The following is a 54,539-nucleotide window of genomic DNA, read 5'->3' as shown; positions in this document are numbered from 1 at the left end:
GCGGTAGCGGTGGTGGCGGCAGCGAGGGCGGCGGGAGCGCCGCAGGCGAATGAGCGCGCCCGACCGGCCGAAGGACGGCAAGAAGAGCGCCCCGGCTGCCAAGGCAGCCAAGGGGGGCAAGCCCGCGCCGCGCGCCGCAGGCAAGCCGCCATCGGCCGGCAGCAAGAGCGGCCCGCCCGCACGCCGCGCGCCTTCGCGTCCACGCGGTCCGCGCGAGGACTACCCGACCGTGCAGGCCTTCGTCGCCATTGGCGCCAACCTGGGCGATGCCGAGGCGACTGTGAAGGAGGCCATGGCCGCCATCGGCGCGCTGCAGCGCACCCAGGTCACGGCCCGCTCGTCGCTGTACCGCAGTGCACCGGTCGATGCCGAAGGCCCCGACTTCATCAATGCCGTGGTGGCCGTGCGCACCGGGCTCGACGCGGAGCAGCTGCTCATCGCGCTGCAGCGCCTGGAGACGCTGGCCGGCCGCGAGCGGCCCTTTCCCAATGCGCCGCGCACGCTCGATCTCGACCTGCTGATGCACGGCAATTCGGTGATCGAAAGCCCCACGCTGACCTTGCCGCACCCGCGCATGCGCGAGCGCGCCTTCGTGCTCAAGCCGCTGGCCGAGATCGCACCCGACAAGGTGCCGCGCGCCGCGCTGGCACGCGTGACCGGCCAGGTCATCCAGAAAATCCGCTGACTCTCGGGGCTGCCGGCATGCGGCTGTCCCTGCCCGATCTCGCCGGCGTTGCCGCGTGCGTGCGGCTGGTCGTGGCACTGCGGCTGTCGGCCTGAGCGAGCCTGTCGCGCCGGAGCCCGAAGGTCGGCCCGACCGGTCGTTCCGGTCGCGCCCGTTAAACTCGGGAAGTTTTCACGAAGGCGTCATGAAATTGTGATTGGCGCGTCCCAGGAGTTTTTTCCATGTTCGGCAAGCTGCTGCCCCGAGAGGGCAATTTTTTTGAAATGTTCAACCAGCATGCCGAGCGCATCGTGGAGGCGGCGCGTGCGTTCGAGCAGCTCGTCACCCACTATGCGGACGTGCACCTGCGCGAACAGTACAACCGCGACGTCGACAACGCCGAGCGCGCCGCGGACCGCGTGACGCACGACGTCAACCGCCTGATCCACAAGACCTTCATCACGCCCATCGACCGCGAGCAGATCCACAAGCTCATCAACACGATGGACGACGTGGCCGACCTGATCCAGGATTCGGCTGAGACCATGGCGCTGTACGACGTGCGCCACATGACCGACGAGATCGTGCGCCTCACGGCCCTGAGCGTGAAGTGCTGCGACCGCCTCAAGGACGCCGTGAAGTACCTCGGCAAGATCGCCGACCCGGCCGTGGCCGAGGCCACGCTCAAGACCTGCGAGGAAATCGACCGCCTCGAATCCGACGCCGACCGCGTGATGCGCAGCGCCATGAGCAAGCTGTTCCGCGAGGAGCCGGACGTGCGCGAGGTCATCAAGCTCAAGGCGATCTACGAGCTGCTCGAGACGATCACCGACAAGTGCGAGGACGTGGCCAACGTGATCGAGGGCATCGTCCTCGAGAATTCCTGAAAACGGGTAGCAACCGATGACAACGGTGCAGGTCGCCCTCTGGGTGGTGGTGGTGCTGGTCGCGCTCGCGATCCTGTTCGACTTCATGAACGGCTTCCACGATGCCGCCAATTCGATCGCGACGGTGGTGTCCACCGGCGTGCTCAAGCCGGGGCAGGCCGTGGTGTTCGCGGCTTTCTTCAACCTGATCGCGATCTTCGTCTTCCACCTGAGCGTGGCGGCGACCGTGGGCAAGGGCATCGCCCAGCCCGGCGTGGTCGACGTGCACGTGGTGTTCGGGGCGCTCATCGGCGCCATCAGCTGGAACCTCGTCACCTGGTACTACGGCATCCCGAGCAGCTCGTCGCACGCGCTGATCGGCGGCATCGTGGGCGCCGTGATCGCCAAGACCGGCACCAGCGGCCTCGTGGCCTCCGGCATCTGGAAGACCGTGGCCTTCATCTTCGTGTCGCCGCTGCTGGGCTTCCTGCTGGGCTCGCTGATGATGATCGTGGTGGCCTGGGGCTTCCGACGTGCCACGCCCTCTCGGGTGGACCGGTGGTTCCGGCGATTGCAGCTGGTCTCGGCCGGTGCCTACAGCCTGGGCCACGGCGGCAACGACGCGCAGAAGACCATCGGCATCATCTGGATGCTGCTGATCGCCACCGGCTACGCCTCGGCCAGCGACGCGGTGCCGCCGACCTGGGTCATCGTGAGCTGCTACGCCGCCATTGCGCTGGGCACCATGTTCGGCGGCTGGCGCATCGTGAAGACCATGGGCCAGAAGATCACCAAGCTCAAGCCCGTGGGCGGCTTCTGCGCCGAGACCGGCGGGGCGCTGACCCTGTTCCTGGCCACCGCGCTGGGCATTCCGGTGTCGACCACTCACACCATCACGGGCGCCATCGTCGGCGTCGGTGCCACGCAGCGCGCCAGCGCGGTGCGCTGGGGCGTGGCGGGGAACATCGTCTGGGCCTGGGTCCTGACCATTCCCGCCTCGGCTTTCGTTGCGGCGATGGCTTACTGGTTCAGCTGGCAGATCTTCTGAAGCGCTGAAGCGTCGACGCCTCGTTCGCAGAGGTCGCCGCGCCTGATCCGGCTACTGTGAGATTTTTCGGCCTTCTTCGATCTGGTGCTCGAAGTAGTGCTGGAAGCTGTACACGATGCTCGCCATCAGGATCGAGCTGCCGAAGAACAAAGACGCGACCACGGCGCCGATCGTGAGCCAGTTGGTCTGGCCCGGCGCGGCGTCGGGCGCTGCGCCGGCGTTGAAGCGGGCATTCCATTTCTCGGGCGTCATCAGGCCGTAGATGATCGCCATCAATGCGCAGCCCGCGATCGTGAAGCCGAGCAGCGGGATCAGCGCCCAGCTCACGCCGTCGTCCACGCCGTACATGCGCAGGCGCTCGATGCCGTAGATGCCCAGCGCCGTGGGAATGGGCAGCAGCCAGCCGAGCCAGTCGCCCATGCCGCGCAGGTAGAAGCGGTGCAGGCCCAGCGGGCCCCCGAGGAAGGAGAGCCAGGCGGCCACGGTCTTGCTTTTCATCTTTTTCATCATTCGGGTTTGGTGCGGCTGCCTTCGCCGAGTATTTTTTCCATCAGGACCACGTCGCGCCAGGCGTCGAACTTCCAGCCGCAGTCTTTCAGCACGCCCACGTGCGTGAAGCCCTGGCTGCGGTGCACGCCGACCGAGCCGGCGTTGGCCGAGTCGCCGATCACCGCGATCAGCTTGCGCACGCCGACCGCTTCGGCCGCCTGCGAAAGCGCCGCCAGCAGCTGTGCGCCCACGCCCTTGCCGCGCGCGGCCTCGGACATGTAGATCGAGTCTTCGGCCGAAAACCGGTAGGCCGGGCGAGGCTTGAACCAGTTGCAGTAGGCAAAACCCAACACTTCGCCGTTTTCTTCGGCGACGAGGTAGGGCAGGTTCTTGTCCAGCACGTCGGCGCGCCGGGCGGCCATGTCGGCCTCGGACGGGGGCTCGGTTTCGAAGGTACCGGTGCCGTGCAGCACGTGGTGGGCATAGATGGCCGTGATGGCTGCGATGTCTTCGTCGCGGCTGGGGCGGAGGGTGAGGGTCATGCGGGTGGGGCAGGCGGCGCGGGGCCGGAATTCGGAGAAAAACCCGGGTCGGGCTATAATCGTGGGCTTTTCAGCGTGCGCTGGCCGGGTGGCCATGTCGCGTGTCTCGACGCTGGAAGAACATCGTGAGCGGGCCTCTTTCTATTTGAACTGGCTCGCTGACCACCCAAGGATAAATCATGGTCGTCATTCGACTCTCCCGCGGCGGCTCCAAAGGCCGTCCGTTCTTCAACATCGTCGTGTCGGACAAGCGCGTTCGCCGCGATGGCCGCTTCATCGAGCGCCTGGGTTTCTACAACCCGACCGCCAAGGAAAACGAAGAAAGCATCCGCATCGCCCAGGACCGCCTCGCGTACTGGAAGAGCGTCGGTGCCCAGGCTTCGCCCACGGTGCTGCGCCTGATCAAGCAAGCCGCTGCCGCGGCCCCCAAGGCGGCCGCCTAAGCCGCCCGCACGGCGATGCTGCCCACACTCGAAGCCGCCGAACTGCCGGCGGATGCGATCGAGGTCGGACGCATCGCCGATGCCTGGGGTATCAAGGGCTGGTTCAAGGTCCTGCCCCACAGCGCCCAGCCCGAGGCGCTTTTTTCTTCCAAGCGCTGGTTCCTGCAGGCTCCCGGAGCCTCCACGCCCGCCGCTTTCCGGCTCGCGGTCCGCGAAGCCAAAGAACATTCCGACTGCATCGTCGCCTCGTCCGAGGACGTGCCTGACCGCAATGCGGCCGAGGCGCTGCGCGGCGCGCGCGTGTTCGTGCCGCGCTCGAGCTTCCCGACCGCCGGCGACGACGAGTACTACTGGGTCGACCTGATCGGCCTGTCGGTCGTCAACCGCGAAGGCGTCGTGCTCGGCACGGTGCGCGAACTGCTCGCCACCGGCCCGCAGACCACGCTGGTGCTGACGGCCGAAGAAGACGGCAAGACCATCGAGCGCATGGTGCCGTTCGTCTCGGTCTTCGTCGACAAGGTCGACCTGCCCGGCCGCCTCATCACGGTCGACTGGCAACCCGATTTCTGACCCGGGCCGCGCGCGCATGCGCTTCGACGTCCTCACGCTTTTTCCCGAACTGTTCGCGCCCTTCATGGCCAGCGGCGTGACGCGTCGCGCCTACGAATCGAAGCAGGTCGAGGTCGTGCTGTGGAATCCGCGCGATTTCGCCCAGGGCAACTACAAGCGCGTGGACGACCGGCCGTTCGGCGGCGGACCCGGCATGGTGATGATGGCCGAGCCCCTGGCGGCCTGCCTCGATGCCGCGCTGGCGGCCCGCGGCGCACCGGCACCGGTGGTGCTGTTCTCGCCCATCGGCGAGGCGCTGCGCCACGAGGCCGTCGAGCGCTGGTCGGCGAGCGAAGGTGCGGTGCTGGTCTGCGGACGCTACGAAGGCATCGACCAGCGCTTCATCGATGCGCGTGTCACCCACCAGGTCAGCCTCGGCGACTTCGTGCTGTCGGGCGGCGAGATCGCGGCCATGGCGCTGCTCGACGCCGTGGCCCGCCTGCAGCCCGGCGTGCTGGGCGACGAGGCCAGCCATGTGCAGGACAGCTTCAACCCGGCGCTCGACGGCCTGCTCGACTGCCCGCACTACACACGGCCCGAGCAGTGGAACGGGCAGGGCGTTCCGGCGCCGCTGCTCTCGGGCCACCATGCGCAGATCGAGCGCTGGCGGCGCGACCAGCGCCTGGCCATCACGGCCGCGCGGCGCCCCGAGCTGATCGATGCCGCACGGGCGGCAGGCAAGCTCAACAAGGCCGATGAGGCCGCGCTGAAAAAAAAGCTATAATCCGCGGTTCCCCGATCCTCTGTCCGGCCGCGCCCGGTTTGTTGGTGGTTCTTCCGCCAAAGCCCACGGCGCCTTTAGTGCAGCCCGAAACGATCGATATCCAGGAAATCATGAACCTCATCCAGACCCTCGAGCAGGAAGAAATTTCCCGTCTCGGCAAGACCATCCCCGATTTCATGCCCGGTGACACGGTCATCGTCAGCGTGAACGTCGTCGAAGGCAGCCGCAAGCGCGTGCAGGCCTACGAAGGCGTCGTGATCGCCAAGCGCAACCGTGGCCTCAACAGCGGCTTCACCGTGCGCAAGATCTCCAGCGGCGAAGGCGTGGAACGTACGTTCCAGACCTACAGCCCGCTAATCGCCGGCATCGAAGTCAAGCGCCGCGGCGACGTGCGCCGTGCCAAGCTGTACTACCTGCGCGAGCGCAGCGGTCGTTCGGCACGCATCAAGGAAAAGCTGCCGGGCAAGTCGCAGAAGGCTGCGTCGGCCGCTTAATCAGCCGCCGTCCTTTCTGCTCAAAAAGCCGCCGCTCTGGCGGCTTTTTGCGTTGGCGCCGCGCTTCAAGACAGTTTTCCATTTTTACGCTCTACTCCTTTCATTCCGCCACAGGCCGCATCCTCTCTTGACCTCCTCCACTTCCGCCCCCACGTCCTCCGCCGTCGTCGAACCCGTCAATGCCGTGGTGCCGCCCGCGTTGCTGCAGATCGACCCGCGCCAGGCGCCCTTCGTGGACGGAAGCGATGGTCTGCCGGCGGTGGCGCCGACGCAGCTGACGGCAATGGCCCTGCGTGCGCGCTTTGCCTCGCCGCCGGTCTGGACGCCCGAGCTTCGCCGCGAGCCCCGCATGACCGACCGCGTGCCGGCCCAGGCCGCCGTGCTGGTACCGATCGTGCAGCGACCGCAAGGCGCGACGGTGCTGCTCACCGAGCGCACCACGCACCTGTCGACCCATTCGGGGCAGGTGGCCTTTCCCGGCGGGCGCGTCGACCCCGAGGACGCCAACATCCAGGCCGCCGCCCTGCGCGAAGCCTGGGAAGAGGTGGGCCTGTCGGCGCAGTTCATCGAGGTGCTCGGCACCTTGCCGACCTACACGACGGTCACCTCGTTCGTCGTGACCCCGGTGGTCGCGCTGGTGCAGCCCGACTTCGTGCTCGACATCAATCCGTTCGAGGTGGCCGAGGCCTTCGAGGTGCCGCTGGCCTGGCTGATGGACCCGGCCAACCACCGCCGCCACGCGGTCAGCGCCACCGATGGGGTCCGGCGCGAGTGGTACTCGATGCCGTACGTCGACGGGCTGCACGAGCGCTTCGTCTGGGGCGCCACCGCAGGCATGCTGCGCAACCTCTACCGCTTCCTCGCCGCCTGAGCCTGATCGGGCGCCACCTGGGACGAAAACCTTCAGGTGCTCTCGCTATCATCGAAGGATGAGCTTCTTTGCCATCCTGTGCGCGTTGCTGATCGAGCAGGTGCGGCCGCTGGGCCCGCACAACCCCGTGTACGGCGGCGTCCTGGCGTGGACGCGCTGGACCAGCCGCAACTTCGATGCGGGCAAGCCGCACCACGGATGGATCGCCTGGGGGCTCGCGGTGTTCGTGCCCACGCTGCTGTCGCTGGGCGTGCACTGGCTGCTGGTGCTCACGCTGGGCCTGCCGTTCGCCGTGCTGTGGAGCGTCGCGGTGCTCTACATGACGCTGGGCTTTCGCCAGTTCAGCCACCATTTCACCGACATCCGCGATGCGCTCGACGAGGGCGACGAGCCGCTCGCGCGCTCGCTGCTGGCGCACTGGCAGGGCGTCGATGCCGCCGAGCTGCCGCGCAGCGAAATCGTGCGCCATGTGATCGAGCATTCGGTCATTGCGGCGCACCGGCACGTGTTCGGCGTGCTGGCCTGGTTCTCGGTGCTTGCCGCCCTCGGCCTGGGGCCGGCGGGCGCGGTGTTCTATCGCATGAGCGAGTTCGTCGCGCGCTACTGGGCCCACAAGAACGGCGCGCCCGTGCAGCCTTCGAGCGTGGCGGTGCAGGACGCCGCCGAGCGCGCCTGGCATGCCGTCGACTGGCTGCCCGCGCGCATCACGGCGCTCGGCTTCGCCGTGGTCGGCAGCTTCGAGGAGGCCATCGACTGCTGGCGCAACGACGCGCGGCGCTTCCCCAACGAGAACGACGGCGTGATCCTCGCGGCCACGTCCGGCGCGGTGAACGTGCGCCTGGGCGGCGGCTCGCTGAGCCCGATCCCGGTGGCCGATCCGCTGCCGCGCGCGCAGGCCGGCGAGTCGCCAAGCGTCGGCCGGCGCCTGGACAGCGGCAGCACGCCGGGTCGCGAGCCCGAGCCCGGCCACCTTCGCAGCGTGGTCGGCCTGGTCTGGCGATCGGTCGTGATGTGGATGGTGCTGCTGGCCTTGCTCACGCTCGCGCGCTTGCTCGGCTGACCCCATGACCACCCCGTCCGCACCGGCCTTCTGGAGCCCGCGCATCGGCGCGCTCGAGCCCTACGTGCCCGGCGAGCAGCCGCGCATCGCCAACCTCGTCAAGCTCAACACCAACGAGAACCCGTACCCGCCGTCGCCGGACGCCATCGCGGCGATCCAGCGCGCGGCGGCCGACGGGCTGGAACGCTACCCCGACCCCACGTCGCTCGTGCTGCGTGAAGCCGTGGCACGCCGCCACGGCCTGCAGGTCGGCGAAGTGTTCGCGGGCAACGGCTCGGACGAGGTGCTCGCGCACGCGTTCTTCGCCTTCTTCCAGCAGGCGCAGCCGCTGCTGATGCCCGATGTGAGCTACAGCTTCTACAAGGTCTATGCCCAGCTCTATGGCATCGCCTGCGAGCAGCTGCCGGTCGATGAGGGCCTGCGCATCGACATCGATGCGTTCGCGGCGCGTGCCCGTCAGGGCTGCGGCGGCATCGTCATCGCCAACCCGAACGCGCCGACCGGCATCGGCCAGCCGCTGGCGCGCATCGAGCAGCTGCTTGCGGCATGCCCCGATCGCGTCGTGCTGGTCGACGAGGCGTATGTCGATTTCGGCGGCGAGAGTGCGCTGCCGCTGATCAGTCGGTATCCGAACCTGCTCGTGGTGCAGACGCTGTCCAAGTCGCGCTCGCTGGCCGGCCTGCGTGTCGGTTTCGCCTGCGGGCAGGCGCACCTCATCGACGCGCTGGTGCGGGTCAAGGACAGCTTCAATTCGTACCCGATCGACCGGCTGGCCTCGGCCGGTGCCGTGGCCTCGCTCGACGACGAGGCGTGGTTCCGCAAGACACGCGACCAGGTCGTCGACACGCGCGAAGGCCTGACTCTGCAGCTCGAGGACCTGGGCTTCGAGGTGCTGCCGTCGCAGGCCAACTTCGTGTTCGCGCGCCACCCGCAGCGCGATGCGGCCGAGCTGGCCGCCTTGCTGCGCGAGCGTGCGGTGCTGGTGCGGCATTTCAGGCAGCCACGCATCGCGCAGTACCTGCGCATCAGCATCGGCACGCGGGACCAGTGCAGCGTGCTCGTGCAGTGCCTGCAGGACATCCTGGCCTGACATCCCGAGGCAAGTCCATGTCGACCCTTCACGCCGATCCGCGCGCCGTTGCCTGCGCATCGTTCTGGCAAGCCTTGAGCGACAAGCTCGAGGGCCTGCATGCCTTGTCGGGCCCCGCGCTGGTGGAGGCGCTGAACGCGCTGCTGCAGCCCTTCTTTCCGAACCTGGCCGCCGAAGTGCTGGGCGACCCGCCGGCTTTCACGCTCGTGCTGACAGCGCACGGCGCCGAAGACGATTTTGAGGACCTCATGGCGCTGGTGCGCAGCGCGCCCGCGTTGCCCCAGGTCGAGGTGCAGGCCTTCCGGCAGCGCATGCGCGAAGGTTTCAGCATGCGCATGAACGACTTCGAACTGGCCTGCGCGGACGTTCTCGTGAAGCACGAGCCCTACAGGGGGCGGGTGGCGCTGGAGATCGGCTTTGCCAAGCCCATTCCGATGGACATGCAGGATCACGCGCGTCACATGAGCCTGATCATGCTCGACCACATCCTGGGCGAGTACGACTTCGCGGTGAAGGTCGGGCCGGTCGATCATGTCGAGGCCGATGCGCAAGCGGATTTCGATGGCGTGCCGCTCGATGACTTCGTGCCTCTGTTCGACGCATGCTGGCGCGAGGACCTGGGCCACACCGGCGTGTTTCCCGCGGGCGAGCACGGCTGGTCCGGCCTGACGGCCACGCGCACCGCCGAGGACGGCAGCGAGGTCGAGGCGGTCGTGATGCGAAACGACGCCGCGAACGCACTGCTCGGGCGTGCCGACCTGGGCCATCGGCTCTCGGCTGCCATCCCCGTCGAATCGGGCGAGGAACTGGACGAGGCCCGTGCTTACGAAGACCGGCTGACCGCGCTGCTGCAGACGCACGGTGAAGGCTGCTGCACGCACATCGTGCTGGAAGAGGGTGTTCGCACCGTGCACTTCCATGTGGCCGATCCGCAGGCGGCCATCGCGCATGCGCAATCGGTTCAGGAAGCGCTGGAGTTGCCGGTGGCGCTGGACCTTGCCTTCGATCCGACCTGGAAGTCGTACCGCACCTGGCTGGCCTGAGCGCGACCAGCCCCTCGGTGCTGCATCAGTAGCGCGTCTGGCTCAGTTCGGCGAACAGCTCGCCGTAGATCTTGTAGCGCGAGGCGCTGATCGGTCCGGGTTGCGTCGCCGTTTCGACGTTCGAGATCACGCCGCAGCCGGGCTCGTGCAGGTGGGTGCAGTTGTAGAACTTGCAATCGCCCGTGTGCTCGGCGATGTCGGGCATGAGGCCGGCGAGCTGCATCGGCTCGATGTGGTTCAGGCCGAATTCCTGGAAGCCCGGCGAGTCGATGAGGCCGGTGGTGCGGGCCTCGTCGATCCAGTACCAGGTGGTGCTGGTGGTCGTGTGCTTGCCCGAATTGAGGGCCTGCGAAATCTCTTGCGTCAGCACGCTCGCGCCGGGCACCAGCAGGTTGGTGAGCGTGCTCTTGCCCGAGCCGGACGGGCCGAGCACCAGCGTCGACTTGCCCGCCAGCAGTTTCATCAACGACGCGTAGTCGGTCTCGCCCGAGGCCTTGAGCGACAGCGGCAGCACGCCGTGGTGCATGCGGCGGTAGGGCGCCAGCTTGGCCCAGGCGCGCGCAAAGGGCTCGACGAGGTCGCTCTTGTTGAGCGCGATGATGGGCGTGATGCGCTCGGCCTCGGCCGCGATCAGTGCGCGCGCCAGCTGGTGTTCGGAAAACTCCGGCTCGGCCGCGATCAGGATCAGCACATGGTCGAGGTTGGCCGCGAACGACTTGGTGCGGATCTCGTCCTGTCGGTAGAAGAGGTTGCGCCGCGGCAGCACCTCTTCGATGGTGCCTTCGTCTTCGGTGGCCTGCCAGCGCACGCGGTCGCCGACCACGGCCTGGCTCTTCTTGCCGCGCGGGTGGCAGATCAGCCGCTCGCCGGTGGGCGTTTCGACGAGGCAGTGACGCCCGTGGCTGGCGACGACGAGGCCGTCGTGGTGCGCCTTCCCCGTGTTGTGCGCAGCGGGGGTGAAGGCGGCGCGGCCCGGCTTAGCCACAGGCGCGTGTCCTCATGCGGCGGGGCTCGCAACCAGCGCGTCGGCCTGCCGAGCGCAATCGAAATCGGTGATCGAGAGGCCGTTCACGTCGTGCGTATTGAAGCGCACCACGCACCGGTTGTAGTGCACCGACAGGTCGGGGTGGTGGTCCTGCGTGTGGGCCACCATCGCCAGCGCATTCACGAAGGCGATGGTCTCGAAGTAGTTCGCGAAGGTGAAGGTCTTCTCGATGGCGACATCGGCGCCGTCGCCGGTGAGCTTCCAGCCGTCGAGCTGGGCCAGGCCCGAGACGATCTCGGTGGCGCTCAGGGCCTTGCGGGGCGGGAGGTTTTTCCAGTCCTTGGGTTTGAACATGCTGCTCATGAGGGGCTTCGCTGAAAAGGTGGGTCGAGGGTCACGCCGCGGCCATGCGCGCAAGGCGCTCGGAGGCGGGCGGGTGGGAGTAGTAGAACTTGACGAACACCGGGTCGGGCGTGAGCGTCGAAGCGTTGTCCTGGTAGAGCTTGAGCAGGGCGGCCGACAGGTCGGCGCCGCTGGTCTGCGCCACGGCGTAGGCATCGGCCTCGAACTCGTGCTTGCGCGACAGGCGCGCCGGCAGCGGGGCGACGAAGAAGCTGAACACCGGCACGGCCAGCATGAACAGCAGCAGCGCCAGCGCGTTGTTGGGCGCGGCCGGCGACAGGTTGGGCTGCACGCCCAGGCCGGCGTAGAACCAGACCTGCGTCGAGACCCAGCCCAGGAGCGCGAAACCGGCCAGGCTCAGCGCGAACATCGCGACCAGCCGCTTCACGATGTGGCGGTGCTTGAAGTGGCCGAGCTCGTGCGCGAGCACGGCCTCGACTTCGCCGGCGTTGAGCTGGCGCAGCAGCGTGTCGTAGAACACCACGCGCTTGCTGGCGCCGAAGCCGGTGAAGTAGGCATTGGCGTGCGCGCTGCGCGTGCTGCCGTCCATCACGAACAGGCCCTTGGCCGCGAAGCCGCAGCGCTTCATGAGCGCCGTGACGCGCGCCTTGAGCGTGGGGTCGTCCAGCGGCTTGAACTTGTTGAACAGCGGGGCGATGAAGGTCGGATAGATCAGCATCAGCAGCAGGTTGAAGCCCATCCACGCACCCCAGGCCCAGAGCCACCAGAGCGTGCCGGCTGCACCCATGAGCCACAGGATGAGCGCCGCGATCGGCAGCCCGATCAGCGCGCCGAGCAGCGTCGACTTGACGGCGTCGGTGAGCCAGAGCTTCCAGGTCATCTTGTTGAAGCCGAAGCGCTCCTCGAGCCGGAAGGTCTGCCACAGCGTGAACGGCAGCTCCAGCAGGCCGCCGATCACGGCAAAGGCCGCCAGCAGCGCCAGTTGCTGCACCATGCCGCCGCCCAGCCACACCAGCAACAGCTTGTTCAGCAGGTCGAGCCCGCCGAGCAGCGTCCAGCCCAGCAGCAGGGCGGCGCCCCAGGCCATTTCGACGAGCCCGAAGCGCGCCTTGGCGATCGTGTAGTCGGCGGCCTTCTGGTGGGCGGCCAGCGTGATCGTGCTGGCGAAGGCGGCCGGCACGGCGCCGCGGTGGCGCGCCACGTGGCGCACCTGGCGGGTGGCCAGCCAGAACTTCACGAGCAGGCCCGCCACGAGCGCCGCCGCGAAGGCAAGGGTGAAGATGAGCGAATAAGACATCATGAAGCGGCGAGTTTAGTCCCCGGTATATCGGGGTGCAGGCCTTCGACGACAATCCTGCGATGCCCGAATCCCTTGACCCGACGCCCCCCGCAACCGTCCCCACCCTGAAGAAAAGCGACCAGAACCTGGTCTGGCTCGACTGCGAAATGAGCGGCCTCGACCCCGAGAAAGAGCGCCTGCTCGAGATCGCCGTGGTCGTCACCGGCCCCGACCTCACGCCCCGCATCGACGGCCCCGTGCTCGTCATCCACCAGAGCGACGCCGTGCTCGACGCCATGGACGCCTGGAACAAGGGCACCCACGGCCGCAGCGGCCTGATCGACAAGGTCAAGGCCTCCACGCTGGACGAAGCCGCGGCCGAGCAGCAGCTGCTCGAATTCATCGCCAAGTACATCCCCAGGAGCGGCTCGCCGATGTGCGGCAACACCATCGGGCAGGACCGGCGCTTCCTGGTCAAGTTCATGCCCAAGCTCGAGGCGTACTTCCACTACCGCAACCTCGACGTCAGCACCCTCAAGGAGCTGGCCAAGCGCTGGAAGCCTGCGGCCTACACCGCCTTCAAGAAGCAGCAGGCGCACACCGCGCTGGCCGACGTGCACGAGTCCATCGAGGAGCTGGCGCACTACCGGGAAACCTTCCTGCGCTTGGTGGATTGACAACAATTAGGTAAAAACCCGAAGCCGTGCCATAATCGCAGGCTTCGCTGATTTGAACGCGTCTTTGGACACAGATCAGCGTCTCTCGCATCTCCCTATCTTGCACACCGCGCCCGATCGCATCCGCTGATCAAAAAGGGCCGCAGCCTCCGACGAAAGCCGGAAGTTGAATGTCGTTGGATGGTTGATGTTTTTAACCACCAACGGGGCGCCGCCTACGGCAGCGCTCGCGTTTGAGATTGATATTCATGACCGACGCTTTTGAAGCGCAGGGCGAACTCGCGCCTGTGCAATCCGCTACCCATAACGAATTCACCGCTGTCGCGGAAACCGTGTCCGAGGCCCCGATCCTCGACGCACTGGACGCCGCAGCCCCCGAGGCCGCCGAAGCCGAAGCGCCCGCCGCGCCCAACGGTTTCATCAAGCTGGGCCTCGCCCCCGAACTGATCGCCGCCGTGGCTGACATGGGTTTCACCCAGCCGACCACCGTGCAGGAAAAGGTCGTGCCGATCGCCATGGGCGAAGCCGGTTCGGCCCGTTTCGTCGACCTGATGGTGTCGAGCCAGACCGGCTCGGGCAAGACCGCCGCCTTCCTGCTGCCCGTGCTGCACACGCTGATCAAGCGCCAGGCCGAGGCCGAAGCCGAAGCCAAGGCCGAGTTCCAGCGCCTGGCCGCTGAAGCCGCTGCCCGTGGCGAAGCGCCGCTCAAGAAGCCCAAGCGCAAGGACCCGACCAACGCCCGTCATTTCAAGGCCGCCACCCCCGGCGCCCTGATCCTGTGCCCGACGCGCGAACTCGCGCAGCAGGTTGCACACGACGCCATCGAACTGGTGCGTCATTGCCGCGGCCTGCGCGTTGCCAACGTGGTGGGCGGCATGCCTTACCAGCTGCAGATCGCCAAGCTGCAGAACGCCGACCTCGTGGTCGCCACGCCGGGCCGTCTGCTCGACCTGCAGCGCTCGCAGCAGCTCAAGCTCGACCAAGTCAAGTTCCTGGTGGTCGACGAAGCCGACCGCATGCTCGACCTCGGCTTTGCCGACGACCTGGCTGAAGTCAACCAGCTCACCATCGAGCGCCAGCAGACCATGATGTTCAGCGCCACCTTCGCGCCGCGCATCCAGCAGCTGGCGCAGCGCGTCATGCGCGAGCCGCAGCGCATCACCATCGACAGCCCGCAAGAAAAGCACGCCAACATCAAGCAGTCGCTGTACTGGGCCGACAACAGCCAGCACAAGCGCAAGCTGCTCGACCACTGGCTGCGCGACACCAGCATCAACCAGGCGATCGTGTTCGCCAGCACGCAAGTCGAGTGCGACGGCCTCGCCAACGACCTGCAGCAAGAAGGCTTCAGCGCCGTCGCGCTGCACGGCGCCCTGAGCCAGGGCCTGCGCAATCGCCGCCTGATGGCACTGCGCCAGGGCCAGGTGCAGATCCTGGTGGCCACCGACGTTGCCGCCCGCGGCATCGACGTGCCGACCATCACCCACGTCTTCAACTTCGGCCTGCCGATGAAGGCCGAGGACTACACCCACCGCATCGGCCGCACCGGCCGTGCCGGCCGCGATGGCCTGGCCATCACGTTCGCCGAGTTCCGCGATCGCCGCAAGATCATGGACATCGAGCACTACAGCCGCCAGCAGTTCAAGGCGGAAGTGGTGGCCGGCCTCGAGCCGCAACAGCGCATGCCGCAATCGCGTCCCCCGATGGGCGAGTACCGCGGCGGCCGCGGCGACAACTTCTCGCGCGATCGCAAGTTCGGCAACGGCGGCGCGGGCGGCGGCGGTGGCTACCGCGGCAACAACAACGGCGGCGGCTATGCCGGCGCCAGCGGCTTCAACGACCGCAATTCGCGCGGCCCGGCCCAGGGCCAAGGCCCGCGCGGCTTCCAGGGCGGCCAGAACTCCGGCTTCGGCGGCGGCCGTGACGAAGGCGGCAATGGCGGCGGCTACGGTCGCAAGCCGGGCTGGGGCGACAGCGCCCCGCGCGGCGGCCACGGCCATGGCGGCGGTCGCGGCGACGGCGGTTTCGCACCCCGTGAAGGCTTTGCGCCCCGCGAAGGTTTCGCACCGCGCGGCAACGGCGCCGGTCACGGCGGCCCGGGCAAGGTGTTCGTGCCCCGCGACGCGCAAAAGCGCGCGTTCAAGCCCAGCCGCTGATCGCCCCTGCAAGCGGCCTTGAAAAAGGCCGCTTCCCCCTCAAAAGCCCGCGCTTCTCACGAACGCGGGCTTTTTCGTTGTCGGGTTTCCGAGCACTCCGGTGCCCATGAAGTTGGTTGACACCTGAATCGATGAAAAGTAATGTAATGGCGCATTGCTTCTCCCCGGTCCGTTCGCGGCTGCCGGTTCATCGACACCTGTTCTCGACTTTCGATCATGAAAATTGCGATTCTTGGGGGTGGCCACGGCGCCTATGCGGCCGCCGCGGACCTGTCTGAAACCGGCCATGAAGTGCGCCTGTGGCGCCGCGATGCCGCCGCGCTCGAACCCGTCGTGCAGGCCGGCGCGATCACGCTGAAAGACGCCGCCGGTGCGCGCGAGGTGCCCATCGCGCTCGCGACTGCCGACATCGGCGCTGCGCTGAAGGGCGCCGAGCTCATCGTCATTCCCACGCCCGCCATCGCCCAGCACGACATCGCGCTGGCCATGGCGCCGCATCTGGTCGACGGCCAGGTCGTGTTCCTGCCGCCGGGCACCTTCGGCAGCTACGTGATGGCGCAGGCGGTGAAGGTCGCCGGCAACCGTGCCGACGTGGCCTGGGCCGAGACCGGCACCTTGCCGTACCTCGCGCGCAAGCACGGCGAGCGCGAGGTCAACGTCACCATCCGCGCGATCCGCCTGCCCACAGGCGTCTACCCGGCGCGCAAGGAGGCGCAGGCGATCGAGGTGATCCGCCGCGCCTACCCGGCCGTGCACGGCTGCGGCGACGCGCTCTCGGGCGCGCTGATGAACGCCGGCCCCGTCATCCATCCGCCGCTGATGGTGATGAACGCCGCCCCCTTGCAGCACTTCGAGCGCTGGGACATCCACAACGAAGGCACCCAACGCGCCGTGCGCGACGTGACCGACCGCCTCGACCAGGAGCGCATGGCCGTGCGCGAGGCCTTCGGGCAGGGCGCGCCGCACTATCCGCTGGCCGACCACTACAACAACGACCAGTGGATGTACGGCGATGCGCACAAGCAGCTCGTCAAGTCGGGCGACTGGCGCGAGAACATCGACCTGCACACGCACCGCTACATCACCGAGGACACCGAACTCGGCCTGGCCTTCCTGGCCTCGGCCGCGCGCCATGCGGGCGTGGACGCGCCCATCGCGCACGGCCTGCTGGCCATCGTCGGCGGCTTCCTCGGGCGCGACCTGCGCCAGGGCCCGCGCACCTTCGAGAGCCTGGGCCTGGCCAGCCTGAGCGCGACCCAGCTCAAGCAGAGGCTGCACGATGGCGAATGAGCCCGCGCCGCCGCGCTTCGCCGCCGTGGGCGCCGGCCGCATGGGGCGCGGCATCGCCATCGCGTTCGCCTATGCGGGCCATCGCATCTCGCTGATCGACCTGCGCCCGCGCGCGCCCGAGGCCTGGCAGCGCTTGCGCGACGAGGCGCAGGCGGAAATCGTGGCGAGCCTTTCGGGCCTTGCGCAGCTCGGCGTGATCGATGCCTCGCAGGTCGAACGCATCGCCGCGCGCGTGGACTTCGTGAATGCAGAAGGAGCACCACGCGCATTGGCCGCCGCCGAGCTGGTGTTCGAAGGCGTGCCCGAAACCATGGACGCCAAGCGCGAGGCCTTCGAGCACCTCAACCGCCATTGCCGCGACGACGCGATCCTCACCTCGACCACCAGCAGCATCCTCGTGACGCAGCTGGCCGCGCTGGTGCGCCGGCCCGAGCGCTTCCTGAACATGCACTGGCTCAACCCGGCCTACGTGATTCCCGTGGTCGAGCTGAGCTGCCACCCCGGCACCGACGCCGGCGTGCTCGCACGCACCAAGGCATTGATGGAGGCCATCGGCAAGCTGCCCGTGGTCTGCGGCGCGTCGCCCGGCTACATCGTGCCGCGCCTGCAGGCGCTCGTGATGAACGAGGCGGCCCGCATGATCGAAGAAGGCGCTGCCACAGCGGAAGAAATCGACAAGGCCACGCGCTACGGACTGGGCCTGCGCTTCGCGGCGCTCGGCGTGGTCGAGTTCATCGACTTCGGCGGCTGCGACATCCTGCACCACGCGAGCCGCGAGATGTCGGCCTCGCTCGATGCGGGGCGCTACACGGCGCCGGCCATCGTCGGACGCATGGTCGAGGAAGGGCGGCTGGGCCTGAAGAGCGGCAGCGGCTTCTACGACTACGCGGGCCGCGACACCGCCGCCTACCGCCGCGACGTGCTCTCGCGCACGCTCGGCGAACTCAAGCACGCGGGCCTGTGGCGCGCGCCGGCCGACGAGACGCTGTCATGACGATCCGCCGCGCCTTCGCCGACCTGTCGGTGGGGCAGGTGCACCACGCCGTGTGCGGCGACGCGCAGGCGCCGGCCGTGCTGCTGCTGCACCAGTCGCCGCGCAGCTGGGCCGAGTACCGCGAGGTGCTGCCGCTGATCGCCGGCGCGGGCTACCGCGTCATCGCCATGGACACGGCGGGCTTCGGCGATTCGGCCGACGGCGGCGTGCCCGCGAGCATTGCGCAGTGGGCGCGCGTCGCCTGCGAGCTGCTCGATGCGCTCGGCATCGCGCAGGCCGACGTGGTGGGGCATCACACCGGTGGCGTGATCGCGATCGAGCTGGCCGCTGCGTTTCCTGAGCGCGTGCGCAGCCTCGTGCTGTCGTCCACGCCGTACACCGACGAGGTGTTTCGCCGCGCCCGTGCGCAGCGTCCACCCATCGACGAAGTGGCGCCCAGCGACGACGGCAGCCACCTCGCCGCGCTGTGGCAGAAGCGGCAGGCCTTCTATCCGCCGGGGCGCCCCGACCTGCTCGAGGCCTTCGTGCGCGATGCGATGAAGGTCTGCCACCGCGTGGAGGAAGGGCACCGCGCCGTGGCCTCGTACCGCATGGAAGAGCGCATCGGCCGCGTGACGCAGCCGACGCTCATCGTGCGCGCCACGCTCGACCCTTTCGCCGCGCCGCATGCGGCGGAGCTGCAGCACCACCTGCCGCAGGCGCGCATCGTCGACATCGACGGCGGCATGGTGCCCTTGCCCGACCAGATGCCCGAAGCCTTCGCGCGCACGGTGCTCGACTTCCTGGCGACACGGCCATGAAGGCCGTTCGCATCCATGGCTTCGATGCCGCGCCGGTGCTCGAAGATCTGGCCGACCCCGTGGCGCGACCCGGCCGCACCCTCGTGCGCATGCAGGCCGCCACTGTCGGTCACATCGACCGCACCGTGTGGCAGGGCCGCTTCCTGCGGCATCCGCCGCTGCCGTACACGCCGGGTGTGGAGGCTGCGGGCGTTGTCGTCGCGAGCGAGCGGTATGCAGAAGGGCAGCGCGTGTGGTTGCGTGGCAGCGGATTGGGCACGCTGTTCGATGGCACCTGGTGCGAGCTGATCGATGCACCTGACGACGCACTCGGCGTGTTGCCCGATGCGGTGCCGATGGCGCTCGGCGCAGCGTTCTTCTCGCCCACCACGTCGGCCTGGGTCGCCTTGCATGAGGTCGCCCGATTGAAGCCTGGAGAGCAAGTGTTGGTGACGGGCGCAAGCGGCGCGGTGGGTTCGTTGGTGATGCAGTTGGCACGCGATGCAGGCTGCATCGCAACGCCTGTCGATCCGAAGGCAGGCTCGCCCGAAAAATCCAGCGTCGACTTGCTCATCGACACCGTCGGCGGCGAAGTGCTCGCTGCCGCCTTGCCTGCCGTGCGCCCCGGCGGTCGCGCCGTGCTGATCGGCTACACGGCTGGCCCAACGCTGCACCTGGACATCGCGCACTTCCTGCAGCGCGACGTGGCGCTGCTGCCGCTCAACATGTTCCGGCGCGAAGCCGCAGGCCGCGCAGCCGCTCCAGAGTTGCTTGCGAGGCTGGCCGACGGCCGCCTGCATCTCGACGTGCAGCCCTTCGCGCTCGCCGATGCAGCCCTCGCACTCGACTGGATCGCCAGACGCGGTCATGGCGGCCATCGCGGCCGCGCGGTGCTCGTGCCCTAGTCAGGCCTCAGGCCACGCGCTTCAGTCTTCGTCCGGCACCTCGACCGGCACATGCACATGCAGGTCGATCATCTGCCGCAGCGTCTGCTTGAGCTCTTCGGCGCGTCGCAGGCCGAAGGGTTCGAGCACGCGGCGCTCGTGCTCGCGCGCCAGTTCCATCAGGTGCTCTACAGCCTTCAGCCCCGCGGGCGTGATGCGCACCAGCGTGATGCGGCGATCACTTTCATGGGGCAGGCGCTCGACCTGGCCGCGCGCTTCCATGCGGTCGAGCAGCCGCGTCACGGTCGGCTGCTTGGTCACCGTGACCTGTGCGAGCTGGCCGATGCTGACCGCGTCGCTGCCTGCCAGCGACGCCATCACGCGCCACTCCGACACCGAAAAACCCTGCTGCCGCGCCACCTCGTGGAACTCCGAAGAGATCAGCTGGCTGGCCTGCGCAAGCAGCGCGGGCAGGTAGTCATCGACGAAGCGATGCGTTTCCTTGGATGGTTCAGACATGAAGGCGCCTCCTGTTTGCCGCAGGCATGCGGATTGCATGGCTAGGGTAATTCATGATTGTGGATACATTCATTTCTAAACATTATAGGAACCGTGATGTGACCCCGGGGCCGCATCCTCCCACGAGAAAGAAGAAGGACATCCATGGCTGAGCGTTCGTTCGTCGAAGAAGTCAAGAAGCTGAGACTTACTGGTGGAGAAGTGTTCCGCGGCGAAGGCATTCTGGCCGTCACCAAGGCCCTGCTGGAGTCGGGGGTGTCGTATGTGGCGGGCTACCAGGGCGCGCCCATCTCGCACCTGATGGACGTGCTGGCCGACGCGCAAGACATCCTGGCCGACCACGGCATCCGCTTCGAAAACAGCGCCAGCGAAGCCACCGCCGCCGCCACGCTCGCCGCCTCCGTCAACTACCCGCTGCGCGGCGCCGTCACCTTCAAGGCGACCGTCGGCACCAACGTGGCGTCCGATGCGCTGGCCAACCTGGCCTCGGGCGGTGTCACCGGTGGCGCGCTCATCATCGTGGGCGAGGACTACGGCGAAGGCTCGTCGATCATGCAGGAGCGCAGCCATGCGTTCGCCATGAAGTCGCAGATCTGGCTGCTCGATCCGCGGCCCAACCTGCCGAGCATCGTCGATGCGGTGAAGACCGGCTTCGACCTCTCCGAGGCCAGCAACACGCCCGTGATGCTGCAGTTGCGCATCCGCGCCTGCCACGTGCACGGCCACTTCATCGCCGGCGACAACAAGCGCGCCAAGTTCACGCTGAAAGAGGCGCTGGAGAACCCGCAGCGCGACGTCAGCCGCATCGTGCTGCCGCCCGCGAGCTTCGTGCATGAACAAGAGAAGGTGAAAGACCGCTGGCCCGCCGCCGTGCGCTTCATCGAGGAGCGCCAGCTCAACGAGTTCTTCTCCGAAGAGGCCGACGACATCGGCATCATCGTGCAGGGCGGCAGCTACAACACGCTGCTGCGTGCGCTCGAACGCCTGGGCCTGGCCGACGTGTACGGCGAGACCCGCGTGCCGCTGTACGTGATGAACGTGGCCTACCCCGTCATCGAGAGCGAAGTCATCCGCTTCTGCGAAGGCAAGCGCGCCGTGCTCATCGTGGAAGAAGGCCAGCCCAACTTCGTCGAGCAGAACCTCGCGACCATCCTGCGCCAGGCCGGCTCCACCACCGCGTTGCATGGCAAGGACATGCTGCCCGTGGCCGGCGAGTACACGACGCTCGAACTGCTCAAGGGCACGCGCACCTTCTGCGAGCGCTACGAACGCCTCGCGCCGCTGCCCGTGCCCGCACCGGTGCGCAAGGTGATCCCGCTGAAGGAAGTGGCGGCCATCGGCGTCGATGCCGCGCCCGAGCCCGCGCAGCCGTCGAGCGCGCTCGGCGATGTGGTGCATGCGCGCCCGCCGGGCTTTTGCACCGGCTGCCCGGAGCGCCCGATCTTCAGCGCCATGAAGCTGGTCGAACGCGAACTCGGTGCGCACCACGTGAGCGCCGACATCGGCTGCCACCTGTTCTCGATCCTGCCGCCTTTCAACATCGGCAACACGACGATGGGCTACGGCCTCGGCGGTGCGGGCGCTTCGGCACTCAACGCACCGGCGGGCAAGCGCGCGATCTCGATGATGGGCGACGGCGGCTTCTGGCACAACGGCCTGACGAGCGGCGTGGCCAACGCGGTCTTCAACAAGAGCGACAACCTCACCATCATCGTCGACAACAACTACACCTCGGCCACGGGCGGGCAGGACATCCTCTCGTCGACCGCCGTCAACAAGACGCGCAGCACCGGCCACGAGATCGAGCGCGCCGTGCGCGGCGTGGGCGTCGAATGGGTGAAGACGATGCGCCGCACCTACGACGTCGCCGGCATGCGCGACGCGCTCAAAGACGCACTCACCACCACGAAGAAGGGCCCCAAGGTCCTCATCGCGCAATCGGAGTGCATGCTCAACAAGCAGCGGCGCGAGAAACCGCTGGTGCGCAAGGCCATCGCCGACGGCAAGCGCGTGGTGCGCGACAAGTTCGGCGTCGATGCCGACACCTGCACCGGCGACCACTCGTGCATCCGCCTGTCGGGCTGCCCGTCGCTCTCGATCAAGCCCAACCCCGATCCGCTGCGCATCGACCCCGTCGCCACCGTGCTCGACAGCTGCGTGGGCTGCGGCAACTGCGGCGACGTCTCGCACGCCGCCGTGCTGTGCCCCTCGTTCTACAAGGCGCAGGTCGTGAGCAACCCGACCGCCTGGGACCGCTTCCGCCAGCGCGTGCGCACTGCCGTCATCGGCTGGCTGCAGCGCGGCGACGCGCGCCGCCGTGACGCCTATGCCTTCTGACGCCATGACGAACAAGGTTCAACCCATCAAGATTGCCATCCTTGCCATGGGCGGGGAGGGCGGCGGCGTGCTTGCCGACTGGATCGTCGACATGGGCGAGGCCAACGGCTACGTCGCCCAGACCACCTCGGTGCCCGGCGTGGCCCAGCGCACCGGCGCGACCATCTACTACGTCGAGCTGTACCCCGATGCGCAGGCGCACGCCGACGGCGGACGCCCGGTGCTCGCGCTGATGCCGCTGCCGGGCGATGTCGATGTGGTGCTCGCCTCCGAGCTCATGGAAGCCGGCCGCGCGGTGCAGCGCGGGCTGGTCACGCGCGACCGCACCACGCTCATCGCCTCCACGCACCGCGTCTTCTCCATCGCCGAAAAGAGCGCCATGGGCGACGGCCGTGTCGACAGCGAGCAGCTGCTCGCCCACACCGCGCGCGCCGCCAAGCGCTTCATCCGCTTCGACATGGCGCAGGCCGCCGAAGCGTCGGGCAGCGTGATCAGCGCTGTGCTGTTCGGCACGCTCGCGGGCTCGGGCGTGCTGCCCTTCGGCCGCGCGCAGTTCGAGGCCACCATCGAGCGCGGCGGCGTGGGCGTGAAGCCCAGCCTCAAGGCCTTCGGTGCGGCATTCGACCGCGCACAGGACGGTGACGACGGCGAACCCGCCAAGGCCGCACCGGCTGCCACGCCCGCACCGCAGCCGCGCCACCCGGCCGTGCGCGCGCTGGTCGAGCGCGTGCAGCGCGACTTTCCGCTGCCCGCGCACGACTTCCTGCTCGAAGGCGTGCGCCGCCTCATCGACTACCAGGACCTGGCCTACGCCGGCCTGTACCTCGACCGCATGGACGCTGTGGCGAAACTGCCCGACGACGCCCACCGCCTGCTGCGCGAAACCGCGCGCCACCTCGCGCTGTGGATGTCCTACGAAGACACGGCGCGCGTCGCCGCCCTGAAGACCCGCGCCACCCGCTTCGAGCGCGTGCACGGCGAGGCCGGCGTGCAGCCGGGCCAGCTGCTCGCCATCCACGAGTACATGCACCCGCGCCTGCAGGAAATCTGCGAGACGCTGCCCGGCGGCCTCGGCCGCTGGCTCATGCACTCCACGGTGCCGAAGAAGATCGTCGAGCGCTTCACGCAGCACGGCCGCGTGATCCGCACCAGCTCGCTGCGCGGCTACCTGATGCTGCGCATGGTCGCGGCCTGCAAGGGCTGGCGCCGCTCGACGATGCGCTACGCCGACGAAAACCGCCGCATCGAAGAATGGCTGCAACGCATCGCCGCCACCGCGCCACGCAACCCCGCGCTCGCCGTCGAGCTTGCCCAGTGCCAGCGCCTGGTCAAGGGCTACAGCGACACGCATGAGCGCGGCCTGCGCAACTACGACACCGTGATGCGCGCGTTCGAGCGCGCGGGTGCCGCGCTGGCGCCCGCCACCCTGCGCGAACTGCGTGACGCGGCGCTGGCCGACGAACACGGCCACAAGCTGCAGGCCGCGCTGGTGCAGCACGCCTTGGCCTGAAGGGACCCGAACCATGACCGCTCCCACGCTCCAGCTTCGCGTCGCCGAAGCGCGCGCCCTCAACCCGCTGATCCGCCTGCTGCGCCTGCGCGCCGAAGACGGCCGCGCGCTGCCCGGCTTCGCCGCCGGCGCGCACATCCGCGTGCAGGTGACGCTGGCCGACGGCACCCCCGACTGGCGCCACTACTCGCTCATCAACTTCGCCACCGAGCGCAACGCCACCAACGCCCCGACCGACTACTTGATCGCCGTGCGCAAGGAGGCCGAAGGCCGCGGCGGTTCGCGCTTCATGCACGAAGGGCTGGCCGAGGGCAGCGTGCTCACCATCGAGCCGCCGAAGAACGACTTTCCGCTGCACACCGGCCCCGGCGGCACGGTGCTGGTGGCCGGCGGCATCGGCGTGACACCGCTCGCGTCGATGGCCGCGCGCCGCCGCGCCGAAGGCGCCGCCGTGCGCATGCACTACGCCGGCCGCAGCCGCGATCTCATGGCCTTCCTGCCCGAGCTGCAGGCGCTGCTGGGCGACGACCTGCGCGTGCATGCCGACGCCGAGGCCGGCGCACCGCTGGACATCGACGCGCTGCTCGACGGCGTGCCCGCCGGCGACCGCCTCTACGTCTGCGGCCCCAAGGTCATGCTCGACGCCGTGCTCGCCCGCACCCAGGCCCGCGGCTGGGAGCACGACCGCGTGCACTTCGAGCTCTTCACCGAACCCGTCGTGGAGGAGGGCGACCAGCCCTTCGAGGTGGAGCTTGCCCAGTCGGGCCAGCGCTTCACCGTGCCGGTCGGCCAGAGCATCCTCGACTGCCTCATCGAACACGGCTGCGATCCGATGTTCGATTGCAAGCGCGGCGAATGCGGCGTGTGCGCCGTGCCCGTGATCGAGGGCGAGATCGACCACCGCGACTACGTGCTCACCGCCCGCGAGAAGGCGGAAGGCACCGTCATGCAGATCTGCATCTCGCGCGCCAAGGGTGCGCGCCTGGTGCTCGACCTCTGAAGAAAAAAGCCAGGAAGGAGCCAGGAGAACCATGCCTTCGTACCGAGACAACCCCGATGCCGTTCGCGCGCTCGTGCAGAACGACCGCGTGCACCGCGACCTGTACATCAGCCAGGACCTTTTCGCGCTGGAGCAGGAACACTTCTTCGCCAACACCTGGAACTACGTCGGCCACGAGAGCCAGCTGCCCAAGTCGGGCGACTGGATCACCAACGAGATCGCGGGCCGCCCGCTGATCGTCGTGCGCCACAGCGACGGCAGCGTGCGCGTCATGATGAACCGCTGCGCCCACAAGGGCTCGCGCCTGGTGAACGGGCCCTGCGGCAACACCGGCAAGTTCTTTCGCTGCCCGTACCACGCCTGGACCTTCAAGACCGACGGCGCGCCGCTGGCCATTCCGCTGAAGACCGGCTACGAGCACACGCAGCTGCACGAGTGCGAGTCGGGCAAGGGCCTCACGCCGGTGAAACACGTGCGCAGCCACCGCGGCTTCATCTTCGTGAAGATCAACGACGCGGGCCCCGACTTCGACGAGTACTTCGGCGATTCGCTCAGCTCCATCGACAACATGGCCGACCGTTCGCCCGAGGGTGAGCTCGAGATCGCCGGCGGCTGCCTGCGCTTCATGCACCAGTGCAACTGGAAGATGTTCGTCGAGAACCTCAACGACACCATGCACCCCATGGTGGCGCACGAATCGTCGGCCGGCACCGCCAAGCGCATGTGGGCCGACAAGCCCGAGGACGAGCCCAAGCCCATGGCCGTGGAGCAGTTCGTGCCTTTCATGTCCGACTACAAGTTCTTCGAGGACATGGGCATCCGCACGTACGACCACGGCCACAGCTTCACGGGCGTGCACTTCAGCATCCACAGCAAGTACAAGGCGATCCCCGAATACGACGACGCCATGAAGGCGCGCTACGGCGAAGAGAAGACGGCGCAGATCCTGGGCATGGCGCGGCACAACACCGTGTATTACCCGAACCTCACGATCAAGGGCGCGATCCAGGCCATTCGCGTGGTCAAGCCCATCTCGGCCGACAAGACCCTCATCGAGAGCTGGACCTTCCGCCTCAAGGGCGCGCCGCCCGAGCTGCTGCAGCGCACCACCATGTACAACCGCCTCATCAACTCGCCGTTCTCGGTGGTGGGCCACGACGACCTGCAGGCCTACCGCGGCATGCAGGCCGGCCTGCACGCCAGCGGCAACGAGTGGGTGAGCCTGCACCGCGACTACGACGAATCGGAGTTGAAGGGCGGCGAGATCACCACGGGCGGCACCAACGAGCTGCCCATGCGCAACCAATATCGAAGCTGGGTGCAGCGCATGACGGAGACGATGTAATGGCCGCTGTCGATATCACCCGCCAGGACCTCGTCGACTTCGTCGTCAACGAAGCGCGCCTGCTCGACACCCGCCGCTACGAGGAGTGGAACGCGCTCTTCACCGACGACGCGTTCTACTGGATTCCGCTCGTGCCCGACCAGGAAGACGGCCTGAACCACACCTCGCACCTGTACGAGGACAAGCTGCTGCGCGAGCTGCGCATCGAGCGCCTGAAGAGCCCGCGCGCGTTCTCGCAGCAGCCGCAAAGCCGCTGCCACCACCTGCTGCAGGTGCCCGTGGTCGAGACCTTCGACACCGAGGCCCAGCGCTTCGTGGTGCGCACCGAGTTCCACTACACCGAGTCGCAGGGCGACGAGCTGCAGTTCTACGTCGGCACCTTCTTCCACCACCTCACGGTGCAGGACGGCGCGCTGCGCATGACGCTCAAGCGCGTCGACCTGCTCAACTGCGACGCGGCGCTTCCGGCCGTGCAGCTCTTCATCTGAGGACGCGATGACCCACGCCACCGTCCACCAGGTGTTCGCCGCCACGGCCGCGCGCACCCCGCAGGCCGAATTCCTCTTCACCGAATCGGTGACCGCCGCCGCCTACGGCATCGCCGCCGGCGCCATCCGCTGGGGCGAAGCCGCCGAGCAGATCGAACGGCTGCGCACCGCCTACGCGCAGGCCGGCTACGGCCACGGCCACCGCGTCGGCCTGCTGCTGGAGAACCGGCCCGCCTTCATCTTCCATTGGCTGGCGCTGAACGCACTGGGCGCGAGCGTGGTGCCGATCAACGCCGAGATGCGCTCGGCCGAGCTGGTCTATCTGATCGGCCACAGCGAGATCGGCCTGGCCGTCACGCTGCCCGAGCGCGCCGCCGACCTGCAGGCCGCCGCCGCGCAAGCCGGCGTGGCCTTCGAGACCATGGGCCCCGACGACGCCGTGCCGCCCGCGAAGACCGCCGCGCCGCGCGCCGGCGAGCCCATCGGCACCGACACCGAATGCGGCCTGCTCTACACCTCGGGCACTACCGGCCGGCCCAAGGGCTGCATCCTGAGCAATGCGTACTTCCTGCGCGCGGGCGAGTGGTATGCCGCGCTCGACGGCGTGTGCAGCATCCGCCCCGATGCCGAGCGCGTGATCACGCCGTTGCCGCTCAACCACATGAACGCGATGGCGTTCTCGACCATGGTGGTGCTCGTGGCCGGCGGTTGCCTCGTGCAGCTCGACCGTTTCCATCCGAAGAGCTGGCTGGCCAGCGCGAAGGAGAGCGGCGCGACCATCGTCCACTACCTGGGCGTGATGCCTGCGATGCTGCTGTCGGCCCCCGCGTCGGCGGCCGACCGCGACCACGCGATTCGCTGGGGCTTCGGCGCCGGCGTGGACCGCAAGAACCACGCACCCTTCGAGGAGCGCTTCGGTTTCCCGCTGGTCGAGGCCTGGGCCATGACCGAGACCGGCGCCGCCGCCTGCATCATGGCCAACCGCGAGCCGCGCCTCGTGGGCACCAGCTGCTTCGGCCGGCAGGAAGACTTCGTCGAGATCCGCCTCATGGGCGAGGACGGCAGCGACGTGGGCACCGACATGCCCGGCGAACTGCTGGTGCGCTCGGCCGGCGCCGACCCGCGCCGCTATTTCTTCTCCGGCTATCTGAAGGACGAAGAGGCCACGCGCGAGGCCTGGGCCGACGGCTGGTTTCACACCGGCGACCTCGTGCGCCGCGATGCCGACGGCAACTTCTTCTTCGTCGACCGCAAGAAGAACGTGATCCGCCGCAGCGGCGAGAACATCTCGGCCGTCGAGGTCGAGAGCGTGCTCAACCAGCACCCGGCCGTGAAGACCTCGGCCGTGGCCGCCACGCCCGACGCGGTGCGCGGCGATGAGGTGCTCGCCTGCATCGTGCTGCGCGACGGCAGTGATGCGTCGCAGCGCGAGGCGGTCGCGGCCAGCATCGTCCAGCACGCGCTGGCGCAGCTGGCGTACTACAAGGCGCCCGGCTACGTGGCCTTCGTCGACGCGTTGCCGCTCACGCCTTCGCAGAAGATCCAGCGCGGCCAGCTGCGCGAGATGGCGCAGTCGCTGCCGGGCCAGAGCCATTGCATCGACACGCGCTCCATGAAAAAGAGGCAGGCATGACCAAGCGACGGCTCTCTTATGAAGGCGTCGCGGTCGCGGTGCCCGTCACCGTGCCCTACGTGCGCTACTCCACGCGCACCGCGCACTGGTTCGTCGGCCAGGCCATCGACGCGCTGGTGCAGGCCAGCGGCGTGGCCAAGGAGCAGATCGACGGCCTGTGCCTGAGCAGCTTCTCGCTCTCGCCCGACACGGCCGTGGGCGTCACGCAGCACCTGGGCCTGTCGCCGCGCTGGCTCGACCACATGCCCACCGGCGGCGCCTCGGGCGTGATGTGCCTGCGCCGCGCGGCGCGCGCCGTGCAGGCGGGCGATGCCGACATCGTCGCCTGCGTGGGCGCCGACACCAACCACGTCGACTCCTTCCGCCAGACGCTGGGCAGCTTCAGCAACTTCGCGCGCGACGCCAGCTACCCCTACGGCTCGGGCGGCCCGAACTCGATCTTCGCGTTCATCACCGCCAACTACATGCGCACCTACGGCGCCACGCGCGAGGACTTCGGCCGCATCTGCGTGGACCAGCGCACCAACGCGCTGGGCAACCCCAACGCCATGTTCAAGAAGGGCCTCACGCTCGACGAGTACATGGCCGCGCGGCCCATCTCCGACCCGATCCACCTGTTCGATTGCGTGATGCCCTGCGCCGGCGCCGACGCCTTCCTCGTGATGAGCGAGGAGCGCGCGCGCGACCTGGGCCTGGCGCACGTCGTGATCCGCGGCGCCATCGAGCGCCACAACGCCTACGCCGAAGACCCGGTGATGGTGCAGGGCGGCTGGCGCAAGGACCGCGACGACCTCTACGCACAGGCCGGCGTGCAGCCCGCCGCGCTCGACTTCGTGCAGACCTACGACGACTACCCCGTCATCGTGATGATGCAGTTCGAGGACCTGGGCTTCTGCGAGAAGGGCGAAGGCTCGGCCTTCGTGCAGGCGAACACCATGACCTTCGACGGCAGCTTTCCGAACAACACCAGCGGCGGCCAGCTCTCGGCCGGGCAGGCCGGTGCGGCGGGTGGCTTCCTCGGCATGGTCGAGGCGATCCGACAACTGACCGACCAGGCCGGCGCCCGCGCCGTGCCCAACGCCCAGCTGGGCCTCGTCGCCGGCTTCGGCATGGTGACCTACGACCGCTGCCTCTGTACGGGCGCCGTCATTCTCGGGAGACCCGCATGACGATGCCGATGATGCGCCCCCCGCGCAAGAACCCGGTGCTGCGCACCCGGCAGATGAACCTGCCGCCCGGCGCACGCGGCCGCGTCGCGCTCGGCCTCACGGCCGCTGCCGCCGAAGGCCGCTTCGAGCTGCAGACCTGCGAGGACTGCGGCACGGTGCAGTACCCGCCGCGCGAGGTCTGCCACAAGTGCCTGTCGGCGGCGCTGCGCTGGCGCCAGCAGAGCGGCGAGGGCGCGCTGCTCGGCAGCACCACGCTGCACCACAGCAACGACCTGTTCTTTCGCGAGCGGCTGCCCTGGCGGCTGGGCCTGGTGCACCTGGATGCCGGCCCCACGCTCATGGTCCACCTGCACGGCGAGGTCGGCGATGCGCCCACGCGCGTGCGTGTCGGCGCCCGGCTCGACCGCGCCGGCCAGGCCGTCCTCATTGCTTTTCCGACTGAAGGGAGTCCCCACATGGCCGACGACAAGATGCTGCGCGAAATGACCAGCGACCCGAAGTTCCGCAAGGTGCTGGTGACCGACGGCAAGACCGAGACGGGCCAGGCCCTCGTGCGTGCGCTGGTGAAGGCTGGCGCCGACATCGTCTGGGTCGGCCATGCCGAACCCTGGAAGAAGATGGGCGACGGGCTCGATGACATCTCGGCGCTGCCGCAGGTCACGCTCGTGCCGCTGGACCTCACCAACGGCCGCCAGGTGACCGAGCTGGCCGGCTCCATCGGCGGCAAGGTCGACATCGTGATCAACAACGCCGAGGTGCACCGCACCTTCGGCATCGGTGCGCGCCGTGGCACCGACGTGGCCAAGGCCGAGATGGACATCAACTACTTCGGCCTGCTGCGCCTGGCGCAGGAGTTCGGCCCCGCGCTCAAGGGCCGCTCGGCCGACGGCGCCACGGGCGCGACGGCGTGGGTCAACCTGCTGTCGATCTACGCGCTGAGCAACTTCCCGCCGCACGGCACCTTCAGCGCCTCGAAGGCCGCGGCGCATTCGCTCGCGCAGTGCCTGCGCGCCGAGATGCGGCCCGCCGGCATCCGCGTGATCAACGTGTTCCCCGGCCCCATCGACGACGAGTGGAACCAGCACACGCCGCCGCCCAAGCTGGCACCCACCGCGCTGGCCAACGCCATCGTGAAGGCGCTGCGCGACGGCGTGGAAGACGTGTACCCGGGCGACGTGGCGCAGGAGTGGCTGGAGCGCTGGCGCGACAACCCCAAGGTGCTCGAACGCGAACTGGCCGCCGGCGGCTGAGAACAGGAGCCACACGAATGACCACGACAACCGAACTGATGTCCGCCGCCGAAGTCCTCGGCAGCCTCGTGACCGCCATGGCCAGCGGCCGCATCCGCGTGATCGACCTCACGCAGACGCTCACGCCCGAGTTTCCGCAGATCGCGCTGCCGCCCGAGATGGGCCAGTGCTGGCCCTTCCGCATCGAGGAGGTGTCGAAGTACGACGAGCGCGGCCCGGGCTGGTACTGGAACAACTTTTCCTGCGGCGAGCACACGGGCACGCACTTCGACGCGCCGATCCACTGGATCTCGGGCCGCGACCTGCCGAACAACTCGGTCGACACCATTCCCGTGCAGCACTTCGTGGCCCCGGCCTGCGTGATCGACTGCTCGCCGCAGGTGAAGGACGACCCCGACTACCTGCTGACCCTCGAAGACATCGAGGCTTACGAAGCCGCGCACGGCCGCATCCCCAAGGGCGCGTGGGTGCTCATGCGCACCGATTGGTCCAAGCGCACCGACCCCGAGGCGTACCAGAACTTCGACGAGACCGGCCAGCACACGCCCGGCCCGAGCACCGAGGCCGTGCGCTTCCTGGTCGAGCAGCGCGACGTGCTGGGCTTCGGCTCCGAAGCCATCGGCACCGACGCGGGGCAGGGCTACCACCTGCGCCCGCCCTACCCCTGCCACTACTACATGCACGGCGCGGGCCGCTACGGCCTGCAGTGCCTGAGCAACCTCGACCTGCTGCCGGCATCGGGTGCGGTGCTGATCTGCCCGCCGCTGAAGATCGAGAAGGGCAGCGGCAGCCCGCTGCGTGTGCTGGCCCTGGTGGGAGCCACGGCATGAGCGCCGCCGCACCCAAGGTCGCGGCCGTCACCGGCGGCAGCGCCGGCATCGGCAAGGCCATCTGCGAAGACCTGCTCGCGCAAGGCTACGAGGTGGTCTCGCTCGCGCGCCGCAAGGCTGAGATCGACCACTCGAAGATGCACAGCCTCGAGGTCGACCTGGCCGACCGCGCCGCCACCGGCCAGGCCGTGCGCGAACTCGTCGAGCGCTTCGCACCGACCACGATCGTCCACAACGCCGGCGTCATCCGCGCCGCGCTGCTGCCCGACGTGAAGCTCGACGACCTCGATGCGCTGGTCGACCTGCACCTGGGCTGTGCCATCCAGCTCGTGCAGGGCGCGCTGCCCGCGATGCGTGCGCAGCGCTTCGGCCGCGTGGTGCTGCTGTCGTCGCGCGCCGCGCTGGGCCTGGCCACGCGCACGAGCTACTCGGCCACCAAGGCCGGCATGCTGGGCATGGCGCGCACCTGGGCGCTGGAGCTCGCGGCCGACGGCATCACGGTGAACGTGGTGGCGCCGGGCCCGATCCGCACCGACATGTTCTACGACGTGGTCGAGGCCGGCAGCGAGAAGGAGCGCGCGCTCGCGGCTTCGGTGCCCGTCAAGCGCCTGGGCGAATCGGCCGACGTGGCACGCGCCGTGCGTTTCTTCGCCGCGCCCGAGAACAGCTTCGTCACCGGCCAGGTCTTGTATGTCTGCGGCGGCACCAGCGTCGGCAGCCTCGCCCTCTAGTTTTCTTTTCAGCGTCCGTTTCGTTCCGTTCAAAAACATCACCTCTGGAGCATCGCCATGAAAGTCCTGAACCGAATTCGCACCCTCGCGGCCGTCGCCGCGGGCCTCGGCGCGCTGAGCGCCGCCAGCGCGTGGGCCGCCGATCTCAAGGTCGGCTTCATCACCTCGCTGTCGGGGCCGGTGTCGTCGCTGGGCATTCCGTACGAAAAGGGCATGAAGGCCGCGCTCGCCTACAAGGCCGACGTGGGCGGCCGCAAGATCCAGCTGGTGCAGCTCGACGACGCGTCCGACCCCACCACGGCCGCGCGCAACGCACGCAAGATGATCGACGAGGACAAGGTCGACGTCATCATCGGCACGGCCGGTTCGCCCGGCGCGCTGGCCATTGCCGGCGTGGCGCGCGAAACCAAGACGCCGCTGATCTCCATCGCCAACGCCAACCTGCCGGGCGAGGAGGGCGCGTGGATGGTCACGCTGCCGCAGCCCGCGCCGCTCATGGTGAGCGCGGTGGTCGAGCGCATGAAGAAGTCGGGCGTGAAGACGGTGGGTTACATCGGTTTCTCCGACGCCTGGGGCGACCTGGTGTACGGCGCGCTGCAAAAGAGTGCCGAGCCGGCCGGCATCAAGATCGTGTCGAACGAGCGCTATGCGCGCGGCGACGCCTCGGTGACCGGGCAGGTGCTCAAGATCGTGGCGCTGCGCCCCGACGCGGTGATCACCGGCACCTCGGGCACGCCCGGTGCGCTGCCGTACCTCGCGCTTTCGGAGCGCGGCTACAAGGGCCAGATCTACGGCATGCACGCGCTCATCAACCCCGACTTCGTGCGCGTGGGCGGTGCCTCGGTCGAAGGCCTGCTGGCCCCCACGGGCCCGGTGATCGTGGCCGAGCAGCTGCCGAGCGACAACCCGATCCGCAAGGTGTCGATGGACTTCCGCGCGGCCTACCAGAAGGCCAACGGCGCACCGCCGACCGACGCCTTCTCGGCCTACACCTTCGATGCCTGGCTGGTGTACCTGGACGCCGCCCAGCGCGCGCTGGCCACCAAGGCCGAGCCCGGCACGCCGCAGTTCCGCCTGGCGCTGCGCGATGCCATCGTGAGCACCAAGGAGCTGGTGGGCACGCACTCGGTCTACAACTTCAAGCCGACCGAGCGCTACGGCTCGGACGACCGTTCGCGCGTCGTCGTGAAGCTCGAGAAGGGCCAGTGGAAGCTGGTGCCCTGAACGCCCTCGCGTCGATCCGATGAACGCCGCCCACCCCATGCACCCGCTGCTTCGTTCCCTGCGCCGCCGGCGCGCGACCGGCACCGTGCTGTTCGCCGCCGCGCTGCTGGCCGGCTGCGCCGCGACCGCACCCGGCGGCAGCGGAGAAGTCACCATCAAGCGCGACCGCTACGGCGTGCCGCACGTCTATGCCAGCGACACGCGCGGCCTGTTCCACGGCTTCGGCTATGCCGTCGCCGAAGACCGCCTCTACCAGCTGGAGATGGCGCGGCGCTCGGGCAACGGCAGCGTGGCCGAGGTGCTGGGGGCCGAGTTCGTCGCGACCGACAAGGCCACGCGCGCCAACATCGATCCGGTGTCGATCCGCCGCCAGATCGATGCGCTGAACGCAGACGACCGCGCCATGTTCGAAGGCTACGCCGCGGGCGTCAACGCGCGCATCCGCGACGTGCTGGCCGACCGCGCCAAGCTCATGCCGCGCGAGTTCATCGACAACGGCTTCGAGCCCGCGCCCTGGACCGCGGACGACGTGGCCATGGTCTGGATCGGCCTCATCCTCAACCGCTTCTTCGCGGGCACGGCCGAGGTCGCGAACCTCTCGCTGCTCAACCAGCTCAAGGCCGCGCGCGGCGACGTGGCCGGCCTGCAGCTGTACGAGCAGCTGCGCTGGCTCGAAGACCCGACCGCGCCGACCATCGTGCCGCGCGGCAACGCGAACCGGCTGGTGAGCGCCGAGCCCGGCGACGCCGCGCTCGCGCCGGTCTCCGCGCAGGCCGCCGCCGACTTCCGCGCCACGCAGGTCGCCCGCATGGGCCTGGCCGCCACCGAAGGCATGCCGACCGCCAGCAACGCCTGGGTGCTCGGCCCCTCGCGCACCAAGGAAGGCGTGGCCGTCCTGTACAACGGTCCGCAGCAGGGCTTCAACAACCCGTCGTTCGTGCACGGTATCGGCCTGCACGGCGCGGGCTACGACCTCACGGGCCTCACGCCCATCGGCCTGCTGCCGGTGCTGTTCGGCACCAACGGCACCATCGCCTGGGGCTCGACGGTGGGGTCGCTCGACACCAACGACATCTACCAGGAAGAACTGAACCCGGCCAACCGCCACGAATACAAGTACGACGGCGTCTACCGCCCGATGACGCGGCGCACCGACGTCATCCGCGTGAAGGGCGCCGCACCGCAGAGCGTGGACATCTACGCCACGGTGCACGGCTTCGTGCAGAGCTGGGACGTGGACAACGCCCGCGCCTACACCGCGCGCAGCACCTGGCAGGGCCGCGAGGTCGAGACCATGCTGGGCTGGGCGCGTGCCGCACGGGCGCGCGACTGGTCGGGCTTTCTTGCGCAGGGCGAGCGCGTGGCCGCGTCCATCACCTGGTTCTATGCCGACGTGGCGGGCAACATCGGCGCCGTCGGCCTGGGCCGCATGCCGCGCCGCCCGGCCACGCAGGACATCCGCTTTCCCGCGCGCGGCGACGGCAGCATGGAGTGGCAGGGCAGCCTGCCGTTCAGCGCCAACCCGCGCGCCTACAACCCCGCGCAGGGCTACCTCGTGAGCTGGAACAACCAGATCGCCGAAGGCCTGCGCGCGGACGGCGCGAACTTCTCGCACGTCGACCGCGTGGCCGAAATCCATGCACAGCTGCAGGGCACGGCGAAGCTGGGCGCCGACGAGGTCTGGCGCGTGAGCCAGGGCGCGGCGCTGGCCGACCTGAACGCGCGCTACTTCGTGCCCCTCATCGTCGACGCGGCCAAGGGCCTGCCGGCCGGCGACCCCGCGCGCCGCGCGGCCGACCTGCTCGCCAACTGGGACCTGAAGAACCGCGTCGCCCCGGGTGGCGAGGTGTACGACAACCGCGCCACCACCGTGCTGCGCGCGTGGCTGGGTGCGATGTCGCGGCGCCTGCTGGCCGACGACCTGCCGCCGGCCGTGTTCGCCACCTACGCCAACCTCGGCTACCCCACGCTCACGCCGCGCGGCTCGCCGGGCAGCGCCCAGCCCGCGGCCGTGGCCAAGCTGCTGTGGAACGCGCTGAGCGGCCCGGCCTCGGGCGTGCCGCAGCGCCACGACTTCTTCAACGGGCAGGACCCGCGCACGATGGTGCGCGCCGCGCTGACCGATGCGGTGGGCGAGCTGCGCACCCGCCTCGGGCCCGACATGGCCGCGTGGACCACGCCCGTGGTGCGGCATCGGTTCTCGCGCATCAACGCCATCGGCGTGCCGTGGGCCGGCGCGGGCGACGAGCCCGAGGTCAGCCCCTACATGAACCGCGGCACGCTCAACTACCGCGTCGTGCTGCGCCCGGGTGCGCTCGACATGTGCTCGGTCGCCGCGCCGGGGCAGAGCGGCTTCGTGAGCCCCGCCGGCGTGCGCGATCGCCATTACGCGGACCAGCTCGCGCTGTTCGAGCGCTTCGAATGCAAGCCGGAGCGGCTCACGCCCGCGCAGGTCGATGCCGACCTCGAATCGCGCCGCACCCTGCGCTACTGACCCGTCCCTCGTCCCCATTCCAACCCCCGAAGAGGAAGCTCCCATGAAGAAAATCTCCCGCCTTGGCCTCGCGCTGCTGGCCGCCTTCACCGCCGTCGGTGCGGCGGCGGCAGACCTCAAGATCGGCTTCATCAGCTCGCTCTCGGGGCCGGTCGCGGCGCTGGGCGTTCCCTACGAGAAGGGCATCCGCGCGGCCATCGCCGAGCGGCCCGAGATCGGCGGGCGCAAGGTGCAGCTCATCGTGCTCGACGACGCGTCCGACCCGACCACCGCCGGGCGCAACGCGCGCAAGCTGGTGACCGAAGACAAGGTCGACGTGCTCATCGGCACCTCGGGCGTGCCGGGCGCGATGGCCATCGCCTCGGTGGCGCGCGAGCTCAACACGCCGCTCATCTCGCCCACGCCCGTGACCATTCCGGGCGCGGACGGCGCATGGACCGTCACCGTGTCGCAGCCGTTCCCGCTCATGGTGGCGGGCGTGGTCGAGCGCATGCAGAAGTCGGGCGTGAAGACGGTGGCCTTCATCGGCTTCTCCGACGCGCTGGGCGACCTGGCCTACGACTCGCTCATGAAGAGCGCCGCCACCGCTGGCATCAAGGTGGTGGCCAACGAGCGCTATGCGCGCAGCGATTCGTCGGTGGCGGGGCAGATCCTGAAGATCGTCGCGGCGCGGCCCGACGCGGTGTTCGCCGGCAACTCCGGCACGCCGGGCGCGCTGCCCTATCTGGCACTGGCCGAGCGCGGCTACAAGGGCAAGATCTATGGCACGCACGGCCTCATCAACGCCGACTTCGTGCGCGTGGGCGGCACGGCCATCGACGGCCTGCAGGTGCCCAGCGGCCCGGTGCTGGTGGCCGACCAGCTGCCCGACAGCAACCCCATCAAGAAGGTCGCGATGGGCTTTCGCGCTGCGTACCAGAAGGCGAACGGCGCGGTGCCCACCGATGCCTTCTCGTCGTACACCTACGACGCCTACCTGCTGCTGGCCGACGCGGCCTCGCGCACCAAGGGCGAGCCCGGCACGCCGCAGTACCGCACGGCGCTGCGCGATGCCATCGTGGGCACGAAGGAGCTGGTGGGCACGCACGGCATCTACACCTTCAAGCCCGACGACCGCTACGGCTCGGACCAGCGCGGCGTCGTGATCGTGCAGATGAACAAGGGCCAGTGGAAGCTGGTCCCCTGACCTCGGTTTAACCGAAGCCCACCGCCATGACCGCCTACCGCAACCGCCCCGATCTCGTCGCGGCGCTGGTCCGCGACGACCGGGTGCATCGCGACCTGTACCTCAGCGACGAGCTGTTCGCGCTGGAACAGGAGCGCCTGTTCGCCCGCACCTGGGTCTTCCTGGGCCATGCCAGCCAGGTGCCGGCGGCGGGCGATTTCGTCACGCAGGAGATCGCGGGCCGCCCGCTGCTCATGGTGCGCCAGCCCGACGGCGCGGTGCACGTCATGTACAACCGCTGCGCCCACAAGGGCACCCAGCTCGTGACGGACGAGAGCGGCAACACCGGTCGCTTCTTCCGCTGTCCGTACCACGCGTGGACCTACAAGCTGGACGGCGCGCCGCTGGGCCTGCCGCTGAAGAACGGCTACGAGGGCACGCAGCTCAAGGCCTGCGAGTCGGGGCAGGGGCTGTCGGTGGTCAGGCACGTGAAGGTGTACCGCGACTTCGTGTTCGTGCGCTTGTCCGACACCGGCCCCTCGTTCGAGGACTACTTCGGCGACGTGCTCGGCGCGCTCGACAACATGGTCGACCGCTCGCCCGAGGGCAAGCTCACCGTGGGCGGTGGCGTGCTGCGCAACATCGTCCATTGCAACTGGAAGATGTACCTGGAGAACATCAACGACACGGTGCACCCGATGTCGACGCACGAGTCGGCCACCAAGGCCGCCGAAGCGCTGTGGGAAGGGCACGCGTCCACCGATCCCAAGCCGATGGCGATGGAGCAGATCCTGCCCTTCGGCTCGGGCTACGAGTTCTTCGACCAGATGGGCGGACGCGTGTTCGCCAACGGCCACAGCGTGCTGGGCGTGAACTTCAGCATCCATTCCAACTACGCGCAGCTGCCCGAGTACGAGGCCGCGATGCAGGCCGCGCACGGCGTGGAGCGCGCCGCCGACATCCTGCAGCGCTCGCCGCAGAACTCGGTGCTGTACCCGAGCCTGTCGGTCAAGGGCTCGCCGCAGGCCATCCGCGTGATCCGCCCGCTCGCGGCCGACCGCACGCTCATCGAGGCCTGGAGCTTCCGCGCGGCCGGTGCGCCCGCGCTGTTGTTCGAGCGCGCCATGAGCTACAACCGGCTCGTGTTCTCGCCCATGTCGGTGGTGGCGCACGACGACGTGCACCTGTTCGAGAGCATCCAGAAGGGCCTGCGTGCCGGCGGCAACGAATGGATCAGCCTGCACCGCAACCACGACCCGGCCGAGACGCAGCAGGCCACGGTGACCACCAACGGCACCAACGAGCTGCTCATGCGCAACCAGTTCCGCGCCTGGGCCCGGGCCATGACGCCGGAGGTGGCGGCATGAACGACCCGCGCGACTTCATCGCCCACGAGGCGGCCCTGCTCGACGCGCGCCGCTTCGACGACTGGCTGGCCCTGTTCGCCGACGACGGCCACTACTGGGTGCCGTTGCTCGGCGCGGCGCAGGCCGATCCGTTCTCGCACAACTCGCTGGCCTACGAAGACCGGCTGCTGCTGCAGCTGCGCGTGGAGCGGCTGAAGAACCCGCGCGCGCATTCGCAGCATCCGGCCAGCCACAGCCAGCATGTGCTGCAGCCCTCGCGCATCGAGGAAGAGGGCACCGACGACGTGCGCCTGCGCACGCCGTTCCTCTACATCGAGGCGCGCGGCGACGACCAGATCCTGCTGAGCGGCACCGCCCGCCACCACCTCATTCGCACCCCCACGGGCTGGTCCATCCGCGAGAAGCGCATCGACCTGCTCAATGCCACGCGCGCCTTGCCCGCGATCCAGTTGTTCATCTGAGTTTCTGTTCCTTCCATCCTTCCTCACTGGAGCTACGACATGAAGAACCTGATGCAGACCTTGACGCGCGGTGCCCTCGCCGCGGCGCTGACCGCCTGTGGTGTGGCGAGCGCACTGGCGGCCGACCTCAAGGTCGGACTCAGCGTGTCGCTGTCGGGGCCCAACTCCTCGCTGGGCGTGCCGTACGCCAAGGGCATGCAGGCTGCGCTGGCCTACAAGGGCGAGGTCAACGGCCGCAAGATCCAGCTCGTGGTGCTCGACGACGGCTCCGACCCGACCACGGCCGGGCGCAACGCGCGCAAGCTCATCGAGGACGAAAAGGTCGACGTGCTCATGGGCACCTCGGGCGTGCCGTCGGCCATCGCGATGGCGCAGGTGGGCAAGGAGGCGAAGACGCCCATGATCGGCCTCACGCCCATCCTGCTCGACCCCAACGAGAACCCGTGGGTGATGACGGTGGCGCAGCCCACGCAACTGATGATCGACGCGGTGGTCGAGCGCATGAAGCGCAACAACGTCAAGACGGTGGGCTACATCGGTTTCTCCGACGCCTGGGGCGACCTGGTGTACGAGGCCCTGAACAAGGCCGCGCCCGCCGCCGGCATCAAGGTGGTGAGCAACGAGCGCTACGCGCGCGCCGACGCCTCGGTGACCGGCCAGGTGCTGAAGATCGTGGCGCTGCGCCCCGACGCGGTGATGACCGGCGGCGCCGGCACGCCGGGCGCGCTGCCGTTCCTGGCGCTGCAGGAGCGCGGCTTCAAGGGCGGCGTGTACGGCCAGCACGGCCTGATCAACCCCGACTTCGTGCGCGTGGTCGGCGCGGCCGGCCAGAACGCGCTCATGCCCACGGGCCCGGTGATCGTCGCCGAGCAGCTGCCGGCCGACTACCCGACCAAGAAGATCGCGACCGACTTCCGCGCCGTGTTCCAGAAGGTCAACAACGCACCCACCAGCGACGCCTTCTCGGCCTACTCGTTCGACGGCTGGCTGGTGTTCGCCGACGCCGCCTCGCGCGCCATGAAGAAGGCCGAGCCGGGCACGCCCGAGTTCCGCGTGGCGCTGCGCGACGCCATCTTCAGCACCAAGGAAGTGGTGGGCACGCACGGCGTCTACACCTTCAAGCCCGGCAGCCTGTACGGCGTGGACGAGCGCGCCCGCGTGATCGTCAAGCTCGACAACGGCCAATGGAAGCTCGCCCCTTGAATCTCCTGTTTCCCTTCACGACAACGACAACGATGACTCCGACAGAGGTTTTTCTATGAACTGGGACGTGGCATTGATCCTCGTCACCGACGGCCTGGCCAACGGTGCCGTCTATCTGCTGGCCGGGCTCGGGCTGGTGCTGATCTTCTCGGTCACGCGGGTGGTGTTCGTGCCGTTCGGCGACATCGCGGCCTTTGCCGCCCTGTCGCTGGCGGCCTTCGAGACCGGCCGCGTGCCGCCGACCATCGGCATGGTCGCGGTGCTGGCCGCGCTGGCGCTGGCCACCGAAATCGGCAGCCTGCTGCGGCGCGGCGAGGCCGCACGCATACCGAAGGCGGTGCTGATGTGGGGCGTGCTGCCCGCCATTCCGTGCGTGCTCGCCTGGCTGGCGGCGCGGCCCGGCGTGCCCGTGGCCGTGCACATCGCGGTGGCCGTGCTGCTGGTGGTGCCCATCGCGCCGCTGCTGGCGCGCGTGGTGTTCCAGCCGATCGCCGATGCCTCGGTGCTGGTGCTGCTGATCGTGTCGCTGGCGCTGCACTTCCTGCTCTCGGGCCTGGGCCTGCTGTTCTTCGGGCCCGAGGGCTCGCGCACCACACCGCTCACGAGCGCGGTGTTCACGCTGGGCGATGGCTTCACGGTCAGCGGCCAGGTGGTGCTGATGGTGGGGGCGGCCGTGGTGCTGAGCGGGCTGTTCTTCCTGGTGTTCGAGCGCACGGTGGCCGGCAAGGCCCTGCGCGCCACGGCTGTGAACCGCGTGGGTGCGCGGCTGGTCGGCATCCGGCCGGTGCGCACGGCGCTGCTGGCCTACGGCTGCGCCTCGCTGCTGGCGGGGCTCATCGGCGTGCTGATCGCGCCGGTGACCACCATGTACTACGACTCGGGTTTCATCATCGGCCTGAAGGCCTTCGTGGCCGCGATCATCGGCGGGCTCGTGAGCTACCCGATGACGGCCATCGGCGCGCTGGCGGTCGGCGTGGTCGAGAGCTTCGCGTCGTTCTGGAGCGGCGCGCTGAAAGACGTGATCGTGTTCAGCCTGCTGATCCCGGTGCTCATGCTGCGCTCCTTCATGGCGGCCCATTCGGAAGAGGAAGAAGACGAGGTGGACCAATGAACGGCAACACGAAACGCATGGCGTGGATCGCGGGCGTGATCGTCGTGCTGGCCTTGGTGCCGGCCGTGGCGGGCAGCTTCACGGTCTCGCTGCTCAACGACATCGGCATCGGCGCGCTGGTGGCGCTGGGCCTCGTGCTGCTCACCGGCGTGGGCGGCGCCACCTCGTTCGGGCAGGCGGCCTTCGTTGGCATTGCGGCCTACGCCACGGCGTGGCTCACGACTGCGCAGGGCCTGTCGCCGTGGCTGGGGCTCCTGTTCGCGCTGCTGCTCACGGGCCTGTCGGCGCTGGCCATCGGCATGCTCACCTTGCGCCTGGGCGGGCACTTCCTGCCGCTGAGCACCATCGCCTGGGGGCTGTCGATTGCGATGCTGTTCGGCAACGTCGATGCGCTCGGGCGCCACACGGGCCTGTCGAACATCCCGCCGCTGCAGATCGGCGGCTGGTCGCTGGCCGATCCGCGCGCGATGTACTACCTGATCTGGGTGGTGGTCGGGCTGGCCTGCCTGTTCAGCCACAACTTGCTGCAGTCGCGCCCCGGCCGCGCGATTCGCGGGCTGCGCGGCGGCGCCACGCTGCTGGCCAGCGTGGGCGCGGATGCGTACCGCGTGCGGCTGTCGCTGTTCGTCACGGCGGCGCTGTTCGCGGGGCTGGCGGGCTGGCTTTATGCGCACATGAACCGCTTCGTGAGCCCGTCGCCCTTCGACGTGCGCGCCAGCATCGAGTACCTGCTGATGGCCGTGGCCGGCGGGCTCGGGCAGCTGGCGGGCGCGCTGGTAGGCGCGGCGCTGGTGCTGGTGCTGAAGAACGGCCTGCAGGACGTGCTGCCGATGCTCACGCAGCGCGCCGGCCAGCTGGAGGCCGTGGCCTTCGCGGCGCTGTTCATCCTGCTGCTGCACTTTGCGCGCGGCGGCGTGATGGGCCTGCTGCGCCGCTGGACGCGCCGGCGCGCCGCGCCGCAAGGCGCCTCGCGCTACACCGGCGCGCCGGTCGAGCCGCTGCCGCACCGGCAGCTGCCGGCGCGCGGCACGCAGGTGCTGTCGGTCAACGGCGCCGTGAAGCGCTTCGGCGGGCTGGTGGCGGTGAACGACGTGAGCTTCGACGTCAAGGCGGGCGAGATCATCGGCCTCATCGGGCCCAACGGCGCGGGCAAGTCGACCATGTTCAACCTGCTGACCTGCACGCTGCCGATGAGCGCGGGCCAGGTGCGCTTTCTCGAGAACGACATCGCCGGCATGCCGCAGCGCGCGGTGGCGCGGCTCGGGCTGGCGCGCACCTTCCAGCACGTGAAGCTGCGCCCGCACATGAGCCTGCTGGACAACGTGGCGCTGGGCGCGCACTCGCGCACGCGCTCGGGCATCCTGAAGGCGGGCCTGCGGCTGGACCGCACGGAAGAAAGCCAGATCCTGCAGGAGGCGCAGCGCCAGCTCGACCGCATCGGCCTGGGCGACCGCGCGCACGAGCTCGCGGGCAGCCTGCCGCTGGGCACGCAGCGCATCCTGGAGATAGCGCGCGCGCTGGCCGCCGACCCCGTGCTGCTGGTGCTCGACGAGCCCGCGGCCGGCCTGCGCCGCAAGGAAAAGATGGCCTTGGGCGACCTGCTGCGCAAGCTGCGCGAGGAGGGCGTGACCATCCTGATCGTCGAACACGACATGGACTTCGTGATGAAACTGGTGGACCGTTTGGTGGTGATGAACTTCGGCTCCAAGCTCGTGGAGGGCGTGCCGTCGGCGGTGCGCGCCGACGAGCGTGTGCAGGCCGCATACCTCGGGAGCGTTGTATGACCGCGATGCTGGAGATCGGTGATTTGCACGTGTCCTATGGGCAAGTGGAGGCCGTGCGCGGCGTGTCGCTCGACGTGCAGCGGGGCCAGATCATCTCGGTGATCGGCCCCAACGGCGCGGGCAAGACCACGCTGCTGGCCGCGGCCATGGGCCTGCTGCCGTGCAAGGGCACGCTGCGCTTCGAAGGTGAAGACCTGCAGGGGCTCGACGTGGAGTCGCGCGTAGAGCGCGGGCTGTGCCTCGTGCCCGAGCGGCGTGAACTGTTCGGCGAACTCACCGTGCTCGACAACCTGCAGCTCGGCGCCTACGCCAAGCGGCTGCGCGGCGATGCAATGAAGCGGCAGCTGCAGTCGGTGTACGACCGCTTCCCGCGGCTGGCCGAGCGCCGCGCCCAACGCGCCGACACGCTCTCGGGCGGCGAGCGGCAGATGCTGGCCGTGGGCCGCGCGCTCATGTCGGCGCCGCGCCTGCTGATGCTCGACGAGCCCAGCCTGGGCCTGGCGCCGCTGATCGTGCGCGACATCCTCACCATCGTGCGCAAGCTGCGCGACGACGGCGTGTCGATCCTGCTGGTGGAGCAGAACGCGCGCGCCGCGCTCGAAAGCTCGGACGAAGGCTATGTGCTGGAGACCGGCGAGATCGCGCTGTCCGGTGCTTCCGGTGACCTCGCGAGCGACCCGCGCGTGCAGGCCACCTACCTCGGCGGAGGCACGCACGATGACGAGTGACCCGCGCGCGGTGCCGCCGGCGCAGCGCACGCTGCCCGCCATGCTGCAGCGGCAGGCGGCGCTGTTCGGCAGCCGCCCGCTGCTGCGCATCGCGGGCCGGCAATGGACGCACGCCGATGCGGCCGACGCGGCGGCCACGCGCGCCGGTGCGCTCGCGCAGCACGGCGTGGCGCGCGGCGACCGCATCGCCGTGATGTGCGGCAACCGCATCGAGTTCCTCGACACCTTCCTCGGCGCGGGCTGGCTCGGTGCGTCGGTCGTGCCGGTCAACACCGCGTCGATGGGGCCGCAGATCGAGTACTTCCTCGCGAACAGCGAGGCGAAGCTGCTGGTGATCGAGGCCGGCTTTCTCGATCGGCTGGCGACGGCCGACCTGTCTCGCACGGCGCTGCGCGAGGTGTGGGTGGTGGGCGAGGCCGAAACGCCGTGGACGCCGCCCGCCGGCGTGCGCGTGTCGGCCTACCCGCCGGGCGCGCAGGCGCTGCCGCCCGCGCCGGTGCAGCCGGGCGACCCGCTCGCCATCCTCTACACCTCGGGCACCACGGGCCCGGCCAAGGGCGTCATCTGCCCGCAGGCGCAGTACTTCTGGTGGGGCGTGAACAGCGCCGAGGTGCTCGGCGTGGGCCGCGACGACGTGCTGTGCACCACGCTGCCGCTGTTCCACATCAACGCGCTCAACACCTTCGCGCAGGCCGCGCTCACCGGGGCCGAGGTGGTGTTCGAGTCGCGCTTCTCTGCCTCGGGCTTCTGGCCGGCGATGCGCGCCAACGGCGCGACCGTGGTCTACCTGCTTGGCGCGATGGTGCCGATCCTGCTGGCCCAGCCCGAAGGCGAGGGCGAGCGCGAGCACCGCGTGCGCACCGGCCTCGGGCCCGGCGTGCCTGCGGCGGCGGGGCAGGCCTTCCAGGCGCGCACGGGCGTGGCGCTGCTCGAAGGCTATGGCTCGACCGAAACCAACTTCGCGATCGCCACCGCGCCCGATTCGCCGCGCGGCGGTGTCATGGGCTGGCTGCGCCCCGGCTTCCAGGCCTGCGTGGCCGACGAAGACGACGTACCGCTGCCGCCCGGCGAGGCCGGCGAACTGCTGCTGCGCGCGGACGAGCCCTATGCCTTTGCCAGCGGCTACTTCCACATGCCCGAGAAGACCGTCGAGGCCTGGCGCAACCTGTGGTTCCACACGGGCGACCGCGTGGTGCGCGATGCCGACGGCGCGTTCCGCTTTGTCGACCGCATCAAGGACGCGATCCGCCGGCGCGGCGAGAACATCTCGTCCTTCGAGGTCGAGCAGGTGCTGCTGAGCCATCCCGGCGTGGCTTCGTGCGCGGTGTACCCCGTGCGCTCCGAGCTGGCCGAAGACGAGGTGATGGCCGCGCTGGTGGCGCGCGAAGGCATCGTCATCGACCCGGCCGAGCTGGCGCGCTTCTGCGAAGGCCGCCTGCCGTACTTCGCGGTGCCGCGCTACATCGACCTCTTGCCCGACCTGCCGCGCACCGAGAACGGCAAGGTGCAGAAGTTCAAGCTGCGCGAGCGCGGCGTGGGGCCGCAGACCTGGGACGGTCGGCCCGCCAAAGCCGGATGACGCACGCCACTGCGCTTCCGCTGGCAGGCCGCGTGGCCTTCGTGACCGGCGCGGGGCAGGGGCTGGGTGCGGCCATCGCGCGCGCCCTGGCGCAGGCCGGTGCGCGCGTGGCGGTGGCCGACATCGACGGGGCCAACGCCCAGGCCGTGGCCACCGAGGTGAACGGCCTCGCGCTGCCGCTCGACGTGCGCGACGAGCAGGCCTTCGGCGACCGCTTCGCGCAGGCCGTGGCGCACTTCGGCGCGGTCGACATCCTGGTCAACAACGCGGCGCGCACGCCGACCACCTCGCTGTGGGACATCACGCCCGCCGAGTGGGACGACGTGCTCGCCATCAACCTGCGCGGCAGCTTCTTCGGCTGCCGCATCGCCGGAAGGCACATGCGCGAGCGCGGCGCGGGCCGCATCGTCAACCTGGCCTCGCTGGCGGGGCAGCAGGTCAGCAGCGCCACCGGCGTGCACTACGCGGCCAGCAAGGCCGGCCTGCTGGCGCTGACGCGTGCGTTTGCGCACGAACTGGCGCCGCACGGCGTGACCGTGAACGCGCTGGCCCCCGCCGCCATCGACAGCCCCGCGCTCGCTGCGTTGGCACCCGAGCGGCAGCAGGCGCTGAAAGCCGGCATCCCGCTGGGCCGCTTCGGCCTGGCCGACGAGGTGGCCGCCGCCGTCGTCTACCTGGCCTCGCCGGCCGCGGCCTTCATGACGGGGGCGACGCTGGACCTCAACGGCGGCCGTTTCATGCGGTAGCACCACGCCGGGGCGCAAATGGCTAAAATGATTCAGAACTAAACCATTCAGGTATGCACACAAATTCGCTCACTGGCCGTCATGCCCTCGTCACCGGCGCCGCTCGCGGCATCGGCGCAGAGATCGCCCGCACCCTTGCTGCCCAGGGGGCAGTGCTGACCTTGCTGGGCCGCGATGCGCAGGCCCTGCAGCGCGTGGCCGAGACCCTGGCCGGTAGCGGCCACGGCGTGGTGGCGGCCGACGTGGCCGACCCGCAGGCCGTGCAGTCGGCCTTTGCGCAGGCGCGGGCCGAACGCGGGGCGGTGACCGTGCTGGTCAACAACGCGGGCGCCGCCGAGAGCGCGCCGTTCCTGAAGACCTCGGTCGAGCTGTGGCAGCGCATGCTGTCGGTCAACCTCACCGGCAGCTTCCTGTGCGCGCAGGCCGCGCTGCCCGACATGCTCGACGCCGGCTGGGGCCGCATCGTCAACATCGCCAGCACGGCCGGGCAGAAGGGCTACGCCTACGTGTCGGCCTACACCGCGGCCAAGCACGGCGTGATCGGCCTCACGCGCGCGCTGGCACTCGAGGTGGCGCGCAAGGGCATCACCGTGAACGCCGTGTGCCCGGGCTACACCGACACCGACATCCTGCGCAACAGCGTCGCCAACGTGGTCGGCAAGACCGGCCGCAGCGAAGCCGATGCGCTGGCCGAGTTCTCCAGCGTGAACCCGCAAAAGCGCATCGTGCAGCCGGCCGAAGTGGCCGACGCCGTGCGCTGGCTGTGCGGCGAAGGCGCCGCGTCGGTCACGGGCCAGTCGATCTCCGTTTCCGGAGGAGAAGTCACATGAGTCGCAACGATGCCTCCCACGCCGTGCTGAGCGACGCCGAAGAACTCGGCCACGAAGCCCGCGCCGGCCATGAAGACCACGCCATGCTCAAGCTGTGGCTGCGCATGCTCGCGAGCACCACGCAGATCGAGGCCGAGATCCGGCGCCGGCTGCGTGAGCGCTTCGGCATCTCGCTGGCGCGCTTCGACTACATGGCGCAGCTGTACCGCTACGAAGACGGCCTGAAGATGCGCGTGCTCTCGCGCTACCTGATGGTGACCGGCGGCAACGTCACCGGCCTGACCGACGAACTCGAGCGCGAAGGCATGGTGGCACGCGCGCCCAGCCCCGACGACCGTCGCGCCTGGATCGTGAGCCTCACGCCCGAAGGCCGCAACGCCTTCGAAGCCATGGCCACCGAGCACGAGCAGTGGATCCTCGAGATGTTCTCGGGCCTGGACATGAAGACCGTCAAGCAGATGCACAACCAGCTCGGGCTGCTGCGCGTGCACGTGATGCGCGGCGACGGCGCGGTCGAGGACCGCGCATGAGCGGCGAGGGCGGTGGTGTGGAGTTCCAGCGCCCGCGCCTGATCCGCTTTTCCGACTGCGACCCGGCGGGCATCGTCTTCTATCCGCAGTACTTCGTGATGCTCAACGGCCTGGTCGAAGACTGGGTGAACGACGGGCTCGGCGTGGGCTACCACGCACTGATCGGCGAGCGCCGCGTCGGCCTGCCGACCGTGAAGCTCGACGCCGACTTTCGCGCCGTGAGCCGCATGGGCGACCGCGTGACGCTCGGCCTCTCTGTCGCGCAATTGGGCTCGCGCTCGATCACGCTCGCGCTGCGCTGCTTCGAGCCCACCACGGGCGAGCTGCGCATGCAGGTGCGGCAGGTGCTGGTAACGACCTCGCTCGACACCCACCGCGCCATCGCCGTGCCCGACGACATGCGCGCGGCCATCCTGCGCGATGCGCCGGCGTTGGCTGCTGCCGAGCCCGCTGGCAAGGCCTGAAGGCCTGAGCAAGGCTAGGGCGCCGGCGCAGGGCCGTCGGCAGGCTCGAGCGCCTTCTTCTCCTGTGCGTGCTTCTTCAGCCAACCGCTGAGTTCGCGCTTCCCCTTCGCATTGGCCTGGCGCCACGCCTCACGCGCGGCGGCCACGAAGCGTTCTTCCGCCGCATCGGGCGGTGCTTCCGAAGGCGCAGTGTTGTCTTCGTCGAGCCAGCCTGCGGCCACGTCGCAATGCCGCTCGATCTGCCGCGCGAGCTTGTCGCCGATGGGCCGCGCACTCTTGATCTGGCTCCACATGCTCGGAGAGATTTCGAGCTTGCGTGCGAACGCCTGGTCCAGCCCCTTGGCGGGCAGGCCCGCCGCGACGGCGTCCTCGAGAAAGCGGCGATGCAGCACAAGCGCATTGCGGCGGCGCGCGACGGTGGTATGGGGCACTGTTCAAAAACAACAACAAGACAAGAAAAGATTGTCCCGGTTGTTGACGTCGCCGTAAACACTCTTTACAGTTGCCTCCAATTCACGGCACAAGCCGTCCCTTTTTTCCAACCCCTTACAGCCGACAGCGGCAGTTTTTGACCAGGAACCATCGTGAACACCGCACTGACCCTCACCAGCATTCGACCCGCCTCGGGCCGACCGCTCGTGCGCGTCGGGTTCTGCCATGGTTTCGACATGCCGTCGCCCCTGTCGTTGTCTTCGCACCTGAACACCGCGTACGCCGCCAAAGCCGCAGCCCGTCTGCGCGTGGGTGGTCAGTTCGAGGCTCATCAGGTGCCCCCGGGTGGAGGTCGCGCGTAGGCGCGCATCTCTCAAGCTCTCTCGCAAAGAGGCCCGGACACCGCAAGGTTCCGGGCCTTTTTGTTTTGCCGCTTTCCATTTCGGGTGTGCCTTCACCCCACCGCCAGAAATTGCCGCGTCGACGGTCTGGCGGGATGTGCATGAGTTGATCACTCCTGTGCAGCGACGTTCGACGGGGCCGCGCCCAGCGCGCGGCCCGTCGCGTGAGGACACAACCGAAATGGAAAGCGCGGGCAGGCTTTTTAGTTTTTCTTCCGTGTGTGGCGCAGCCTGGTAGCGCATCTGGTTTGGGACCAGAGGGTCGCAGGTTCAACTCCTGCCACACGGACCACACCCGAGCGGGACCGGGCCATGCCAACGCGTGGCCCGCCCCGCGGAAACCGGCCGCAAAGATTGGGCGGCGCCGGAACCCGTCACCGGACATTTTTCAAGTCATTACTTTCTTTTTTCGTCACCCACCAAGGAGGCCCTCATGCGCAAGCGCAACTCACCGATCCGGATGATCGCCGTGCACCCGGCACCGCTGCCGCGCAGGCACATGGTGTGGTCGCTGGCCCAGCGCTTCGGCGTGGGGCTCGGGCCGCGCTACGTGGCGGATCGCGCGTCGGCATTGCCGGGCGGCAGCGAGGCGCCACTCGACAGCCTCGACCTCGACCAGCGCGTGCGCGCGTCGGGCGAGTGGTAGCAGCTCAGCACTGCTCGTCTTCTGTTTCTTCAATGGTGCGTGTAGCTCAATGGCAGAGCCGCGGGTTGTGGTCCCGCTGACAACGGTTCGATTCCGTTCGTGCACCCCATCCGTTCACCACAAGCCATCGCCGCGAAGGGAGGCGATTCGTCATGCATTCACACGTCCTGCAACTCGATATTCAGGGCACGCCGCAAGCCTGGATCTCGCTGGAGCAGGCGGTGTTGCACTACGCCACCGGCAACGTGGCCTGGGAAGACGGCGCGCTGCCGCTGGCCACGCTGCGCGGCGGCTTCAACGTGGCGCGCGGTGTGCAGTCGCGCATCGACGTCGCGCCCATCATCGCGCTGCGCGGCGCGTCGAAGATCAACCTCTTCGACGTCGTGCCCGGCGTGACCAAGGCCAAGCTGCTGCGCCGCGACCGCCACACCTGCGCCTACTGCGCGCAGGTGTTCGCCGACCGCGACCTGCAGTGCGAACACGTCATGCCCGAGTCGCGCGGCGGCCCGTGGAGCTGGACCAACCTCGTCAGCGCCTGCGCCGTCTGCAACAACCGCAAGGCCGCGCGCACGCCCGAAGAGGCCGGCATGCCGCTGGTCTACCTGCCGTACGTGCCGAGCCGCTTCGAGAACTTCCTGCTCGAAGGCCGCAACATCCGCGCGGACGTGCACGAGTGGCTGGCCAAGCGCCTGCCGCGCGGTTCGCGGCTGCAGTAGCGCCGCGCGCACAAAGAGAAAAGCCCGCTGCCCGTTGGATCAACGGACAGCGGGCTTTGCCTTGTGCGGCTCGCGGTGCGCGAGTGAGTGAATCAGTGAAGGCGCGGGCGGCTTGCTTGTTTGTGTTCAGCGCCCAGCGCCGAAGAAGCTGTAGGCCACTGCTGTGGCTGCTGCGAGCCCGCCGAGCAAGATGAAGAGCACCTTCGTCGTACGGCGAGGGCCGCGCCGTGAACGGACCCAATGCTCCGGCCCGATCAGATCGATCGGAACCGTGGGTTTGCCTATGTCGGATGCCTTTTCCATGCCAAGAAATATAGCGCAGGCGCCAAGGCAAGAAGTTACAACGGCTTTTTGGCCCCATCGCACCGTGGCCGCTTGCCGACACCAGACAGAAACGTGTGAAATATTCCTCATGAACCAACAAATCATTCTCGAGAGCCTGGTCCGCGCCCTGGAGAGCTGGGTCCGCAACGCCTCCGCGGCCGAGCTGTGGCGCGTGCACCGCGAGGGCGGCCTGGGCGCATCGATCCACACCGAAGGCGAGAGCGTCGTGCACGTGCGCATCGCGCTCGACGGGCCGCCCGATGCGCTGTCGGGCATCGGCAAGACCGACGGCCGCCTGCCCATGACCGAAGCGTTCAGAGGCGCCAACGGTGAAGCAGGGTGGGGCACCCCGCCACCGCAAGGCAGCGCCGAGCGCGAGCAGTGGTTTCTGTCGAGCGACGTGGCGCAAGAGCAGGCGCGGCAGTACCTGCTGGCGGAGGTGGTGGCGCGGCGGGATGCGTTGGTGCGGCGGGTGGAGGCGTGGGCTGCGGGGGCTGGTTGAGGCCGGTGCGCGATTCGCACGGCGATCGTCTTCGCGTGCGTGACTACAAGTCGACGCGAGTCCTCATTTGTTCACCGTGAGAGGCTTCCGCTGACGCGCTTCTCTCCCTACATTTGAACGACCGCCGCGCCTCACGGCGGGACATCGATGCACACCGCAGCGATGTCGATGTGAGGCACAAAAGGCGACGGCCAGGGTGCGCTAACACCCTGACCGTCTGACCAAGTGACGTGCAACAACTTCGAGGAGCGCACACCAAATGGCTGATCAAATTATCGCCGGGCAAACCACGCCCGATTCCCTCAGGGCAACCTGCCCCGATACGGCCGACCTTCTAGAGAAGAAGTCGTCCCAGCTGCAATCGCTGCTGAGTTGTTGCTACGGGGACTGCAGTGAATGGTTCGATGCGATCGGTGCCGTCCACCGAGACCACGTGATGTGGATCGCGTCAGACCTGGCTGGCGAAGTCGCAGAGCTTGCGCAGCAACTGCTGAGACGGATCAACGCAGCGGACGCGTCGGCGCCTACGTGAGCGCAGCAGGGGACGACAACCGCGCGCGGAAGTAGCTCGCGGTCTCCTCGTCGCTGCAGTAGACGTAGCACCCCTTCATGCCTCGCGTCATCAGCGTGCGGTAGGTGTTCTTGATGATCAGGTCCGCCTCTGCCGTGGCGTTCTTCGGATCTGCCTTGAGCCGCGCTTTGTAGCCGCGCAAGGTCTTGTCATGCCGATCGCGTGCCGATGGCTCCGTCACGACCCGGCCGTCACGCACGATGAGGTCGGAGCCGATGATCACGCCGATGTAGTCCACCTCCAGCCCTTGGCAGGTGTGGATGCAGCCGACCTCGTTGATCGAGTTCGGCGCAATGATCCAGAGGCTGCCATCGACGTCGAGGTTCCATCGCTTGCGGTAGTCGCCAATGACGATGTCGAAAGCCTTCGGGTCTTTCTTGCTGGTCCAGGGCCAGCAGTAACCGGCGACGACACGGGCGGTGCCTGTGCTGTTCTTCTGTGCAATCGCCGTATGCAGGTCCGCCGGATCGCTGAAGACCTGAAAGTCGAACTCGGCTGGCGTGAGCGTCTTGTTCGCGGTCTCTCGAACGGCGAGGGCGTCGTCGAGCCACGCGATGTAGCCGTCGGAGCCGCTGCATCTGAACTGCGATGCGAGTTCGTGCTCAGAGACCTCTGCACCCTTCTCTGTGCCGAATGTGCGAATGGTTTGCTTCGTGCCGATGTCGCTCAACGCGACCCGCTGATCCTCGTCGATGAAGAACACCGTGCACTTGGCGGCGGCGATCAGTTCTTTGACTTGGTTCTCGCCCAGGTTGCCGTACAGGCCGCTCTTCTCGTTCAGGCGGTGCGCCTCGTCCACGATCAGCACGTCGAACTGGTCTGCGGGTGTTTCGATGAAACCACCGGAGCCCGTGAAGAGGTTGGAGTAGCGCGTGCGCGTCATGCTGCCCGCGAGCTTGGTTTCGTAGACGCGCCGAGGTGCGGCGTTCTTCGAAACGTATTTGCAGTTCAGGCCGGCACCCATCAAGGTGACCAGTGCGTTGATAGCGAGCACCGTCTTGCCAGTCCCCGGGCCACCTTCGACGATCACCACCTTGGGGTTCGTGCTCGATGCAGATCGGCCTGCAGCCAGGATGTTCTCGTAGACCTCTTTCTGGTCATCGATCAAGACGAACTCGGGATTCCCCTTCAGTAGGCCCGCAAGGCTGTCGCTGAGCGCCTTCGATGGCCTGATACGGCCATTGGTCAGCTCATAGAGCACGCTCGGGTCGCCGAACTTGATGTGCTGCTTGATGAAGTTGCGCAGCAAGCCTCGCTCGGCCTCACCGCGCAGGAACAGCGGCGCCTTGGCGATGTAGTCGGCGTAGTGGGCCGAATCGATCACGCCGTCGCGCTCGTAGTTGTGCAGGTAGGCGCAGGCCTGAACGGAGATGCCCCCAGAGTAGACGGCTTCGTTGAAGCCTTCCATCAAGGAGGCGTATGACCACGCTTGGTACGACGGGTGAACGACCTCGCGGTGTCCGCCGCCAAGGTAGGTGTTGACCAGTGCGTCTTTGGTCGACGACTTCACCTTGTCCCACTGCTTCAGCTCGACGATCACGATGTTCTTCGAGTCGTCGTGGCCTCGGCCAGTCAGGCTGATGTCGATGCGCTTGGAACTTTGCGGGATATGAAGTTCAACGGCCACGCCGACGTCATTCGGAATTTCGGAGTCGCTGAGGACCTTCGACATGTACCCCAGCGAATCTCTCCACGACCTCATTTCTGCTGCCGGGACCTTGCGGCCAGTGGCGCTGAAGTACTTGGCCAGGATGACGTCTTCGATGTCCCTGTCGTTGTTGTCGCTGAGAAATTGCTTCTTGTCGGCCTCGTAGACGATCACGTCAGTCCTTCCCAGATTCGCCCGCTTCCTGCGAGCTGTGCTTCTTGCTGCTGCCGCGCACCTTGTCTGCCGGGTAGCGCAGGGCGTTGGCCTTCAGCTTCTGCTGGACCGCAGCGTTGAGGTCCACGCCCAAGACGGAAGACAGGCGCACGAGATAGAGCAGGACATCCGCGAGCTCGTCCTGAACGGCCTGGGCTGTCTGTGGGTTTCGGCCGGCTTCTGTGGAGGCTGGCTCGGACATCCACTGAAAGATCTCGTTCAGCTCGCCGACCTCTCCGGTCAGGGCCATCACCAAGTTCTTGGGGGAGTGGAACTGGGCCCAGTCGCGCTCGGTGGCGAAGTGCTCGAGTTGCGCTGCCAGCCGTGAGACATCGATGAGAGGGGCGACTGGCCCAGCGCCTTGCTTCTCGCTCACTCGCTTTCTCCTTGCGCGAGCAAACAAGCAAGTGCTTCAAGGTCATGGCGCTGACTGCTTCGAGCCAAGCTGATCGCCAACATCAGAGGGGGCTTCATGAAACAAGTGTATCCAGCGCGGATCGGGAACGACGTGTTTCCCTAGGAAGCGAGGCCTGCGGGATAGGCGTGTCGGTTCAAGATTGTTAAATTCAATGCGCCCGCGCATATCGGCCGCGCGTTTTTCTGCCGCGCTCGCCTCAACCTTTCTTGCCCATGACTCGCATATTCAGCTTCGAGGATTTACCGACTGCCGACCTTGTTGTGGATGCGATCTATGAGGGCGGTAGTGCTGGCAATACAAGCAGCGATCCCATTGCCAAGCTGCTCCCTGGCGCCGGCAACCAGGGTGGTTTTCGAGCCTCAGGCCTCGGCTTGAAAAGGAAGTTCGTCGTTCTCTACTCGAGCGGTGAAGAAGGCGACTGGCCCGATCGCTTAGACCTGAATACAGGCCAATTCGTCTACTACGGGGACAACCGCACGCCGGGCCACGACCTGCACGACACGAGGCGGCGCGGCAATCTCCTTCTGAAGGCGGCCTTCGAGAACGCGCATGGAGACGCCGCGAAGAGGGCAGAGGTGCCCCCGTTCTTTGTCTTCACCAAGTGCCCGACGGCAAAGAGCAACAGGTCTGTTCAGTTCAAGGGGCTGGCGGCGCCGGGTTTTCCGGGGCTGCCGACGACGGAAGACCTTGTTGCCGTGTGGAAGACGACCGCGGGCGAGCGATTCCAGAACTACCGGTCAGTTTGTTGGATTCCGCCGACCTCTGACCCTAGATTTCCATTCAATACTGACCCACCCGCTTTGTGAGCCTGACGGCTTCA

At 68.4% G+C, this 54,539-nt stretch carries 58 protein-coding genes and 2 tRNA genes (1 of these 60 running past the window's edge); 50 read left to right on the top strand and 10 right to left on the bottom strand.

Going from position 1 to position 54,539, the window contains the following annotated elements; translation table 11 throughout:
* The 4 genes from pcnB to AC07O4_RS29625 form a co-directional block, all read left to right on the top strand.
* Positions 1-53: the 3' end of a polynucleotide adenylyltransferase PcnB gene (gene pcnB, locus AC07O4_RS29640; RefSeq protein ID WP_495306386.1), read on the top strand. It extends 1,585 nt beyond the left edge of the window; only the last 53 of its 1,638 coding nucleotides appear in the window; the start codon falls outside the window, past its left edge; the stop codon is at positions 51-53.
* Positions 50-685: a 2-amino-4-hydroxy-6-hydroxymethyldihydropteridine diphosphokinase gene (gene folK / locus AC07O4_RS29635; RefSeq protein WP_495306385.1), complete on the top strand. Its 636-nt coding sequence runs from the start codon at positions 50-52 to the stop codon at positions 683-685. Before pcnB ends, folK begins: the two co-directional genes overlap by 4 nt.
* Before the next feature lie 221 nt (positions 686-906).
* Positions 907-1,551 carry a DUF47 domain-containing protein gene (locus tag AC07O4_RS29630; RefSeq protein ID WP_056571891.1) on the top strand — a complete coding sequence of 215 codons (645 nt, stop codon included), beginning with the start codon at positions 907-909 and terminating at the stop codon, positions 1,549-1,551.
* Between the two features lie 16 nt (positions 1,552-1,567).
* Positions 1,568-2,578 (top strand): inorganic phosphate transporter, encoded by a 1,011-nt coding sequence (locus AC07O4_RS29625; protein ID WP_062475084.1) that lies wholly within the window; start codon positions 1,568-1,570, stop codon positions 2,576-2,578.
* Between the two features lie 51 nt (positions 2,579-2,629).
* On the opposite strand, the gene AC07O4_RS29620 is transcribed toward AC07O4_RS29625, so the two are convergent.
* On the bottom strand, positions 2,630-3,076 hold the full coding sequence (locus AC07O4_RS29620; RefSeq protein WP_070062592.1) for a TM2 domain-containing protein: 447 nt from the start codon (positions 3,074-3,076) through the stop codon (positions 2,630-2,632).
* Between the two features lie 8 nt (positions 3,077-3,084).
* The gene (locus tag AC07O4_RS29615; RefSeq protein WP_495306384.1) at positions 3,085-3,609 is read right to left on the bottom strand and encodes a GNAT family N-acetyltransferase; all 525 of its coding nucleotides are present in this window, start codon (positions 3,607-3,609) and stop codon (positions 3,085-3,087) included.
* A gap of 179 nt (positions 3,610-3,788) precedes the next feature.
* Between AC07O4_RS29615 and rpsP the strand changes: the two genes are divergently transcribed.
* The 8 genes from rpsP to AC07O4_RS29575 all read left to right on the top strand — a co-directional run bounded on the left by rpsP (position 3,789) and on the right by AC07O4_RS29575 (position 9,943).
* Positions 3,789-4,052: a 30S ribosomal protein S16 gene (gene rpsP / locus AC07O4_RS29610; RefSeq protein ID WP_007831311.1), complete on the top strand. Its 264-nt coding sequence runs from the start codon at positions 3,789-3,791 to the stop codon at positions 4,050-4,052.
* Positions 4,053-4,067: 15 nt separating this feature from the next.
* Positions 4,068-4,622: a ribosome maturation factor RimM gene (gene rimM / locus AC07O4_RS29605; protein ID WP_062475078.1), complete on the top strand. Its 555-nt coding sequence runs from the start codon at positions 4,068-4,070 to the stop codon at positions 4,620-4,622.
* A gap of 16 nt (positions 4,623-4,638) precedes the next feature.
* Entirely contained in the window at positions 4,639-5,385 is a 747-nt protein-coding gene (trmD, locus tag AC07O4_RS29600) for a tRNA (guanosine(37)-N1)-methyltransferase TrmD (RefSeq protein WP_139701983.1), read from the top strand.
* A 110-nt stretch (positions 5,386-5,495) separates the two neighbouring features.
* Positions 5,496-5,879 (top strand): 50S ribosomal protein L19, encoded by a 384-nt coding sequence (gene rplS, locus AC07O4_RS29595; protein ID WP_056572437.1) that lies wholly within the window; start codon positions 5,496-5,498, stop codon positions 5,877-5,879.
* A gap of 127 nt (positions 5,880-6,006) precedes the next feature.
* Positions 6,007-6,750, top strand: coding sequence for a CoA pyrophosphatase (locus tag AC07O4_RS29590; RefSeq protein WP_495306383.1), 744 nt, complete (start codon positions 6,007-6,009; stop codon positions 6,748-6,750).
* Between the two features lie 58 nt (positions 6,751-6,808).
* Complete coding sequence (locus AC07O4_RS29585; protein WP_062475069.1) at positions 6,809-7,810, top strand: CobD/CbiB family protein; 1,002 nt, start codon at positions 6,809-6,811, stop codon at positions 7,808-7,810.
* 4 nt (positions 7,811-7,814) lie between these two features.
* Complete coding sequence (gene hisC, locus AC07O4_RS29580) at positions 7,815-8,900, top strand: histidinol-phosphate transaminase (protein WP_495306382.1); 1,086 nt, start codon at positions 7,815-7,817, stop codon at positions 8,898-8,900.
* A gap of 17 nt (positions 8,901-8,917) precedes the next feature.
* On the top strand, positions 8,918-9,943 hold the full coding sequence (locus AC07O4_RS29575) for a hypothetical protein (protein ID WP_495306381.1): 1,026 nt from the start codon (positions 8,918-8,920) through the stop codon (positions 9,941-9,943).
* A gap of 25 nt (positions 9,944-9,968) precedes the next feature.
* On the opposite strand, the gene rsgA is transcribed toward AC07O4_RS29575, so the two are convergent.
* The 3 genes from rsgA to AC07O4_RS29560 are packed head-to-tail and all read right to left on the bottom strand — an operon-like array spanning position 9,969 to position 12,588.
* Complete coding sequence (gene rsgA / locus AC07O4_RS29570; RefSeq protein ID WP_159273252.1) at positions 9,969-10,928, bottom strand: ribosome small subunit-dependent GTPase A; 960 nt, start codon at positions 10,926-10,928, stop codon at positions 9,969-9,971.
* A 12-nt stretch (positions 10,929-10,940) separates the two neighbouring features.
* Positions 10,941-11,291: a 4a-hydroxytetrahydrobiopterin dehydratase gene (locus AC07O4_RS29565; protein ID WP_095746391.1), complete on the bottom strand. Its 351-nt coding sequence runs from the start codon at positions 11,289-11,291 to the stop codon at positions 10,941-10,943.
* 31 nt (positions 11,292-11,322) lie between these two features.
* Positions 11,323-12,588: a M48 family metallopeptidase gene (locus AC07O4_RS29560; RefSeq protein ID WP_307637561.1), complete on the bottom strand. Its 1,266-nt coding sequence runs from the start codon at positions 12,586-12,588 to the stop codon at positions 11,323-11,325.
* Positions 12,589-12,650: 62 nt separating this feature from the next.
* Here AC07O4_RS29560 and orn point away from each other — a divergent pair, with 62 nt between their 5' ends.
* The 6 genes from orn (at position 12,651) to AC07O4_RS29530 (ending at position 19,371) form a co-directional block, all read left to right on the top strand.
* Positions 12,651-13,247 carry an oligoribonuclease gene (gene orn, locus AC07O4_RS29555; RefSeq protein ID WP_307637407.1) on the top strand — a complete coding sequence of 199 codons (597 nt, stop codon included), beginning with the start codon at positions 12,651-12,653 and terminating at the stop codon, positions 13,245-13,247.
* Between the two features lie 248 nt (positions 13,248-13,495).
* The gene (locus AC07O4_RS29550; protein ID WP_495306380.1) at positions 13,496-15,403 is read left to right on the top strand and encodes a DEAD/DEAH box helicase; all 1,908 of its coding nucleotides are present in this window, start codon (positions 13,496-13,498) and stop codon (positions 15,401-15,403) included.
* A gap of 216 nt (positions 15,404-15,619) precedes the next feature.
* Positions 15,620-16,693, top strand: coding sequence for an NAD/NADP octopine/nopaline dehydrogenase family protein (locus AC07O4_RS29545; RefSeq protein ID WP_495306379.1), 1,074 nt, complete (start codon positions 15,620-15,622; stop codon positions 16,691-16,693).
* Positions 16,683-17,687: a 3-hydroxybutyryl-CoA dehydrogenase gene (locus tag AC07O4_RS29540; protein WP_495306378.1), complete on the top strand. Its 1,005-nt coding sequence runs from the start codon at positions 16,683-16,685 to the stop codon at positions 17,685-17,687. The genes AC07O4_RS29545 and AC07O4_RS29540 overlap by 11 nt, the downstream gene beginning before the upstream one ends.
* Positions 17,684-18,487 (top strand): alpha/beta fold hydrolase, encoded by an 804-nt coding sequence (locus tag AC07O4_RS29535; RefSeq protein ID WP_495306377.1) that lies wholly within the window; start codon positions 17,684-17,686, stop codon positions 18,485-18,487. The genes AC07O4_RS29540 and AC07O4_RS29535 overlap by 4 nt, the downstream gene beginning before the upstream one ends.
* A complete protein-coding gene (locus AC07O4_RS29530; protein WP_495306376.1) occupies positions 18,484-19,371 on the top strand; it encodes a quinone oxidoreductase family protein in 888 nt (295 codons plus the stop codon). Before AC07O4_RS29535 ends, AC07O4_RS29530 begins: the two co-directional genes overlap by 4 nt.
* A gap of 21 nt (positions 19,372-19,392) precedes the next feature.
* Here AC07O4_RS29530 and AC07O4_RS29525 read toward each other — a convergent pair whose 3' ends face one another.
* Positions 19,393-19,869, bottom strand: coding sequence for a MarR family winged helix-turn-helix transcriptional regulator (locus AC07O4_RS29525; protein WP_062475035.1), 477 nt, complete (start codon positions 19,867-19,869; stop codon positions 19,393-19,395).
* A gap of 144 nt (positions 19,870-20,013) precedes the next feature.
* Between AC07O4_RS29525 and AC07O4_RS29520 the strand changes: the two genes are divergently transcribed.
* Genes AC07O4_RS29520 through AC07O4_RS29405 form a run of 24 tightly spaced genes read left to right on the top strand, consistent with a single transcriptional unit; the run spans position 20,014 to position 47,848 of the window.
* Positions 20,014-22,206, top strand: coding sequence for a thiamine pyrophosphate-dependent enzyme (locus AC07O4_RS29520; RefSeq protein WP_495306375.1), 2,193 nt, complete (start codon positions 20,014-20,016; stop codon positions 22,204-22,206).
* Between the two features lie 4 nt (positions 22,207-22,210).
* Complete coding sequence (locus AC07O4_RS29515) at positions 22,211-23,716, top strand: indolepyruvate oxidoreductase subunit beta family protein (RefSeq protein WP_495306374.1); 1,506 nt, start codon at positions 22,211-22,213, stop codon at positions 23,714-23,716.
* A gap of 13 nt (positions 23,717-23,729) precedes the next feature.
* Positions 23,730-24,716, top strand: coding sequence for a PDR/VanB family oxidoreductase (locus AC07O4_RS29510; RefSeq protein WP_495306373.1), 987 nt, complete (start codon positions 23,730-23,732; stop codon positions 24,714-24,716).
* Between the two features lie 31 nt (positions 24,717-24,747).
* Complete coding sequence (locus AC07O4_RS29505; RefSeq protein ID WP_495306372.1) at positions 24,748-26,061, top strand: aromatic ring-hydroxylating dioxygenase subunit alpha; 1,314 nt, start codon at positions 24,748-24,750, stop codon at positions 26,059-26,061.
* Positions 26,061-26,549, top strand: coding sequence for an aromatic-ring-hydroxylating dioxygenase subunit beta (locus tag AC07O4_RS29500; RefSeq protein WP_495306371.1), 489 nt, complete (start codon positions 26,061-26,063; stop codon positions 26,547-26,549). Before AC07O4_RS29505 ends, AC07O4_RS29500 begins: the two co-directional genes overlap by 1 nt.
* A gap of 7 nt (positions 26,550-26,556) precedes the next feature.
* A complete protein-coding gene (locus AC07O4_RS29495; RefSeq protein ID WP_495306370.1) occupies positions 26,557-28,182 on the top strand; it encodes an AMP-binding protein in 1,626 nt (541 codons plus the stop codon).
* Positions 28,179-29,351 carry a thiolase family protein gene (locus tag AC07O4_RS29490; protein WP_159275707.1) on the top strand — a complete coding sequence of 391 codons (1,173 nt, stop codon included), beginning with the start codon at positions 28,179-28,181 and terminating at the stop codon, positions 29,349-29,351. The genes AC07O4_RS29495 and AC07O4_RS29490 overlap by 4 nt, the downstream gene beginning before the upstream one ends.
* Positions 29,348-30,601: an SDR family NAD(P)-dependent oxidoreductase gene (locus AC07O4_RS29485; protein WP_369646150.1), complete on the top strand. Its 1,254-nt coding sequence runs from the start codon at positions 29,348-29,350 to the stop codon at positions 30,599-30,601. The genes AC07O4_RS29490 and AC07O4_RS29485 overlap by 4 nt, the downstream gene beginning before the upstream one ends.
* Positions 30,602-30,618: 17 nt before the next feature.
* Entirely contained in the window at positions 30,619-31,431 is an 813-nt protein-coding gene (locus tag AC07O4_RS29480; protein ID WP_095950538.1) for a cyclase family protein, read from the top strand.
* On the top strand, positions 31,428-32,162 hold the full coding sequence (locus AC07O4_RS29475) for an SDR family NAD(P)-dependent oxidoreductase (protein ID WP_495306369.1): 735 nt from the start codon (positions 31,428-31,430) through the stop codon (positions 32,160-32,162). The genes AC07O4_RS29480 and AC07O4_RS29475 overlap by 4 nt, the downstream gene beginning before the upstream one ends.
* Before the next feature lie 57 nt (positions 32,163-32,219).
* Entirely contained in the window at positions 32,220-33,386 is a 1,167-nt protein-coding gene (locus AC07O4_RS29470; RefSeq protein ID WP_307637396.1) for an ABC transporter substrate-binding protein, read from the top strand.
* A 37-nt stretch (positions 33,387-33,423) separates the two neighbouring features.
* Positions 33,424-35,880, top strand: coding sequence for a penicillin acylase family protein (locus tag AC07O4_RS29465; protein ID WP_495306368.1), 2,457 nt, complete (start codon positions 33,424-33,426; stop codon positions 35,878-35,880).
* Positions 35,881-35,923: 43 nt separating this feature from the next.
* Positions 35,924-37,066, top strand: coding sequence for an ABC transporter substrate-binding protein (locus AC07O4_RS29460; RefSeq protein WP_495306367.1), 1,143 nt, complete (start codon positions 35,924-35,926; stop codon positions 37,064-37,066).
* A gap of 26 nt (positions 37,067-37,092) precedes the next feature.
* Positions 37,093-38,412, top strand: a complete 1,320-nt coding sequence (locus tag AC07O4_RS29455) for an aromatic ring-hydroxylating dioxygenase subunit alpha (protein ID WP_495306366.1) — start codon at positions 37,093-37,095, stop codon at positions 38,410-38,412.
* On the top strand, positions 38,409-38,873 hold the full coding sequence (locus AC07O4_RS29450) for an aromatic-ring-hydroxylating dioxygenase subunit beta (protein ID WP_159275713.1): 465 nt from the start codon (positions 38,409-38,411) through the stop codon (positions 38,871-38,873). The genes AC07O4_RS29455 and AC07O4_RS29450 overlap by 4 nt, the downstream gene beginning before the upstream one ends.
* A gap of 39 nt (positions 38,874-38,912) precedes the next feature.
* Positions 38,913-40,076, top strand: a complete 1,164-nt coding sequence (locus AC07O4_RS29445) for an ABC transporter substrate-binding protein (RefSeq protein WP_062474987.1) — start codon at positions 38,913-38,915, stop codon at positions 40,074-40,076.
* 55 nt (positions 40,077-40,131) lie between these two features.
* Positions 40,132-41,187 (top strand): branched-chain amino acid ABC transporter permease, encoded by a 1,056-nt coding sequence (locus tag AC07O4_RS29440; protein WP_070062349.1) that lies wholly within the window; start codon positions 40,132-40,134, stop codon positions 41,185-41,187.
* On the top strand, positions 41,184-42,971 hold the full coding sequence (locus AC07O4_RS29435; protein ID WP_495306365.1) for a branched-chain amino acid ABC transporter ATP-binding protein/permease: 1,788 nt from the start codon (positions 41,184-41,186) through the stop codon (positions 42,969-42,971). The genes AC07O4_RS29440 and AC07O4_RS29435 overlap by 4 nt, the downstream gene beginning before the upstream one ends.
* Positions 42,968-43,699: an ABC transporter ATP-binding protein gene (locus tag AC07O4_RS29430; protein WP_095950531.1), complete on the top strand. Its 732-nt coding sequence runs from the start codon at positions 42,968-42,970 to the stop codon at positions 43,697-43,699. The genes AC07O4_RS29435 and AC07O4_RS29430 overlap by 4 nt, the downstream gene beginning before the upstream one ends.
* The gene (locus tag AC07O4_RS29425; RefSeq protein ID WP_495306364.1) at positions 43,689-45,278 is read left to right on the top strand and encodes an ATP-dependent acyl-CoA ligase; all 1,590 of its coding nucleotides are present in this window, start codon (positions 43,689-43,691) and stop codon (positions 45,276-45,278) included. Before AC07O4_RS29430 ends, AC07O4_RS29425 begins: the two co-directional genes overlap by 11 nt.
* Entirely contained in the window at positions 45,275-46,024 is a 750-nt protein-coding gene (locus tag AC07O4_RS29420; protein WP_495306363.1) for an SDR family NAD(P)-dependent oxidoreductase, read from the top strand. Before AC07O4_RS29425 ends, AC07O4_RS29420 begins: the two co-directional genes overlap by 4 nt.
* Before the next feature lie 53 nt (positions 46,025-46,077).
* The gene (locus tag AC07O4_RS29415; protein ID WP_070062353.1) at positions 46,078-46,854 is read left to right on the top strand and encodes an SDR family NAD(P)-dependent oxidoreductase; all 777 of its coding nucleotides are present in this window, start codon (positions 46,078-46,080) and stop codon (positions 46,852-46,854) included.
* Positions 46,851-47,384, top strand: a complete 534-nt coding sequence (locus AC07O4_RS29410) for a MarR family winged helix-turn-helix transcriptional regulator (protein ID WP_062473285.1) — start codon at positions 46,851-46,853, stop codon at positions 47,382-47,384. The genes AC07O4_RS29415 and AC07O4_RS29410 overlap by 4 nt, the downstream gene beginning before the upstream one ends.
* Positions 47,381-47,848, top strand: a complete 468-nt coding sequence (locus AC07O4_RS29405; protein ID WP_495306362.1) for an acyl-CoA thioesterase — start codon at positions 47,381-47,383, stop codon at positions 47,846-47,848. The genes AC07O4_RS29410 and AC07O4_RS29405 overlap by 4 nt, the downstream gene beginning before the upstream one ends.
* Positions 47,849-47,862: 14 nt before the next feature.
* Here AC07O4_RS29405 and AC07O4_RS29400 read toward each other — a convergent pair whose 3' ends face one another.
* A complete protein-coding gene (locus tag AC07O4_RS29400; protein ID WP_139702007.1) occupies positions 47,863-48,279 on the bottom strand; it encodes a hypothetical protein in 417 nt (138 codons plus the stop codon).
* Between the two features lie 153 nt (positions 48,280-48,432).
* Here AC07O4_RS29400 and AC07O4_RS29395 point away from each other — a divergent pair, with 153 nt between their 5' ends.
* The 5 genes from AC07O4_RS29395 (at position 48,433) to AC07O4_RS29375 (ending at position 50,043) form a co-directional block, all read left to right on the top strand.
* A complete protein-coding gene (locus AC07O4_RS29395; protein ID WP_495263348.1) occupies positions 48,433-48,642 on the top strand; it encodes a hypothetical protein in 210 nt (69 codons plus the stop codon).
* A gap of 254 nt (positions 48,643-48,896) precedes the next feature.
* Positions 48,897-48,973, top strand: a tRNA-Pro gene (locus tag AC07O4_RS29390).
* 141 nt (positions 48,974-49,114) lie between these two features.
* A complete protein-coding gene (locus AC07O4_RS29385) occupies positions 49,115-49,327 on the top strand; it encodes a short-chain dehydrogenase (protein WP_159275720.1) in 213 nt (70 codons plus the stop codon).
* 35 nt (positions 49,328-49,362) lie between these two features.
* Positions 49,363-49,436, top strand: a tRNA-His gene (locus AC07O4_RS29380).
* A 43-nt stretch (positions 49,437-49,479) separates the two neighbouring features.
* Positions 49,480-50,043, top strand: a complete 564-nt coding sequence (locus AC07O4_RS29375; protein ID WP_062473294.1) for an HNH endonuclease — start codon at positions 49,480-49,482, stop codon at positions 50,041-50,043.
* 126 nt (positions 50,044-50,169) lie between these two features.
* Here AC07O4_RS29375 and AC07O4_RS29370 read toward each other — a convergent pair whose 3' ends face one another.
* The gene (locus AC07O4_RS29370) at positions 50,170-50,346 is read right to left on the bottom strand and encodes a hypothetical protein (RefSeq protein ID WP_157627325.1); all 177 of its coding nucleotides are present in this window, start codon (positions 50,344-50,346) and stop codon (positions 50,170-50,172) included.
* Between the two features lie 109 nt (positions 50,347-50,455).
* Between AC07O4_RS29370 and AC07O4_RS29365 the strand changes: the two genes are divergently transcribed.
* A complete protein-coding gene (locus AC07O4_RS29365; protein WP_495306361.1) occupies positions 50,456-50,869 on the top strand; it encodes a hypothetical protein in 414 nt (137 codons plus the stop codon).
* A gap of 259 nt (positions 50,870-51,128) precedes the next feature.
* Positions 51,129-51,401 (top strand): hypothetical protein, encoded by a 273-nt coding sequence (locus AC07O4_RS29360; protein WP_495306360.1) that lies wholly within the window; start codon positions 51,129-51,131, stop codon positions 51,399-51,401.
* On the opposite strand, the gene AC07O4_RS29355 is transcribed toward AC07O4_RS29360, so the two are convergent.
* Together AC07O4_RS29355 and AC07O4_RS29350 are read right to left on the bottom strand one after the other, a co-directional pair.
* Positions 51,394-53,262 carry a DNA/RNA helicase domain-containing protein gene (locus AC07O4_RS29355; protein WP_495306359.1) on the bottom strand — a complete coding sequence of 623 codons (1,869 nt, stop codon included), beginning with the start codon at positions 53,260-53,262 and terminating at the stop codon, positions 51,394-51,396. The genes AC07O4_RS29360 and AC07O4_RS29355 overlap by 8 nt on opposite strands.
* A 1-nt stretch (position 53,263) precedes the next feature.
* The gene (locus AC07O4_RS29350; protein WP_495306358.1) at positions 53,264-53,677 is read right to left on the bottom strand and encodes a nucleotide pyrophosphohydrolase; all 414 of its coding nucleotides are present in this window, start codon (positions 53,675-53,677) and stop codon (positions 53,264-53,266) included.
* A 254-nt stretch (positions 53,678-53,931) separates the two neighbouring features.
* Here AC07O4_RS29350 and AC07O4_RS29345 point away from each other — a divergent pair, with 254 nt between their 5' ends.
* On the top strand, positions 53,932-54,525 hold the full coding sequence (locus AC07O4_RS29345; RefSeq protein WP_495306357.1) for a hypothetical protein: 594 nt from the start codon (positions 53,932-53,934) through the stop codon (positions 54,523-54,525).
* Positions 54,526-54,539 lie beyond the last annotated feature (14 nt).

Source organism: Variovorax sp. GW821-FHT09D04 (genome assembly GCF_059416405.1).
The sequence above is the reverse complement of the archived record's forward strand: the minus strand, read 5'-3'. Positions and strand labels throughout refer to the sequence as shown.

Excerpts from the sequence above, each read along its gene's own strand:
- folK (WP_495306385.1), top strand. The coding sequence starts at position 50 with ATGAGCGCGCCCGACCGGCCGAAGGACGGCAAGAAGAGCGCCCCGGCT.
- AC07O4_RS29630 (WP_056571891.1), top strand. The coding sequence starts at position 907 with ATGTTCGGCAAGCTGCTGCCCCGAGAGGGCAATTTTTTTGAAATGTTC.
- AC07O4_RS29625 (WP_062475084.1), top strand. The coding sequence starts at position 1,568 with ATGACAACGGTGCAGGTCGCCCTCTGGGTGGTGGTGGTGCTGGTCGCG.
- AC07O4_RS29620 (WP_070062592.1), bottom strand. The coding sequence starts at position 3,076 with ATGAAAAGCAAGACCGTGGCCGCCTGGCTCTCCTTCCTCGGGGGCCCG.
- AC07O4_RS29615 (WP_495306384.1), bottom strand. The coding sequence starts at position 3,609 with ATGACCCTCACCCTCCGCCCCAGCCGCGACGAAGACATCGCAGCCATC.
- rpsP (WP_007831311.1), top strand. The coding sequence starts at position 3,789 with ATGGTCGTCATTCGACTCTCCCGCGGCGGCTCCAAAGGCCGTCCGTTC.
- rimM (WP_062475078.1), top strand. The coding sequence starts at position 4,068 with ATGCTGCCCACACTCGAAGCCGCCGAACTGCCGGCGGATGCGATCGAG.
- trmD (WP_139701983.1), top strand. The coding sequence starts at position 4,639 with ATGCGCTTCGACGTCCTCACGCTTTTTCCCGAACTGTTCGCGCCCTTC.
- rplS (WP_056572437.1), top strand. The coding sequence starts at position 5,496 with ATGAACCTCATCCAGACCCTCGAGCAGGAAGAAATTTCCCGTCTCGGC.
- AC07O4_RS29585 (WP_062475069.1), top strand. The coding sequence starts at position 6,809 with ATGAGCTTCTTTGCCATCCTGTGCGCGTTGCTGATCGAGCAGGTGCGG.
- hisC (WP_495306382.1), top strand. The coding sequence starts at position 7,815 with ATGACCACCCCGTCCGCACCGGCCTTCTGGAGCCCGCGCATCGGCGCG.
- AC07O4_RS29575 (WP_495306381.1), top strand. The coding sequence starts at position 8,918 with ATGTCGACCCTTCACGCCGATCCGCGCGCCGTTGCCTGCGCATCGTTC.
- AC07O4_RS29565 (WP_095746391.1), bottom strand. The coding sequence starts at position 11,291 with ATGAGCAGCATGTTCAAACCCAAGGACTGGAAAAACCTCCCGCCCCGC.
- AC07O4_RS29560 (WP_307637561.1), bottom strand. The coding sequence starts at position 12,588 with ATGTCTTATTCGCTCATCTTCACCCTTGCCTTCGCGGCGGCGCTCGTG.
- orn (WP_307637407.1), top strand. The coding sequence starts at position 12,651 with ATGCCCGAATCCCTTGACCCGACGCCCCCCGCAACCGTCCCCACCCTG.
- AC07O4_RS29550 (WP_495306380.1), top strand. The coding sequence starts at position 13,496 with ATGACCGACGCTTTTGAAGCGCAGGGCGAACTCGCGCCTGTGCAATCC.
- AC07O4_RS29545 (WP_495306379.1), top strand. The coding sequence starts at position 15,620 with ATGAAAATTGCGATTCTTGGGGGTGGCCACGGCGCCTATGCGGCCGCC.
- AC07O4_RS29540 (WP_495306378.1), top strand. The coding sequence starts at position 16,683 with ATGGCGAATGAGCCCGCGCCGCCGCGCTTCGCCGCCGTGGGCGCCGGC.
- AC07O4_RS29535 (WP_495306377.1), top strand. The coding sequence starts at position 17,684 with ATGACGATCCGCCGCGCCTTCGCCGACCTGTCGGTGGGGCAGGTGCAC.
- AC07O4_RS29530 (WP_495306376.1), top strand. The coding sequence starts at position 18,484 with ATGAAGGCCGTTCGCATCCATGGCTTCGATGCCGCGCCGGTGCTCGAA.
- AC07O4_RS29525 (WP_062475035.1), bottom strand. The coding sequence starts at position 19,869 with ATGTCTGAACCATCCAAGGAAACGCATCGCTTCGTCGATGACTACCTG.
- AC07O4_RS29520 (WP_495306375.1), top strand. The coding sequence starts at position 20,014 with ATGGCTGAGCGTTCGTTCGTCGAAGAAGTCAAGAAGCTGAGACTTACT.
- AC07O4_RS29515 (WP_495306374.1), top strand. The coding sequence starts at position 22,211 with ATGACGAACAAGGTTCAACCCATCAAGATTGCCATCCTTGCCATGGGC.
- AC07O4_RS29510 (WP_495306373.1), top strand. The coding sequence starts at position 23,730 with ATGACCGCTCCCACGCTCCAGCTTCGCGTCGCCGAAGCGCGCGCCCTC.
- AC07O4_RS29505 (WP_495306372.1), top strand. The coding sequence starts at position 24,748 with ATGCCTTCGTACCGAGACAACCCCGATGCCGTTCGCGCGCTCGTGCAG.
- AC07O4_RS29500 (WP_495306371.1), top strand. The coding sequence starts at position 26,061 with ATGGCCGCTGTCGATATCACCCGCCAGGACCTCGTCGACTTCGTCGTC.
- AC07O4_RS29495 (WP_495306370.1), top strand. The coding sequence starts at position 26,557 with ATGACCCACGCCACCGTCCACCAGGTGTTCGCCGCCACGGCCGCGCGC.
- AC07O4_RS29490 (WP_159275707.1), top strand. The coding sequence starts at position 28,179 with ATGACCAAGCGACGGCTCTCTTATGAAGGCGTCGCGGTCGCGGTGCCC.
- AC07O4_RS29485 (WP_369646150.1), top strand. The coding sequence starts at position 29,348 with ATGACGATGCCGATGATGCGCCCCCCGCGCAAGAACCCGGTGCTGCGC.
- AC07O4_RS29480 (WP_095950538.1), top strand. The coding sequence starts at position 30,619 with ATGACCACGACAACCGAACTGATGTCCGCCGCCGAAGTCCTCGGCAGC.
- AC07O4_RS29475 (WP_495306369.1), top strand. The coding sequence starts at position 31,428 with ATGAGCGCCGCCGCACCCAAGGTCGCGGCCGTCACCGGCGGCAGCGCC.
- AC07O4_RS29470 (WP_307637396.1), top strand. The coding sequence starts at position 32,220 with ATGAAAGTCCTGAACCGAATTCGCACCCTCGCGGCCGTCGCCGCGGGC.
- AC07O4_RS29465 (WP_495306368.1), top strand. The coding sequence starts at position 33,424 with ATGCACCCGCTGCTTCGTTCCCTGCGCCGCCGGCGCGCGACCGGCACC.
- AC07O4_RS29460 (WP_495306367.1), top strand. The coding sequence starts at position 35,924 with ATGAAGAAAATCTCCCGCCTTGGCCTCGCGCTGCTGGCCGCCTTCACC.
- AC07O4_RS29455 (WP_495306366.1), top strand. The coding sequence starts at position 37,093 with ATGACCGCCTACCGCAACCGCCCCGATCTCGTCGCGGCGCTGGTCCGC.
- AC07O4_RS29450 (WP_159275713.1), top strand. The coding sequence starts at position 38,409 with ATGAACGACCCGCGCGACTTCATCGCCCACGAGGCGGCCCTGCTCGAC.
- AC07O4_RS29445 (WP_062474987.1), top strand. The coding sequence starts at position 38,913 with ATGAAGAACCTGATGCAGACCTTGACGCGCGGTGCCCTCGCCGCGGCG.
- AC07O4_RS29440 (WP_070062349.1), top strand. The coding sequence starts at position 40,132 with ATGAACTGGGACGTGGCATTGATCCTCGTCACCGACGGCCTGGCCAAC.
- AC07O4_RS29435 (WP_495306365.1), top strand. The coding sequence starts at position 41,184 with ATGAACGGCAACACGAAACGCATGGCGTGGATCGCGGGCGTGATCGTC.
- AC07O4_RS29430 (WP_095950531.1), top strand. The coding sequence starts at position 42,968 with ATGACCGCGATGCTGGAGATCGGTGATTTGCACGTGTCCTATGGGCAA.
- AC07O4_RS29425 (WP_495306364.1), top strand. The coding sequence starts at position 43,689 with ATGACGAGTGACCCGCGCGCGGTGCCGCCGGCGCAGCGCACGCTGCCC.
- AC07O4_RS29420 (WP_495306363.1), top strand. The coding sequence starts at position 45,275 with ATGACGCACGCCACTGCGCTTCCGCTGGCAGGCCGCGTGGCCTTCGTG.
- AC07O4_RS29415 (WP_070062353.1), top strand. The coding sequence starts at position 46,078 with ATGCACACAAATTCGCTCACTGGCCGTCATGCCCTCGTCACCGGCGCC.
- AC07O4_RS29410 (WP_062473285.1), top strand. The coding sequence starts at position 46,851 with ATGAGTCGCAACGATGCCTCCCACGCCGTGCTGAGCGACGCCGAAGAA.
- AC07O4_RS29405 (WP_495306362.1), top strand. The coding sequence starts at position 47,381 with ATGAGCGGCGAGGGCGGTGGTGTGGAGTTCCAGCGCCCGCGCCTGATC.
- AC07O4_RS29385 (WP_159275720.1), top strand. The coding sequence starts at position 49,115 with ATGCGCAAGCGCAACTCACCGATCCGGATGATCGCCGTGCACCCGGCA.
- AC07O4_RS29375 (WP_062473294.1), top strand. The coding sequence starts at position 49,480 with ATGCATTCACACGTCCTGCAACTCGATATTCAGGGCACGCCGCAAGCC.
- AC07O4_RS29370 (WP_157627325.1), bottom strand. The coding sequence starts at position 50,346 with ATGGAAAAGGCATCCGACATAGGCAAACCCACGGTTCCGATCGATCTG.
- AC07O4_RS29365 (WP_495306361.1), top strand. The coding sequence starts at position 50,456 with ATGAACCAACAAATCATTCTCGAGAGCCTGGTCCGCGCCCTGGAGAGC.
- AC07O4_RS29360 (WP_495306360.1), top strand. The coding sequence starts at position 51,129 with ATGGCTGATCAAATTATCGCCGGGCAAACCACGCCCGATTCCCTCAGG.
- AC07O4_RS29345 (WP_495306357.1), top strand. The coding sequence starts at position 53,932 with ATGACTCGCATATTCAGCTTCGAGGATTTACCGACTGCCGACCTTGTT.